Genomic DNA, 48901 nt, shown 5'->3' on the forward strand with positions numbered 1-48901 from the left:
CCCCCATGTTAACCTTGCGCCCATCGCGGAAAAGCCGGGCCAATGCCCCTCCTTTTGCCCCACACCTTTCAACGAGCTTTCCTGACACCCATGAATACAGCCGTGAACGACCTGTCCTCCCACACGCCGATGATGCAGCAATACTGGCGCCTGAAGAACCAGCACCCCGACCAACTGATGTTCTACCGCATGGGCGACTTCTACGAGATCTTCTACGAAGACGCAAAGAAAGCCGCCAAGCTGTTGGACATCACCCTGACGGCGCGTGGGCAATCGGCGGGCATGGCCATTCCGATGTGTGGGATTCCTTACCACGCGGCAGAAGGTTACCTGGCAAAACTGGTCAAGCTCGGCGAATCCGTGGTGATCTGCGAACAAGTCGGCGACCCGGCCACCAGCAAAGGCCCGGTGGAACGCCAAGTCGTGCGGATCATCACCCCGGGCACGGTCAGTGACGAAGCCTTGCTGGATGAACGCCGGGACAACCTGATCGCCGCCGTGCTGGGCGATGAACGCCTGTTCGGCCTGGCGGTGTTGGACATCACCAGCGGTAACTTCTCGGTACTGGAAATCAAGGGCTGGGAAAACCTGCTGGCGGAGCTGGAGCGGGTCAATCCGGTAGAGCTGTTGATCCCAGATGACTGGCCCAAAGACCTACCGGCGGAAAAACGCCGTGGCGTGCGTCGCCGCGCGCCGTGGGATTTTGAGCGTGATTCGGCGCTGAAAAGTCTCTGCCAGCAGTTTTCCACCCAGGACCTCAAGGGTTTCGGCTGCGAGAACCTGACCCTGGCCATCGGCGCTGCCGGTTGCCTGCTGGCCTACGCCAAGGAAACCCAGCGCACCGCCCTGCCCCACTTGCGCAGCCTGCGCCACGAACGCCTGGATGACACCGTGGTGCTGGACGGCGCGAGCCGCCGCAACCTGGAGCTGGACACCAACCTGGCCGGCGGGCGCGACAATACCCTGCAATCGGTGGTCGATCGCTGCCAGACCGCCATGGGCAGCCGCCTGCTGACCCGCTGGTTGAATCGTCCGCTGCGGGACCTGACCGTGCTGCTGGCGCGCCAGTCCTCCATTACCTGCCTGCTGGATCGTTATCGCTTCGAGCAGTTGCAACCACAGCTCAAGGAAATCGGCGACATCGAGCGAATCCTCGCCCGTATCGGCCTGCGCAACGCCCGTCCCCGTGACCTGGCGCGCCTGCGCGATGCCCTCGGTGCGTTGCCTGAACTGCAGGTAGCGATGACCGACCTCGAAGCGCCGCACCTGCAGCAACTGGCGCGCACCACCAGCACCTACCCGGAGCTGGCCGCGCTGCTGGAAAAAGCCATTATCGATAACCCACCGGCGGTGATCCGTGACGGTGGCGTGCTGAAAACCGGCTACGACGCCGAACTCGACGAGCTGCAAGCGCTGAGCGAGAACGCCGGCCAGTTCCTGATCGACCTCGAAGCCCGGGAAAAAGCCCGTACGGGCCTTGCCAACCTCAAGGTCGGCTACAACCGCATCCACGGTTATTTCATCGAACTGCCGAGCAAGCAGGCCGAACAGGCCCCGGCCGACTACGTCCGTCGCCAGACCCTCAAGGGCGCCGAGCGTTTCATCACCCCGGAACTCAAGGCGTTCGAAGACAAGGCGCTGTCGGCCAAGAGCCGCGCCCTGGCTCGGGAAAAGATGCTCTACGATGCGTTGCTCGAAGATCTGATCAGCCAACTGCCGCCATTGCAGGACACCGCTGGCGCCCTGGCGGAACTGGACGTGCTGAGCAACCTGGCCGAACGCGCGCTGAACCTGGACCTCAACTGCCCGCGCTTCGTCAGCGAGCCGTGCATGCGCATCAGCCAAGGCCGTCACCCGGTGGTCGAGCAAGTGCTGACCACGCCGTTCGTGGCCAACGACCTGAGCCTGGACGACAACACCCGCATGCTAGTGATCACCGGCCCGAACATGGGCGGTAAATCCACCTACATGCGCCAGACCGCATTGATCGTGCTACTGGCCCACATTGGTAGTTTCGTCCCGGCGGCCAGTTGTGAATTGTCCCTGGTGGACCGGATTTTCACCCGGATCGGTTCCAGCGATGACCTGGCCGGTGGACGTTCGACATTCATGGTGGAAATGAGCGAAACCGCGAACATCCTGCACAACGCCACCGAACGCAGCCTGGTGCTGATGGACGAAGTCGGACGCGGCACCAGCACCTTCGACGGCTTGTCCCTGGCCTGGGCAGCGGCCGAACGCCTCGCGCACTTGAGGGCCTACACGCTGTTCGCCACTCACTATTTCGAACTGACGGTACTGCCGGAAAGCCAGCCGCTGGTGGCCAACGTTCACCTCAATGCCACCGAGCACAACGAACGCATCGTCTTCCTGCACCACGTGCTGCCCGGCCCGGCCAGCCAGAGCTATGGCCTGGCGGTAGCGCAACTGGCCGGCGTGCCGAGCGAAGTGATCAGCCGTGCCCGCGAGCACCTGAGCCGCCTGGAAACCACCAGCCTGCCCCACGAAACACCGCGCCCGAGCAAGGGCAAACCGGCCGCGCCACAGCAAAGCGACCTGTTCGCCAGCCTGCCGCATCCGGTACTCGATGAACTGGCCAAGCTCGATCTGGACGACCTGACACCTCGTCGGGCACTGGATTTACTCTATACATTGAAGACACGGATCTAACATACAGGCTTTCAAGCTGTTAGAATCGCGCGCGGTTTGGGATGCTGCGGACTATTAGCCTGGTTCGCAGACTATCGCTCCCAAACCTGGCGACCCTACCGTGAAGGGGCTTCGCTGCCGCCGCCTGAGGAGAGAATTAGAAATGACCTTCGTCGTCACCGACAACTGCATCAAGTGCAAGTACACCGATTGCGTAGAAGTCTGTCCGGTGGACTGCTTCTACGAAGGCCCGAACTTCCTGGTCATTCACCCGGACGAGTGCATCGACTGCGCCCTGTGTGAGCCGGAATGCCCGGCAAATGCCATTTTCTCGGAAGACGAAGTGCCGGCCGGCATGGAGAACTTCATCCAGCTGAACGCCGAACTGGCGGACGTCTGGCCGAACATTACCGAGAAGAAAGATGCGCTGCCGGATGCCGAAGAGTGGGATGGCAAGACTGGCAAAATCGCAGACCTGGAACGCTGATTACCCATCGTTCGCTGAAAAGGCCCCTTGTGGGCCTTTTTGCTTTTTCTGTTTCGCCCTGAACAAAAATCCCAGCCCGAAAAAAGCCCCGGCGTTTGAGGCCAGGGCTTTCTTGCCCGGAACCGGGCTGATTACTGCAGGTTGACTACTTCACACCAGTTGGAATGTACCGGACCCAGTGCCGGAGAACTCCCCACTGATGTTCGAGGCATATTGCGATGGATGAAGCATCACGGCCAGCAGGCGCGTCCCTTCAAAGAAGTACAGGGAGAGCGAACCTTGATTAATCGTCAATTGCAGCGACAACGGGACGTTGACGAGGTTCTCGGCATCAGGCACCGAGCCCTGCAGGTAGAGATTGGAAATCTCGACATTGGTACCCGTACCTGTCGCATAGCCGACAAACCGTACCCGGGTTCCTTGCTGAGGAGCGTCTGGTCCGATAACGGCCGGGGACGCAGTAATCTGGATGGTTTCGGAATGGGGATAACAGCTGCTACCGCAACCTTCGAAGCAGAAATAGCCGCAAATGTTCTGCGAGCATCCACAGCCACACAACGATTTTGGGTGCACCTTCTGATCGAGGACCTCTTGCAGCGCCGGCTTCTCACTCACCAGCGCTTGCATACGCTTGATTTGCTCGTCAAAAGCAACCTGTGATTGTTTTTTGAGCGCATCGACTTGCTCAGGTTTTATGTCTTGAAGAGACAGTGTCATATCTAAATCCTTTTAGTTTTGCGGAAAGACCTGGAGACATCGTGTCTCACTGGGTTAGCTAACACGCCTTCCAGGAGTAGTTGCTGGATCACCCCACGAACCTTTCGACTCGCGGCCCGGTGTGCTCTTGAGAACCAAGAACGCTTGCCCGGCAATCTTTGAATCAAAAAAAGGGGCGGTTTGACCCGCCCACATTTTTTCCCTAATCCCTTTAATCCTATTCATCGTCCTGATGAATCGCGTCCTGCGATGTCCTTCCTTCCCATCATCCTTGACGGGTGTGTCTGTCCGTCGACACAGGACTGATATTAGTATCTTCCCGGGCGTGTGCAATGCGGCTGATACAGGTGGCTTGCTCTGTCACGCTACGTTCATCAACAAATTTTCGTTATAAATCAGATAAATACAAAAAGATCACGGTGTTTATAGCTGTCTGTCCCGACGATGAGGAACTGATCGCTTACGTAACACTAGGCAAAGGCTTACAAGCTGAACCTACAAATAGGGCGGAACTGGGGAAACGCCCCTTCGGAAAGCTTTGAACCAGTCGTGATGTTCTATCGTTTTACGTGTGGGGGGTTCAGGGGTGGTGTGTATATCCGTTTTTTGCGTAACGGCGGATTATGTTCCGCTCTTACAGCGGGTCACTTTCGAAAAGCCCGGAAGCCGGCCCAGTCGAAAGTAACCAAAGCGCTCATGCCCCACCACTTGGCACCTCGCTTTGGCTCGGTGTGCCCTCACTCCGGCATTGCTCCGTGGGCCCGCCGCGAAGGGCCATCCATGGCCCAGCGCGGCTACCTCGGCATCCATGCCGAGGTGCCCACTGCGCAATGCCTGCGTTCGGCCTGCGTGGTTAACGGGGCGCCGAGATCAACGTCCACCGCGAGGCGGCCTAACAGCCGACCTGGTTCTGGGCGGGACCGCATTTCTCCTGTGGGAGCGAGCTTGCTCGCGATGAGGCCAGCAAGCCCAACATCCATGTGACTGAACCACCGCCATCGCGAGCAGGCTCGCTCCCACATTGCAATCTCCAGTGAATACAAAATTCATGTCCAACACTGAACCCCTATGGGAGCGAGCTTGCTCGCGATGAGGCCAGTAACCCAACATCCATATGACTGAACCACCGCCATCGCGAGCAAGCTCGCTCCCACATTTCGATCTTCAGTAAACACAAATTTATATTCGACACAGACCTACTGTGGGAGCGGGCTTGCTCGCGAAGAGGCCGGCACATCCAACATCACCGCAAACTGACCCACCGCCATCGCGAGCAAGCTCGCTCCCACAAGGGAACGCGGTCCCGCCCAGAACCAGGTCGGCTATCAGGCCGCCTCGCTTTTGCTTTTGATCTGGGGCGCCCCGTTAAACCACGCTGGCTGAACGAAGGTATTGCGCAGTGGGCAACCCGGCATGGATGCCGGGTTAGCCGCGCTGGGCCATGGATGGCCCTTCGCGGCGGCCCACGGAGCAATGCCTTCGTTCAGGCATGCCGAGCCTAAGCGAGGCACCGAGTGGTGGGGCAAGAGCGTTTTGCTTACTTTTGCGCTTTTCAAAAGTGAGCCGCTGTAAGAGCGGAACCATAATCCGTCGTTACGCAAAAAACGGATATCCCCCCAAACCCAAGCAAAAAAAAAGCGCCTCCCTCTATAGGAAGCGCCGTTTTTTTCCAAGTGAACAGCATCACACCCAGTCAGGGCTTTTCTGCTGCACTTGCCTTGAAGCTATTGAAACAACGACTCGCTCGACAAGCCGTTCTTCTCCAGAATCTCCCGCAGACGCTTGAGACCTTCAACCTGGATCTGCCTAACCCGCTCACGGGTCAAACCAATCTCCAGGCCTACATCTTCAAGCGTGCTGCTTTCATGCCCCCGCAAGCCGAAGCGGCGAATCACCACTTCCCGTTGCTTGTCGGTCAACTCCGAAAGCCACTGGTCGATGCTCTGGGACAAGTCATCGTCCTGGAGCAACTCGCACGGATCGGTCGGACGATCATCGGTCAGGGTATCCAGCAGGGTCTTGTCCGAGTCCGGCCCCAGCGAGACGTCTACCGAAGAGACACGCTCGTTGAGCCCAAGCATGCGCTTGACCTCTCCCACCGGCTTTTCCAGCAGGTTGGCGATTTCTTCGGGTGAAGGTTCATGGTCGAGTTTTTGGGTCAACTCACGGGCGGCCCGCAGGTAGACGTTCAGTTCCTTGACCACATGAATCGGCAACCGGATGGTCCGGGTCTGGTTCATGATCGCCCGTTCAATGGTCTGGCGAATCCACCAAGTGGCGTAGGTCGAGAAACGGAAGCCGCGCTCGGGGTCGAATTTCTCGACGGCGCGAATCAGGCCCAGGTTGCCCTCTTCGATCAGGTCCAGCAGCGAAAGCCCACGATTGACATAGCGTCGGGCGATTTTCACCACCAGGCGCAGGTTGCTTTCAATCATGCGTTTTCGACCGGCCGGGTCGCCACTTTGCGACAGCCGCGCAAAATGAACTTCTTCCTCGGGGGAGAGCAGTGGCGAAAAACCGATTTCGTTGAGGTACAGCTGAGTGGCGTCCAGCGCCCGGGTGTAATCAATGTACTTATGTTGTTTAAGCGAAGCGGAGTGTTTGGATTTGGCACGAACGGAAGGTGGAGTTGCCCCTTCATCATTCGACATCGAATCCATAGCGATGCCGGTCTCCATAAGGAGGACCTCATCGTCGATGTCAAACTCCGGCACTTCTTTACTGAGAGCCATTGTTATAGTCCTTTGGTGAGTTCGACCTCAAGCTCAAGCGACGCCTTTATCCTTGGCAACGCTGGAGCCTGTTCCCTCTACGTGACGGAACAGGCTGACAATCAAATCAACGCCGTGGCAGGAATTGCAGCGGATCGACTGGTTTACCTTGTCGGCGAATCTCAAAGTGCAGTTTCACCCGGTCTGTTCCCGTTGATCCCATTTCGGCAATTGTCTGTCCGACTTTGACCTGCTGCCCCTCCCGAACCAACAGCCTGCGGTTGTGACCGTAGGCACTGACGTAGGTATCGCTGTGTTTGATGATCACGAGTTCGCCGTAGCCCCTCAAACCACTCCCGGCGTACACAACCGTGCCATCAGACGCGGCTAAAACAGGCTGTCCCAAATCCCCGGCGATATCAATTCCTTTATTCAAACTACCGTTTGAAGAGAATTTTCCAATGAGAACGCCATTAGAAGGCCATCCCCAGCCTGTCGGGGCAGGGCCTGCCGGAGGCATCGGAACGGGGGTCGGTTTGCTCGCGACGGACGGTACTGCCGCGGTCCCAACCCCTGCCGGCCGGCGAATGACGGTGGTTTTGCTCGACGAAGAAGGCGTCGAACCCGACTGCGTAACCACCGCAGTCGGCGTTGAACCGCTACGGCCATCGAAGCGAATCGTCTGACCTGGGTGAATCGTATAAGGCGCAGGAATGTTGTTGCGTGCCGCGAGGGCTTTGTAGTCCCAGCCGTAGCGGAAAGCGATGGAAAACAGCGTATCGCCGCGACGGACTACGTATTGACCGGTCGTTACTGTAGGACGTTGAGGCGCTGCACTGTTGCGATCGACCACCCGGACGTTACCCGACGGTGTACTGGAACAACCGACCAGCAAAGTGCTCAAGACAAGGCCAGTCACCAGGCGCTGAAAGCTCGTGATACCCATACGCTGCGCAATGACTGTGAGACTCACCCGCCGCTCCCTTTGTGGTGGCTGAAAAATTGGAAACTGCCTGTCCAGGCAGAACTCATACAAATATAGCTGGCTAGGACTGCGCCTCTATTAATGAAGCGCAATGTGTCGCCGCACACGTTTGCTCGACGCCGTTGGACTCTGTTCAGCAAAGCGGTGCCGCTGTAAGACACAGGCCAAGCCACGGAATTCAGCGTCTGTTTATAAATGCTCAGGCCAACGGTCCATTGAGTAACGGCACGAAGCGCACCGCCCCCAGGACATGTCGCGAAAAACCATGTTCTTCGCGCACGATCAGCATCAGTTGCTGGACTTCACCGGCGCCCACCGGAATCACCAGTCGTCCACCGGGGGCCAACTGATCCAGCAGGGCCTGGGGTACATCGGTGGCCACCGCAGTCACAATGATGCCGTTGTATGGCGCCAGGGCCGGCCAACCCTCCCAGCCATCACCCCAGCGAAACACCACGTTGCGCAGGTTCAACTCAACCAGGCGTTCCTTGGCGCGATCCTGCAGTACCTTGATCCGCTCTACGGAAAACACCCGCTCGACCAGTTGCGACAACACCGCCGTCTGGTAACCCGAGCCGGTACCGATCTCCATCACCTTGTCCAGCGGCCCCGCTTCCAGCAGCAACTCGCTCATGCGGGCCACCATGTATGGCTGGGAAATGGTCTGGTTGTGGCCAATCGGCAACGCCGTGTCTTCATAGGCGCGATGGGCCAGGGCTTCATCGACGAACAGATGGCGCGGCGTGCGGCGAATCACCTCCAACACCTGGGCGTTGGAGAGGCCTTCTTCGTAGAGACGCTGGATCAGTCGTTCACGAGTGCGCTGGGAGGTCATGCCGATTCCGCGGCGCAGCATATCGTCTTGCTCACGAGCCATCAGCGCAGCCCCTCCAGCCAGCCATCGAGATTTCGAAAGGCGTCGTTGAAGGTACGGTCCAGTTGCAACGGCGTGATCGAGACATAACCTTGCATCACCGCATGGAAATCAGTGCCCGGCCCGCCGTCTTCGGCATCACCGGCGGCGGCGATCCAGTAACCGGCCTTGCCGCGCGGGTCGACGACGTGCATCGGCTTGGCGGCGCGGGCACGGTGGCCCAGGCGTGTGAGCTGGATGCCACGGATGTGATCGAGCGGCAGATTGGGGATATTCACGTTCAACACCGTGCGTGGCGGCAGGTCCAGCTCGCCGTGGGCTTCGACCAGTTTACGGGCGAAATAGGCGGCGGTCGGCAAGTTATCCACCTGCCGCGAAACAAACGAAAAAGCAAACGATGGCTTGTCCAGGAAGCGACCTTCCAGGGCGGCGGCAACCGTGCCGGAATACAGTACGTCGTCTCCCAGGTTGGCGCCCAGGTTGATACCCGACGCCACCATGTCCGGCTCACGCTCCAGCAAGCCGTTGAGGCCCAGGTGCACGCAATCGGTCGGGGTGCCATTGAGGCTGATGAAACCGTTATCCAGATAGCAGGGGTGCAACGGACGGTCGAGCGTCAGCGAGCTGCTGGCGCCGCTTTTGTCCTGGTCCGGGGCGATGACCACGCACTCGGCAAAATCCGCCAGCGCAGCATAAAGCGCGGCAAGACCGGGTGCAGTCACCCCGTCGTCGTTAGAAATCAGAATACGCATGGGCTGTCCGTCTGCCCCACCGGCACCAGATCGACGAGTTCGCGCACCAAGACAGTGGCGAAACATCCGGCCGGCAGGACGAATTCCAGTTGCAGAATGTCAGGCTGGGGATAATGCCACGACAGCCCGCCAATGGGCAGTCGCAGGATGCGACGTTCGTGACTCATTCCCGCGTTTATCAACCAGTCCCGCAAATCGGCCTCGCCCGCGGCGATGGCTTGTTCCAACTCGAACGTCGCGCCCGTGGCAGGCGAAGGTCCCTCGCCCCACTGCGGCCCGGTCGGGTGCAAGTCGAGAATGGCCAGGCGTGGGTCGCTGCATTCAGCCTCGCCGGCCGGGAAAAAACTGCGGCTGTCGGTGAAGGCGAGCAAATCGCCAACCTGGGCTTGTTGCCAGGTACCGTCGGCGACCCGCGCCGCCAGCACCCGGTTGAACAGAAAGCTGCGGGCGGTGGACAGCAGCCGCGAGCGCACATTGCGCTGTTCCGGCAACGCCTTGCGTGCCGCCCAGGCCCGGGCATCGACGACATTGCCGCCGTCATGGCCGAAGCGCTGGGCGCCAAAATAGTTGGGGATGCCCTGGCGGACAATTTGCTGCAGACGCGCGTCGATCGCCGCCGTGTCCCCCTTGAACTGGGTCAGGCGCAAGGTAAAGCCATTGGCCGAGTGCGCGCCGCGTTGCAGCTTGCGCCTGTGGCGTGCGGTCTTGAGGATCTTCAGCGTGTCGTTCTCTGCCGCCGACAAATCCGGATCGGCCTTGCCCGGCAATTGGACGCTGAACCACTGGCGGGTCAGGGCCTGACGGTCCTTGAGCCCGGCGTAGCTGACGGTACGCAACGGCACGCCGGCAGCCTTGGCAATTCGCCGGGCGGCTTCTTCGGTGTTCAAACCACGTTTTTCCACCCAGATCCACAGGTGCTCACCATCGCCGGTCAACGGGATGTCGAGCACTTCATCGACCTGGAAATCTTCAGCAGTGGCCTTGAGTACCGCGCTGCCCAGCGGTTCGCCGTAGGCACGCGGCCCCAACAGTTCCAGTTCAGTCATGGACGCAGCAACAAGGCAACGGAGTGGACGGCAATGCCTTCTTCGCGACCGACGAAGCCAAGCTTCTCGGTGGTGGTGGCTTTCACGTTCACTTGGTCCAACTCAACTTGAAGATCCTCGGCGATCAATTGGCGCATCGTTTCGATGTGCGGCGCCATCTTGGGGGCCTGGGCAACGATGGTGTTATCGACATTGCCGACTTTCCAGCCCTTGGCGTGGATCAGCGCGACCACATGGCGCAGCAGCACGCGGCTGTCGACACCCTTGAATTGTGGGTCGGTGTCAGGGAAGTGCTTGCCGATGTCACCCAGGGCAGCCGCGCCGAGCAATGCATCGCTCAAGGCGTGCAGCAGGACATCACCGTCAGAATGCGCGAGCAGCCCGAAGCCGTGTGCGATCCGCACGCCGCCCAGAGTAATGAAGTCGCCTTCAGCGAAACGGTGAACATCGTAGCCGTGGCCAATACGCATAAAAAAACGCCCCGATTTTTGTCAGGGCGTGATTCTACCTGCATTAGGCGTTTAGAGCGCGCGCATGATGCTGCAAGTGGTCATCAATGAAGCTGGCGATGAAGAAATAGCTGTGGTCGTAGCCCGGCTGCAGGCGCAATTCCAACGGATGGTCGGCAGCCTTGGCCGCCTGTTGCAGGGCTTCGGGCTTGAGCTGGTTGGCCAGGAAATCATCGCGATCGCCCTGGTCCACCAGTAGTGGCAGCTTTTCCTGCGCCTCGGCAATCAATGCACAGGCATCCCATTCACGCCATTTCGAGCGGTCTTCTCCCAGGTAACGAGAGAAAGCCTTCTGGCCCCACGGGCAATCCATCGGATTGTTGATGGGCGAAAACGCCGACACCGAACGGTAACGCCCCGGGTTGCGCAAGGCGCAGACCAGCGCGCCATGGCCGCCCATGGAATGACCACTGATGCCGCGCCTGTCCGAAGCCGGGAAATGCGCTTCGACGAGTGCCGGCAATTCCTGCACCACGTAGTCATGCATCCGATAGTGCCGTGCCCACGGATCCTGCGTGGCGTTCAGATAAAAGCCCGCCCCCAGGCCGAAGTCCCAGGCACCGTCCGGATCGCCCGGCACATCGGCGCCGCGAGGGCTGGTGTCCGGTGCAACGATGATCAGGCCCAGCTCAGCGGCCATGCGCTGGGCACCGGCCTTTTGCATGAAATTCTCGTCGGTGCAGGTCAGCCCGGACAACCAATACAGCACAGGCAACTTGCCGCCCTGCTCGGCTTGCGGCGGCAGGTACACGGCAAACACCATGTCACAACCGAGCACGTCGGAACGGTGCCGGTAACGTTTGTGCCAGCCGCCGAAGCTCTTCTGGCAAGAAATGTTTTCCAGACTCATGACCGACCTCAGAAATGGATAACGGTGCGGATGCTCTTGCCTTCATGCATCAGGTCGAACGCCTTGTTGATATCTTCCAGGCCCATGGTGTGGGTGATGAAGGTATCCAGCGGGATCTCGCCCTTCTCGGCCATTTCCACGTAGCTTGGCAATTCGCTGCGACCGCGCACGCCACCAAAGGCCGAACCGCGCCAGACGCGCCCGGTCACCAATTGGAAGGGACGGGTGGAGATTTCCTGGCCGGCGCCGGCCACACCGATGATCACCGACTCGCCCCAACCCTTGTGGCAGCACTCCAGCGCGGCACGCATCAACTGGACATTGCCGATGCACTCGAAGGAAAAATCCACACCGCCGTCGGTCATGTCCACGATGACTTCCTGGATCGGACGGTCGAAGTCTTTCGGGTTGACGCAATCGGTGGCACCCAGTTGCTTGGCGATTTCGAACTTGGCCGGGTTGATGTCGATGGCAATGATGCGCGAGGCCTTGGCCTTCACCGCGCCAATCACCGCCGACAGGCCGATGCCGCCCAGGCCGAAGATAGCCACGGTGTCACCCGGCTTGACCTTGGCGGTGTTGAGGACCGCGCCGATACCGGTGGTTACGCCGCAACCCAGCAGGCAGACTTTTTCCAGCGGGGCGTCTTTTTGAATCTTCGCGACGGAGATTTCCGGCAGCACGGTGTACTCAGAGAACGTCGAGGTGCCCATGTAATGGAAAATCGTCTCACCCTTGTAGGAAAAGCGCGAAGTGCCATCCGGCATCAGGCCTTTGCCCTGGGTGGCGCGAATCGCCTGGCAGAGGTTGGTCTTGCCCGACTTACAGAATTTGCACTGGCCGCATTCCGGCGTGTACAGCGGGATCACATGGTCGCCCACCGCGACCGAGGTCACGCCTTCGCCGATGGCTTCGACAATAGCGCCGCCTTCGTGACCGAGGATCGACGGGAAGATCCCTTCCGGGTCGGCGCCGGACAAGGTGTAGGCATCGGTGTGGCAGACACCGGAGGCCACCACGCGCAACAGCACTTCGCCCGCCTTGGGCATGGCGACGTCGACTTCAACGATTTCCAGGGGTTTCTTGGCTTCGAAGGCAACGGCAGCGCGCGACTTGATCATCCGGACTCTCCAGCAAATAAAAACAAGACCGGGAGTGTAATCCTCCGCCGGACGATGAATAATCCAATCAAAAGCAAAACATTATTGCTGCACAGGGATAATCCTTCATGTCCGATAACCGCTGGGAAGGGATCGACGAGTTCGTCGCCGTGGCCGAATGCAGTCAATTCACCGCCGCCGCCGAACGTCTCGGGGTTTCGTCTTCCCATATCAGTCGACAAATCGTACGGCTTGAAGAGCGTTTGCAGACACGTTTGCTCTACCGCAGTACCCGCCGGGTCACCCTCACCGAGGCCGGCCAGACGTTTTTGCAGCATTGCCAACGCCTGCAGGACGGGCGCGAGGAAGCACTGCGGGCGGTCGGCGATCTCACCAGCGAACCCAAGGGCATGCTGCGCATGACCTGCGCCGTGGCCTATGGCGAACGGTTTATCGTGCCGCTGGTAACGCGATTCATGGGGCTGTACCCGCAGTTGCGGGTAGACATCGAACTGAGCAACCGCCCTCTGGACCTGGTGCACGAAAGCCTCGACCTGGCGATTCGCCTGGGTCGCTTGCAGGACTCGCGCCTGGTCGCCACGCGCCTGGCACCACGACGCATGTACCTGTGCGCTTCACCCTCTTACCTGGAACGCTACGGGCGGCCCCATAGCTTGTCGGAACTGAGCCGCCATAATTGCCTGATCGGCAGCTCCGACATCTGGCAGTTGGAGCAGAACGGGCGGGAATTTTCCCAACGGGTACAGGGAAACTGGCGCTGCAACAGTGGGCAAGCGGTGCTGGACGCGGCGCTACAAGGGGTGGGGTTGTGCCAGTTGCCGGATTATTACGTACTGGAGCATTTGCACAGTGGTGCATTGATCTCGCTGCTGGAGGCTCATCAGCCGCCGAATACGGCGGTGTGGGCGTTGTACCCGCAGCAGCGACACCTGTCGCCGAAGGTGCGCAAGTTGGTGGATTATTTGAAGGAAGGGCTGGCTGGGCGGCCGGAATATCGGGGATGACAGTGGTTTTTTTGTCGTCTGGGGTGACGCCATCGCGAGCAAGCTCGCTCCCACAGGGGTTATCGTCGAATGATGGTCAAGTGCTCACACCAACCCACTGTGGGAGCGAGCTTGCTCGCGATGGCGCCGGCCCAGACGATGACGATCTAACGAGGAAACAGAACCGGCTTAATGCCGATTCGCCCACCGCTGGCGTAACCATTCCAGGTCTTCCGGCCGGGTGATCTTGATGTTATCGGCCCGCCCTTCGATCAGCCGCGGCGCTTGCCCGGCCCACTCCATGGCGGACGCTTCGTCGGTAATCAGCGCCTCTGCAACCAGGCTGTCGGCCAGGGCCCGGTGCAAGGCGCCGAGGCGGAACATCTGTGGCGTGTAGGCTTGCCAGATCACGCTGCGATCAACGGTCTCCAGCACGCGGCCGTGTTTGTCGACGCGCTTGAGGGTGTCGCGCGCCGGGACGGCCAGCAGGCCGCCGACCGGATCGGTCGCCAACTCGCTGAGCAGGGTGTCCAGGTCATCCCGCGCCAGGTTGGGCCGGGCGGCGTCGTGCACCAGCACCCAGTCGTGATCGTCGGCGCCCTGCTCGTGCAGGTACAGCAAGGCATTGAGCACTGAATCCGAACGTTGTTCGCCACCGTCGACGCGCTGGATGCGGGTGTCGTTGGCACAGGCCAGGGTCGGCCAGTAAGGATCATCATGTGCAAGGCTGACCACCACGCCCTTGACGGTGGGATGGTCGAGGAAACAGCCGAGGCTGTGTTCAAGAATTGTGCGTCCGCCCAGTTGCAGGTATTGCTTGGGACGGTCGGCGGCCATACGAGCGCCAACGCCCGCGGCGGGAATCACGGCCCAGAAGGCCGGCAAACGGATACTCATTGGGCCAACTGGTAGAGGGTTTCGCCCTCCTTGACCATGCCCAGTTCATGGCGAGCCCGCTCTTCAACGGTCTCCATGCCTTTTTTCAGCTCGGTCACTTCAGCGTCCATCACCCGATTACGCTCCAGCAGCGCCTCGTTCTCGGCGTGTTGGTCGGCAATTTGCTGAGTCAGGTCGGCCACTTGCGCCAAGCTGCCATTGCCCACCCACAGGCGGTACTGCAGACCGGCCAGCAACAGGAGCAAGACAAGAAACAACCAATTGGGACTGCGCATCGAATATCAGGTATCCAGTGAAAAAAGACCGCCATGCCAAACTTTGAAGCGTCTGATAGCACGAAGCCTGGAAAACCCAGGCTTGTGCTTGATAAGGCATCAGATTAGAGGCAAAACCGCCGCCATGGCGACCTTTTCGACACAATCCGCTGTCTTTTTACCATTTACTGCTTAACCGCGAAACTCGGCGCGACCGTTGTACTTGGCCTTGCCGTTCAACTGCTCTTCGATACGCAGCAGTTGGTTGTACTTGGAAACGCGGTCGGAACGGCACAGCGAGCCGGTCTTGATCTGGCCTGCCGCAGTGCCCACGGCCAGGTCGGCAATGGTCGAGTCTTCGGTTTCACCGGAGCGGTGGGAGATCACGGCGGTGTAGCCGGCAGCCTTGGCCATCTGGATGGCTTCCAGGGTTTCGGTCAGGGTGCCGATCTGGTTGAACTTGATCAGGATCGAGTTGGCGATCTTCTTGTCGATGCCTTCTTTCAGGATCTTGGTGTTGGTCACGAACAGGTCGTCACCCACCAGTTGGGTTTTCTCGCCAATCTTGTCGGTGAGGATTTTCCAGCCAGCCCAGTCGGACTCGTCCAGGCCGTCTTCGATGGAGATGATCGGATAGCGTTCGGTCAGGCCCTTGAGGTAGTCGGCGAAACCTTCGGCGGTGAACACCTGGCCTTCGCCGGACAGGTTGTACTTGCCGTCTTCGTAGAATTCACTGGCGGCGCAGTCCAAGGCCAGGGTCACGTCGGTGCCCAGCTTGTAGCCAGCGTTGGCCACGGCTTCGGAGATCACTTTCAGCGCGTCTTCGTTGGACGCCAGGTTCGGTGCGAAACCGCCTTCGTCGCCAACCGCGGTGCTCAGGCCACGGGCTTTGAGCACAGCCTTGAGGTGATGGAAAATCTCGGTGCCCATGCGCAGGCCTTCGGAGAAGGTCTTGGCGCCAACCGGCTGCACCATGAATTCCTGGATGTCGACGTTGTTATCGGCATGCTCGCCGCCGTTGATGATGTTCATCATTGGCACCGGCATCGAGTAGACACCCGGGGTACCGTTGAGGTTGGCGATGTGGGCGTACAGCGGCAGGTCCTGGTCCTGGGCAGCGGCCTTGGCAGCGGCCAGGGACACGGCGAGGATCGCGTTGGCGCCCAGGGTGGCTTTGTTTTCGGTACCGTCGAGCTTGATCATCGCGTGATCGAGGGCTTTCTGGTCGGCAGGATCCTTGCCCAGCAACAGGTCGCGGATCGGACCGTTGATGTTGGCGACGGCTTTGAGCACGCCCTTGCCCAGGTAACGGCTCTTGTCGCCATCACGCAGCTCCAGCGCTTCGCGCGAGCCAGTGGAAGCACCGGACGGCGCGCAGGCGCTGCCGATGATACCGTTGTCGAGAAGCACGTCCGCTTCAACAGTGGGGTTGCCACGGGAGTCGAGAACTTCACGACCTTTGATGTCGACGATTTTTGCCATTGTTGTAAACACTCCAAAGTTGACTAGAACGTTGCAGAAAACTTGCTCACTCTCAGCTGCGACTCAGCCAAAAGAGACCGAATGGGAGCGCTTCGCACTCCAGCGGGAGCAAGCTCCCTCGCCACAAGAGCACGGCTTGTCGGCGATGGGGCCCTCAAGGACGCCATCGCTGGCAAGCCATGCTCCCACAAGAGCAGTGCGGCCAGCGGGCCAGAGCGATAATCGAGCGGTACTTTACCGGAGAAAACCGCGTTACGCGGTTTCTATCGTCGGAAAACTCTTGACCAGCTCGTCCAACGCCTTGAGCTGAGACAGGAAAGGTTCCAGCTTGTTCAAGCGCAAGGCACAAGGGCCGTCGCACTTGGCATTGTCCGGATCCGGGTGGGCTTCAAGGAACAGGCCAGCCAGGGATTGGCTGATGCCAGCCTTGGCCAGGTCGGTCACCTGGGCGCGACGACCGCCGGCGGAGTCGGAGCGACCGCCCGGCATCTGCAGGGCGTGCGTCACATCGAAGAACACCGGGTATTGGAACTGCTTCATGATGCCGAAGCCGAGCATGTCGACTACCAGGTTGTTGTAGCCGAAGCTCGAACCGCGCTCGCAGAGGATCAACTGGTCATTCCCAGCCTCTTCGCATTTGCTCAGGATGTGTTTCATTTCCTGGGGCGCGAGGAACTGGGCTTTCTTGATATTGATCACCGCGCCGGTCTTGGCCATCGCGACCACCAGGTCGGTCTGGCGCGACAGGAAGGCCGGCAACTGGATGATGTCGCAGACTTCGGCGACGACTGCAGCCTGGGCCGGCTCGTGGACGTCGGTGATGATCGGCACGCCAAAGGCTTGCTTGATGTCCTGGAAGATCCGCATGCCTTCTTCCAGGCCCGGGCCACGGTAGGACGTCACGGAGGAGCGGTTGGCCTTGTCGAAACTGGCCTTGAACACGTAAGGGATCCCCAGTTTCTGGGTGACCTTCACGTACTCTTCGCAGACCTGCATCGCCATGTCACGGCTTTCCAGCACGTTCATGCCGCCAAACAGCACCATGGGCTTGTCGTTGGCAATCTCGATGTCGCCGACACGAATGATCTTCTGGGCCATCGTCTTATGCCTTTTTCTGGTGTTGAGCCAAAGCGGCCTTCACGAAACCGCTGAACAACGGATGACCGTCCCGTGGCGTCGAGGTGAACTCGGGGTGGAATTGGCAGGCGACGAACCATGGATGATCCGGGGCCTCGACCACTTCCACCAGCGCGCCGTCACCGGAACGACCGGAGATTTTCAGGCCGGCTTCGATCAACTGCGGCAGCAGGTTGTTGTTCACTTCGTAGCGATGACGGTGACGCTCGACGATCACATCCTTGGCGTAGCAATCGTGGACCTTGGAGCCGGCTTCCAGCAGGCATTCCTGGGCACCGAGACGCATGGTGCCACCCAGGTCCGAACTTTCGGTACGCACTTCCACAGCACCGGTGGCATCTTCCCACTCGGTGATCAGGCCCACGACCGGATGGCCGCTGGCGCGATCGAACTCGGTGGAGTTGGCGTCTTTCCAGCCCAGCACGTTACGGGCGAACTCGATGACCGCCACTTGCATGCCCAGGCAGATACCCAGGTAAGGCACTTTGTTTTCGCGAGCGTATTGCACGGCAGTGATCTTGCCTTCCACGCCCCGCAGGCCGAAGCCGCCCGGCACGAGGATCGCATCGGCGCCTTCGAGAAGGCCGGTGCCCTGGTTCTCGATGTCTTCGGAATCGATGTAGCGCAGGTTGACCTTGGTACGGTTGCTGATGCCGGCGTGACTCATCGCCTCGATCAGCGACTTGTAGGCGTCCAGCAGTTCCATGTACTTGCCGACCATGGCGATGGTGACTTCGTGCTCCGGGTTGAGCTTGGCATCGACCACGGCTTCCCACTCGGACAGGTCGGCACTGGCGCATTGCAGGCCGAAACGCTCGACGACGAAATCGTCCAGGCCCTGGGAGTGCAGGATGCCCGGGATCTTGTAGATGGTGTCGGCGTCTTCCAGGCCGATGACCGCACGCTCTTCAACGTTGGTGAACTGGGCGATCTTGCGACGCGACGAGATGTCGATCGGGTGATCGGAGCGGCAGATCAGCACGTCTGGCTGCAGGCCGATGGAGCGCAGTTCCTTGACCGAGTGCTGGGTGGGCTTGGTCTTGGTTTCGCCGGCGGTGGCGATGTACGGCACCAGTGTCAGGTGCATCAGCATCGCGCGCTTGGCGCCGATTTCGAAACGCAACTGGCGGATGGCCTCGAGGAACGGCTGGGACTCGATGTCGCCCACGGTGCCGCCGATTTCGACCATCGCCACGTCGGCATCGCCAGCACCCTTGATGATGCGGCGCTTGATCTCGTCGGTGATGTGCGGGATGACCTGGATGGTCGCGCCCAGGTAGTCACCACGACGCTCCTTGCGCAGCACGTGTTCGTAGACACGGCCGGTGGTGAAGTTGTTGTTCTGGGTCATGGTCGTGCGGATGAACCGCTCGTAGTGGCCCAGGTCCAGGTCGGTCTCGGCGCCGTCGTGGGTGACGAACACTTCACCGTGCTGGAACGGGCTCATGGTGCCCGGGTCAACGTTGATGTACGGGTCCAGCTTGAGCATGGTGACCTTAAGTCCCCGCGCCTCCAGGATGGCCGCCAATGAAGCCGAGGCAATGCCTTTCCCCAATGAAGAAACAACACCGCCCGTGACGAATATGTAGCGCGTCATGAAAAACCCTAGAAGTCTGCGTTAAAGCGGTCCGAGCCGCCGGGGAAAGCGAAGGAAGGCCGAAGCCCCCGATCACCTGCATTAATCACAGTGCACCTTTCAAAAAAACCGCCGCGTTGGGACAGACCGGAAGTGAAATCACCGGTACGTTGCTCGCTACACATTTTTTGGAATCGCCCAGCAAAGACTGCTTGGTAATCGGCAACTCCTGCAATTCAGGCGAATCCACAGAAGTTGTATCAAGAAGGGAGCGTAGTCTACCGGAAAGCCCCTTTCAGCTCAAACCCAGATCTTGGCTTCCTGGCGTCCAGATCAATTGCCAACTGCCATCAGCCGGAGCATCGAGCCCGGCCAGGTTGGCCACCGCCAGCAATTGCTCGCCCTGAAAGAGCAGCGGCAATCGGCCGCGAACGAACGCCGGCACGGCCTTTTCATTGAGCAAACGCTTGAGGTCACGGTGACCACGCCCCGCTAACGCCATCACCTCGCCGCCTTGACGATAGCGCACGCTCAGCGGCCCCGCAGGTGGCGTGCCGCTGAGCACCGCTCGACCATTGCCCGGCAAGCGCAGCGCAACCGTCGGATCGGCCCAGTCGACGGTGCCTGGCAGCGAACATAGCCAGTGGTCGGATAACCACCAGACCCGCCCGGCGGCCCGGTGCAACTCGCCGCCGGCCAGGCGCCAGATTGGCCGGGCATCGTCGGCGGCATCGCGCAGCGAGTCCCAGCCAGCCCAGTGATCGCTGTCGGGCAGCAGGGTCATCGGTGCCAGCCAGTGACTCAAGGCGTTGCGCTGACGGGCCGGCGACAACGCCCGCAAAGGCGTCAGCGCCAGGGATGGCAGCCCAAGCCAGTCGAACACGCCCGGGGTGGCGGCCTGGGCCAGGTCGATTCGCGCCAAATCGTCCAGCAAACCCTGGGCTTCACCCATGTGCGCAGCGCTGCGCGCCAGGGTCGTCGAAGCTTGCGGCCATTGCTCGGCCAGCACTGGAAAGACCCGCTGGCGCAGGTAATTGCGCGCATACCGATGGTCGTCGTTGGAGGGATCTTCGATCCAGCTCAAGCCGTGCTGCCTCGCATAGGCTTCCAGCTCCACCCGCGGCACATCGAGCAAGGGCCGCAGCAAATGCCCTTGGCCCAACGAACGCTGCGGCGGCATCGCCGCCAAGCCCTTCACCCCTGCCCCGCGCAATAAACGAAACAGCAGGGTTTCGGCCTGGTCATCGCGGTGCTGGGCAGTGAGCAGCACTTCATTGCTGTGGATCGCCGCTACAAAGGCCGCGTAACGCGCTTCCCGCGCGGCGCGCTCGACACTGGCGCCAGGGCGCACTTGCACAGTCACCACCGCCAGCGGCACGCCCAGGGCCGCGCAGACCGAACGACAATGATCCGGCCACGTCTCAGCTACAGCCTGGAGGCCATGATGCACATGGATCGCGCTCAATGCGGGCAAGGGTTGGCGTTGCGAAAGGGTTACGAGCAGGTGCAGCAGGACGGTGGAGTCGAGGCCGCCAGAGAAGGCGATGCGCCAGGTGGCGGCGTTGCGCCAGGGGAGCATGTGTTTGAGGAGCCGGGTTGGCAGATCAATCGTGGGCTGATTCATCGCAACTGCCTTCACACAAATCAAATGTGGGAGCGAGCTTGCTCGCGATAGCGGTGTATCAGTCAACTTATCTGTTGAATGTTAACCCGTCATCGCGAGCAAGCTCGCTCCCACACAGGGGTACAGCGCTTGAATCAGAGGCCGTAGCTCATCAACCGCTCGTAGCGACGAGCCAGCAGCGCTTCGTTGTCGAACTTCTTGAGCATCGACAATTGCGAGCTGAGCTCGGCACGAATCAGCGCCGCAGCAGCAGCCGGGTCGCGGTGAGCGCCGCCGACTGGCTCGTTGATCACTTTATCGACGATGCCCAGGCCTTTGAGGCGCTCGGCGGTAATGCCCATGGCCTCGGCGGCATCCGGCGCCTTCTCGGCGGTTTTCCACAGGATCGAGGCGCAGCCTTCCGGCGAGATCACCGCATAGGTGGAATATTGCAGCATGTTCAACTGGTCGCAGACACCGATGGCCAGTGCACCGCCGGAACCACCTTCGCCAATTACAGTGGCGATGATCGGGGTTTTCAGGCGTGCCATGACACGCAGGTTCCAGGCAATCGCTTCGCTCTGGTTGCGCTCTTCGGCGTCGATGCCCGGGTAGGCGCCCGGCGTGTCGATGAAGGTCAGGATCGGCATCTTGAAGCGCTCGGCCATTTCCATCAGGCGGCAGGCCTTGCGGTAGCCTTCCGGACGCGGCATGCCGAAGTTGCGGCGCACCTTCTCGCGCACTTCGCGGCCTTTCTGATGGCCGATAACCATCACCGGCTGCTCGTCCAGGCGGGCGACACCGCCGACGATCGCGGCGTCGTCGGAGAAGTGACGGTCACCGTGCAGCTCATCGAACTCGGTGAAGATGTGGTCGATGTAGTCCAGGGTGTAGGGACGACGGGGATGACGCGCCAGGCGGGCGATCTGCCAGCTGGTCAGCTTGCCGAAGATGTCTTCGGTCAGCGTGCGGCTCTTGTCCTGCAGACGAGAGATTTCATCGCCGATATTCAGCGAATTGTCATTACCGACCAAGCGCAACTCTTCGATCTTGGCTTGCAGGTCGGCGATCGGCTGTTCGAAATCTAGAAAATTCGGGTTCATAGGCGTCCGTCTTGGGTCGACGTCCAAGAGAGCTTGGGCCGGCCGGTTGTCTATTCGCGCCTACCTTAAGGGAGAGGCGCGTTCAGGTCGAGATTAAAAATTCGGGTCGAGATCAGGGGCATTCCGGTTTCAAGAATGGCCCCTGGCCGTCAACGGTATTGGAGGAAGACGTTGTCTTTGCCGAACTGGTCACGCAAGGCTTGAATCAACGCATCCGCCGGATCGATTCGCCAGCCTTCGCCGAACTGCAACACAGCCTTGGCGTCAGGGCGTACGTACTCCATGGTGATCGGGCAGGCACCGCGATGGCGCTTGAACAATTCGCCCAACCAGCGTAGCTGATCGCCCTTGAGGTCCTGGGTCTGCAACTTCAGGCGCAGGCTTTCGGCCAGGTTGGTACGGGCATCCTCCATGCTCATCACTCGCTTGACCCGCAGGCGCAGGCCACCGGAAAAGTCATCGTTGCTGACCTCGCCTTCCACCACCACCATCGCATCGGTCTGCAACAGCGACTGCGCCGAGTGGAACGCATCGGCGAACAATGAGGCCTCGATGCGCCCGGAGCGGTCGTCGAGGGTGATGAAACCCATCTTGTCGCCCTTTTTGTTCTTCATCACCCGCAGGGCGATGATCATGCCAGCGACGGTTTGCGTATCGCGCGCCGGCTTGAGGTCGATGATGCGCTGACGGGCGAAGCGGCGGATCTCGCCTTCGTATTCGTCGATCGGGTGACCGGTGAGGTACAGGCCCAAGGTGTCTTTCTCACCCTTGAGGCGTTCCTTGAGGGTCAGCTCCTTGGCCTTGCGATGGTTGCCGTAGACATCGGCGTCTTCTTCGACGAACAGCCCGCCGAACAGGTCGGCGTGGCCGCTGTCATGGGTACGGGCGGTCTGTTCGGCGGCCTTGATCGCCTCCTCCATCGCCGCCAGCAACACCGCGCGGTTGCGGTCGATGTTGGCCTGGTAGGCCTTGGGCTCATCCTGGAAGTAAGGGCCCAAGCGGTCCAACGCGCCACTGCGGATCAAACCGTCAAGGGTGCGCTTGTTGATACGCTTGAGGTCAACCCGCGCGCAGAAATCGAACAGGTCCTTGAACGGCCCGTCCTGGCGCGCTTCGGTGATGGCCTCCACCGGCCCCTCGCCCACGCCCTTGATCGCGCCCAGGCCGTAAATGATGCGGCCTTCGTCGTTCACCGTGAACTTGAACTCCGAAGCGTTCACGTCCGGTGCGTCGAGGCGCAGCTTCATGGTCCGCACTTCTTCGATCAAGGTCACGACCTTGTCGGTGTTGTGCATATCCGCCGACAGTACCGCGGCCATGAACGGCGCCGGGTAGTGTGCCTTCAGCCACGCGGTCTGGTACGACACCAGGCCATAGGCGGCGGAGTGGGATTTGTTGAAGCCGTAGCCGGCGAATTTTTCCACCAGGTCGAAAATGTTACCGGCCAGGTCCGGGTCGATGCCGTTGGTCGCGCAACCCTCAATGAAACCGCCGCGTTGCTTGGCCATTTCCTCGGGCTTTTTCTTACCCATCGCTCGACGCAGCATGTCCGCGCCACCGAGGGTATAACCGGCCATGACCTGGGCAATCTGCATCACCTGTTCCTGATACAGGATGATGCCGTAGGTCGGTGCCAGCACCGGTTTCAAGCCTTCGTACTGATAATCCGAGTGCGGGTATGCCAGCTCGGCGCGGCCGTGCTTACGGTTGATGAAGTCATCCACCATGCCCGATTGCAAAGGGCCTGGGCGGAACAAGGCCACCAGTGCGATCAGGTCTTCCAGGCAGTCGGGCTTGAGCTTTTTGATCAGCTCCTTCATGCCCCGGGATTCAAGCTGGAACACCGCCGTGGTTTCGGCTTTTTGCAGCAGGCTGTAGGTCGGCTTGTCATCCAGCGGGATGAAGGCAATGTCCAGCGGCTCTTCGCCGACCTTGGCCCGGTCACGGTTGATGGTTTTCAGCGCCCAGTCGATGATCGTCAGGGTGCGCAGGCCGAGGAAGTCGAACTTCACCAGGCCCGCCGCCTCGACGTCATCCTTGTCGAACTGGGTCACCAGGCCGTCGCCCTCTTCATCGCAATAGATCGGCGAGAAGTCAGTCAGTTTGGTCGGCGCGATCACCACGCCCCCGGCGTGCTTGCCGACGTTACGCACCACGCCTTCGAGCTTGCGGGCCATCTCCCAGATTTCCGCGGCCTCTTCGTCGACCTTGATGAAGTCCCGCAGGATTTCTTCCTGCTCGTAGGCCTTCTCCAGGGTCATGCCGACTTCGAACGGAATCATCTTCGACAGACGATCCGCCAAGCCGTAGGACTTGCCCTGCACCCGCGCCACGTCACGCACCACCGCCTTGGCGGCCATGGAACCGAAGGTGATGATCTGGCTCACCGCGTTGCGACCGTACTTCTCGGCCACGTAGTCGATCACCCGGTCGCGACCGTCCATGCAGAAGTCGACGTCGAAGTCGGGCATGGAGACCCGTTCCGGGTTGAGGAAACGTTCGAACAGCAGGTCGTATTCCAGCGGGTCGAGGTCGGTGATCTTCTGCACATAGGCCACCAGCGACCCGGCACCCGATCCACGGCCAGGGCCCACCGGCACGCCGTTGTTCTTGGCCCACTGGATAAAGTCCATCACGATCAGGAAGTAACCGGGAAAGCCCATCTGGATGATGATATCCAGCTCGAAATTCAACCGATCGACATAGACCTGGCGCTTGGCTTCGTAATCTTCGGTGGTGTCCTTGGGCAGCAGGACGCTGAGGCGATCCTCCAGGCCATCAAAAGACACCTTGCGAAAATATTCGTCGATGGTCATGCCATCGGGGATCGGGAAGTTGGGCAGGAAGTGCTTGCCCAGCTTCACTTCGATGTTGCAGCGCTTGGCGATCTCGACCGTGTTTTCCAGCGCCTCGGGCAGGTCGCTGAACAACTCGGCCATTTCCTCGGCGCTCTTGAGGTATTGCTGGTTGCTGTAGTTCTTCGACCGCCGCGGATCGTCGAGGGCACGGCCCTCACCGATGCAGACGCGGGTCTCGTGGGCTTCGAAATCTTCCTGCTTGATAAAACGCACATCGTTGGTCGCCACCAGCGGCGCGCCGATCTTGTCGGCCAGGGCGACGGCGGCGTGCAGGTGCTCTTCGTCATTGGGACGGTTGGTGCGCTGCACTTCGATGTAGAAGCGATCCGGGAACACCGCCATCCAGTCGCGGGCCAGCGTCTCGGCTTCTTCAGGGTTGCCGCTGAGCAGGGCCAGGCCGATTTCACCTTCCTTGGCCGCCGACAGCATGATCAGCCCTTCGCTGGCCTCGGCTACCCACTCGCGCTCGATGATGATCGAGCCGTTGCGCTGGCCGTCGATAAAACCACGGGAGATCAGCTCGGTGAGGTTGCGATAACCCAGGGCGTTCATCACCAACAGGCTGATACGGCTCAGCGGGGCGTCCGGGTCCTTGTTCGACAGCCATAGGTCGGCGCCACAGATCGGCTTGATCCCGGCGCCCATGGCGGCCTTGTAGAACTTGACCAGCGAACACATGTTGTTCTGGTCGGTGACCGCCACGGCAGGCATGTTCATGCCCACCAGGGTCTTGACCAGGGGCTTGATCCGCACCAGACCGTCGACCAGGGAGTATTCAGTGTGCAGGCGTAGATGAACGAATGAAGCCGGCATAGTGATCCTGCGTTAAGTCATGAAAACAACAAGGCCCGGATTGTACCGGGCCTTGGGTAAAACATCAGCCATGAGCACCCTGCCAAGCGAATGTGCACATTACTTTTGTGGCGAGGGGATTTATCCCCGCTGGGCTGCGAAGCAGCCCCAAAGCCCATCAGGCATCGAGTTGTCAGCTAAAGGGCCGCTTCGCGCCCCAGCGGGGATAAATCCCCTCGCCACAAAAGCCGACATCAAGAAACCGTAATCTGATTATTCACAATCAAGCCATCACGAGCTTCATAAGCCAGCCGCACCGGGGCGAACGAACGCCGATGAATCGGCGTTGGCCCAAGGCGCGCCAGGGCTTCGAGATGAACGGGAGTCGGGTAGCCCTTGTGGCTGCCGATGCCGTAGCCTGGGTAGATCAACTCGAAAGCGCTCATTTCCCGGTCACGGCTGACCTTTGCCAGGATCGAGGCTGCCGCGATGGCCGGCACCTTGCCGTCGCCCTGGATCACCGCTTCGGCGCGCATAGACAGTTTCGGGCAGCGATTGCCATCGATCATCGCCAGTTTCGGCGTGATGTGCAGGCCCTGCACGGCACGCTGCATGGCAAGCATGGTGGCGTGCAGGATATTGAGTTCATCGATTTCTTCGACTTCGGCCCGGGCGATGCACCAGCTCAGGGCTTTCTCGCAGATCTCGTCGTAGAGCTTTTCGCGACGGGCTTCAGTGAGTTTCTTCGAATCGTTGAGGCCCAGGATCGGCCGGTTCGGGTCGAGAATCACCGCCGCCGTCACAACCGCGCCGCACAACGGGCCACGCCCCACTTCATCGACACCGGCCACCAGTTCTTCCACTTCGGCGACCAGGTTGAAATCCAGGCCCATCTGTAGCTTTGGGTTGCTCATGGTTTTGCGCCAATCAGGGTCAGTACCGCGTCCGCGGCCTGGTTGGAAGCATCACGACGCAAGGTACGATGGATTTCATCAAAGCCCCGGGTCTGTTCCTCGCCGCCGTCGATCAAGGGCGACAGCGTGGTGGCCAGCGCCTCGGCGGTCGCCTCGTCCTGCAACAGCTCCGGCACCAACAAGCGTTGGGCCAACAGGTTCGGCAAGGACACGTAGGGACTCTTGACCATGCGCTTGAGAATCCAGAACGTCAGCGGCGCCAGGCGATAGGCGACCACCATCGGGCGTTTATACAACAGTGCCTCAAGGGTAGCAGTGCCGGAGGCAATCAACACCGCATCGCAGGCCGCCAATGCTTCATGGGAACGACCGTCAAGCAGCGTTATAGGCAAATCGCGGCCGACCAGCAGCGCTTCCAACTGGGCGCGACGCTGCGCACTGGCACACGGCAGGACAAAACGTACACCGGGGCGCAGCGCCCGAAGGCGTTCGGCAGCATCAAAAAACAGGCCACCCAGGCGACTCACTTCGCCACCTCGGCTACCGGGCATCAAGGCCACCAACGGCCCCTCGGGCAAGCCCAATGCCTGGCGGGCCGCGTCGCGGTCGGCTTCCAGGGGAATGGTATCGGCCAGAGTGTGCCCGACAAACCGCACCGGCACGCCCTTCTCTTCGTAGAACCGGGCTTCGAACGGCAGCAGCGTCAGCATCAGGTCGCAACCCTCGCGAATCTTGAGCACCCGCTTCTGCCGCCAGGCCCAGACCGACGGGCTGACGTAATGCACGGTCTTGATACCGGCCTGACGTAACTTGAGTTCGATATTGAGGGTGAAATCCGGCGCATCGATGCCGATGAACACATCCGGTTTTTCGTTAATCAGGGTCTGGATCAGCTTCTTGCGCCGGGCCAGCAGCTCGCGCAGGCGCCCGAGCACTTCCACCAGGCCCATCACCGACAGGCGTTCCATCGGGAAATAGGACACCAGACCCTCGGCCTCCATCAACGGCCCGCCAACACCGATGAATTCGACAGCGGGATGTTGCACCTTGAGCGCGCGCATCAAACCGGCGCCCAGAATGTCACCGGAAGCCTCTCCCGCCACCAGTGCAATACGCAAATTAGCCATGGTCAGCGAGTGATGCCGCGGGTCGAAGACTGGATGGAGTCACGGAAGATCGCGACTTCCGGGTGTTGCGCCGAAGCCTCGGCCAATTCGGCGAGTGCTTGCTCGACCGTCAGGCCCTGGCGATACACGACCTTATAGGCGCGACGCAGCGCCGTAATCGCCTCTTCGCTGAAACCACGACGGCGCATGCCTTCGAAGTTCATGCTGCGGGCTTCGGCCGGGTTGCCGAACACCGTGACATAGGCCGGGACGTCCTTGCCGATGGCAGTGCCCATGCCAGAGAAGCTGTGGGCGCCGATATGGCAATACTGGTGCACCAGGGTGAACCCGGACAGGATCGCCCAATCGTCCACGTGCACATGGCCGGCCAGCGCGGTGTTGTTGACCAGGATGCAATGGTTGCCAATCACGCTGTCATGGCCGATGTGCGCGTAGGCCATGATCAGGTTGTGGTCGCCCAAGGTCGTTTCGGAACGATCCTGAACGGTGCCACGGTGAATCGTCACGCCTTCGCGGATCACGTTGTGATCGCCAATGACCAGACGGGTTTCTTCACCTTTGTACTTGAGATCGGGCGTGTCCTCGCCTACCGAAGAAAACTGGTAAATGCGATTGTGCCGACCAATCCGGGTCGGTCCCTTGAGAATTACGTGGGGACCGATCACCGTACCCTCGCCGATTTCCACACCTGCGCCGACAATCGACCACGGGCCGACCTCGACATCGGCGGCCAAAACGGCCGTCGGATCGATGATTGCGCGAGGGTCAATCAAACTCATAGTTTGCGTTCCGCACAGATGATTTCAGCGGAGCAGACTGGCTTGCCGTCGACCGAAGCCTGGCATTCGAATTTCCAGATCTGGCGCTTGCAACTGATGAACTTGGCTTCGAGGATCAACTGATCGCCCGGAGTGACCGGCTGGCGGAAACGCAGCTTGTCGGAACCGACGAAGTAATAGAGCGTGCCGTCGGCAGGTTTTACGTCGAGCATTTTGAAACCAAGGATCCCGGCAGCCTGAGCCATCGCTTCGATGATCAATACGCCCGGCATGATTGGATGCGCGGGGAAGTGACCATTGAAGAACGGCTCGTTGATGCTGACATTCTTGTAGGCACGAATGCGCTTGCCTTCAACGTCCAGGTCCACCACCCGATCCACCAGCAGGAACGGGTAACGGTGAGGCAGGTATTCGCGAATCTCGTTGATGTCCATCATTTCGGGGGGAAGCCTATGTAAAGATTGGAAGCGCACGAGTGACGCGCACTCCGCTAGCAAATCAAGAAGCCCTAACGGCTGTGCACACTTGATATGGAAATGGTATCAGCCATCTGATGAAGCATTACCGCCAGGGGTCACGTCCCCTACACGCTTTTCCACCTGCTTGAGGCGCCGCGCGATGTCGTCGAGCTGGCGGATACGCGCCGCGCTCTTGCGCCATTCGGCTGCCGGCTGCATGGCCGTACCGGAAGAATAGGCACCTGGCTCGGTAATCGAGTGGGTCACCATGGTCATCCCGGTCAGGAACACGTTGTCACAGATATCGATATGGCCCACCAGCCCCACGCCACCGGCGAGCATGCAGTGCTTGCCGATCTTGGTGCTGCCGGAGATGCCCACGCAGGCGGCCATGGCGGTGTGGTCACCGACCTGGACGTTGTGGGCGATCTGGATCTGGTTGTCGAGCTTGACGCCATTGCCGATGACCGTGTCGGCCAGGGCACCGCGGTCGATCGCGGTGTTGACGCCAATCTCCACGTCATCACCAATGGTGACGCCGCCGATCTGGGCAATTTTCTGCCAGATGCCCTTCTCGTTGGCAAAACCGAACCCTTCGCCGCCCAGCACCGCGCCGGACTGAATCACGACCCGCTTGCCGATGCGCACATCGTGATACAGGGTGACCCGTGGTGCCAGCCAACCGCCTTCACCGATCTCGCTGCGCGCGCCAATGACACAATGGGCACCCAACGTGACGCCAGCTCCGATTCGGGCCGCGCTTTCGATGACCACGAACGGGCCGACACTGGCCGTGGGGTCAACCACGGCATCCGCCGCGATCACTGCGCTGGGATGGATACCGGCAGCCGCTTTCGGCTTGGGGTCGAACAGATGGGAAATGCGGGCATACGCCAGGTACGGATCGGGCACGATCAGGGCATCGCCGGCAAACCCATCGCCATCCGCGGCCTTGAGCAACAGCGCGGCCGCCCGGCTGTCGGCCAGGTACTTGCGGTACTGAGGATTTGCCAGAAAGCTCAACTGAGCTGGGCCAGCCTCTTGCAAAGTGGCTAGCCCAGTAATTGCCTTCTCCGGGTCGCCACGCAGGGTGGCGCCGAGGAACTCGGCCAACTGGCCGAGCTTGATAGTCGCTGTCATGGATTACTTCAGCTGATTCATGCGCTCGATCACTTGGCGCGTGATGTCGTATTGAGGCTTGACATCGATCACTGCGCCACGCTCGAACACCAGGTCAAAACCACCTTTCTTGATGACTTCTTCCACAGCGCTGTCGAGTTTAGGCTTGAGTTGCTTGAGCATTTCGCGGTCGGCAACAGCTTTCGCTTCGTTCAGCTCCTTGGACTGGAACTGGAAGTCACGGGCCTTTTGCTTGAATTCAAGCTCCAGACGCTCGCGTTCACCCTGGGCCATCTTGTCGCCACCGGCCACCAGACGATCCTGAATGCCCTTGGCGCTGCTTTCCAGGCCCTTGAGCTTGGTCAGTTGCGGGCCGAATTTCTTCTCCGCATCCACGGCGTACTTTTTCGCCGCGTCGGATTCCAGCAGGGCCATCTGATAATTCAGCACGGCGATCTTCATGTCGGCAAAAGCCGGACCGGCGACCAGTACGGTCGCCAGGAGAACCAATTGAGTCAACTTACGCACGATGTACTCCTACAAAATCCATTGTCGTTGTCATGGGTCAGACGCTTAGAACGTCTGGCCGAGGGAGAATTGGAACACTTGGGTTTCAGCGTTATCCGGTTTCTTGATCGGCATCGCCAATGCGAAGCTCAAAGGACCCAGCGCGGTGACCCAGGTCACACCCACGCCGACGGAACTGGCCATGTTGCTCAGGCTGATGTCATTACACTTGGTGTTGGAGCTAGTACCGTTGGCGTTGGTGGTGTCACTGCACGAGGAGTCGAATACGTTACCCACGTCCCAGAATACCGAGGTACGCAGGGAGCGTTGGTCCTTGACGAACGGCATCGGGAACAGGATTTCGGCGCCACCCTGGATCAGGACGTTGCCACCGAATGGCAGTGGATCCTGGTCTGGGTCTGCAACTGTACCTGGATTGGTGCCTTTACTTGGCGTACTGCGAGGACCAAGGGTGCTGTCCTTGAAGCCACGCACCGAGTTGAAACCACCGGCGTAGTAGTTCTCGTAGAACGGCAGGCCATCGGTCGAACCGTAACCGTCACCGTAGCCCAGCTCGGTGTGCAGGCGCATGGTGTAGTTGTCGGTCAACGGCTGGAACAGCTGGCCACGATAGTCGAGCTTGAAGAACGACAGGTCGCTGCCAGGCGTAGTCGTTTCCAGAACCAGGCTCTGGGAATGGCCACGGGTCGCCAGTACGCCCTTGTTCAGGGTCGACTCGGACCAACCGGCAGACGCCTTGAAGTTCAGGTAGCTATCGCCTTCCTTGTTAACGAAATCGAAGATCTCGTCAACGGTGTACTTACCGGTGTTGATCTTGTCCTGCTGGGCGGTGAGGCCGAACGTCAGGCGCGAGGTTTCGCTGATTGGATAACCCACGTTGGCGCCAACACCGAAACTGTCCACCGCATAGCTGGAGATATCAGAATCGAGCTCGTCATAGTCGGTGGTGCGGTAGAAGGCGTTGTAGCCCAGGCTCACACCATCAGCGGTCCAGTAGGGGTCCACATAACCGAAGTTGTAGCGGGTCTGGTACTCACTACGGGTCAAGCCGATGCTGACCTTGTTACCGGTACCCAGGAAGTTGTTCTGGGTGATCGAGCCACCGAGGATCAAACCGGCACTCTGGGCAAAACCGACGCTGGCGGTGATCGAGCCGGAAGCCTGCTCTTCGACGCTGTAGTTCACATCGACCTGGTCATCGACGCCCGGTACGGCCGGGGTCTCGACGTTGACTTCCTTGAAGAAGCCCAGGCGCTCCAGGCGGGTCTTGGACTGGTCGATCAGGTAGGTCGACGCCCAACCGCCTTCCATCTGGCGCATTTCACGGCGCAGCACTTCGTCCTCGGACTTGGTGTTGCCGCGGAAGTTGATGCGGTTGACGTAGGCACGCTTGCCCGGGTCCACGGCGAAGGTGATGTCGACGGTGTGGTCTTCATCGTGCGGCTGTGGCACGCCGTTGACGTTGGCGAAGGTGTAGCCCTCGTTACCCAGGCGGCGGGTGATCAGCTCGGACGTGGTGGTCATCAGCTTGCGCGAGAACACCTGGCCCTTCTGCACCAGCAGCAGCGACTTGACCTGGTCTTCAGGCACTTTCAGGTCGCCGCTGAGCTTGACGTCACGAACGGTGTACTTCTCGCCTTCGTTGACGTTGACGGTGATGTAGACGTGCTTCTTGTCCGGTGTGATGGACACCTGGGTCGAGGCGATGTCCATGTTGATGTAGCCGCGGTCCAGGTAGTAGGAACGCAGGCGCTCCAGGTCACCGGAGAGTTTTTCACGGGCGTACTTGTCGTCGTTCTTGAAGAACGACAGCCAGTTGGTGGTCTTGAGTTCGAACAGGTCGATCAGGTCTTCGTCAGGGAAAACCGTGTTGCCCACCACGTTGATGTGCTGGATGGCTGCCACGGTGCCTTCGTTGATGTTGACCTTCAGGCCGACGCGGTTGCGCGGTTGCGGCACCACTTCGGTGTCGACGGTGGCCGAGTAGCGGCCCTGGGCAACGTACTGGCGTTGCAGCTCGTTACGCACACCTTCGAGGGTGGCGCGCTGGAAGATCTCGCCTTCGGCCAGGCCGGATTGCTTGAGGCCCTTCATCAGGTCTTCAGTGGAGATCGCCTTGTTGCCTTCGATCTCGATACTGGCGACCGACGGACGCTCGACAACGGTGATGACCAGGACATTGCCGTCACGGCCCAGTTGGATATCTTGAAAGAAGCCGGTCTTGAACAGCGCACGCGTGGATTCCACCAGGCGCCGATCATCCGCCTGCTCGCCGACGTTCAACGGCAAGGCACCAAAGACGCTACCCGCGGAGACCCGCTGGAGGCCATTGACGCGAATATCAGAGATAGTGAAGGACTCGGCGTGAACTTCGGCGATCATCAATACGGTGAGAACCGCAGTTAGCAGCAGACGTTTCATGAAGTCCTTTCTTATTCCAACTGGCAATAAACAAACTGCCGCAAAATGCGGCAGATTCGCAATTCAGCGAAGCGTTACAGACGACCCAGATCGTTGACAAGGGCAAGCAACATGACCCCGACCACCAAGCTGATACCGATCTGTATCCCCCAACCCTGCACCCGATCCGACAAGGGACGACCACGCGCCCACTCGATCAGATAAAACAGCAGATGCCCCCCATCCAGTACCGGGATGGGCAGCAAATTCAGAACCCCCAGGCTAATGCTCAGATAAGCAAGGAAATTCAGGAAATCAGCGACGCCCGACTGGGCAGAAGCGCCCGCCACTTTAGCAATGGTTATCGGTCCACTCAAGTTTTTTACCGAGAGCTCGCCGAACAACATTTTCTTGAGCGAGTCCAGCGTCAGGACACTCATGGTCCAGGTACGACGCGCACCCTCGCCAATCGCCGCCAAAGGGCCAAAACTGACCTCGCGAATCATTTCCGGCGGCCAGTCGACAGCCTTGACGCCCGCCCCCAGGTAACCGGTCGGTGCCTTGCTCTCACCACGGGCGGCCAGGGTCACCGGAACATCGATTGGAGCACCGTCGCGCTCGATGCGCAGCACAATTTTAGTATCAGGACGTACACGAACCGAATCGACCACCTGCTGCCAGTCGCTGACCGGCTGGCCGTCGAGTGCCAGCAACCGATCGCCGGTCTTCAGGCCAGCGGCCTGGGCCGGGCCTTTCGGATCGAGCTCGGCGAGTATCGGCGGCATTGCCGGACGCCATGGCCGGATCCCCAGCGACCGGATCGGATCCGGCTCGTCGGCGCCCTTGAGCCAGTTGTCCAAGGCCAGTTCGCGAGGTGAATCCACCGTGGAGCCCTGCTCGCGCACCATCAATTGCAACGAACCGCTCTCACCCAGGCGACGCACCAGCTGTAGATTGACCGCTGCCCAGCCCGAGGTCGGCTCGCCATCGATAGCGACGATTTCCTGCCCGGCACCCAGCCCGGCACGGGCGGCAACGCTACCCGACTCCACCGCACCAATGACCGGACGCACCTGCTCGCTGCCCAGCATGGCCAGGCCCCAGAAAAACACCATGGCCAGCAGGAAGTTGGCAATCGGCCCCGCCGCGACGATGGCGATACGCTGACGGACGGTCTTGCGATTGAAGGATTGATCGAGCTGGTCGGCCGGGACTTCGCCTTCGCGCTCATCGAGCATCTTGACGTAGCCGCCCAGCGGGATGGCCGCGACGACGAACTCGGTGCCTTTCTTGTCGTGCCAGCGCAGCAAAGGCATGCCAAAGCCCACGGAAAAACGCAGGACCTTGACGCCACAGCGCCGCGCGACCCAGAAATGACCGAATTCGTGAAATGTGACCAACACCCCCAACGCAACCAGGGTGCCGACAATCATATAGAGCGCGCTCATCTGTTTTCTCCGCAATCCTGTCCAGGGCAACCCTGGCTAACGTATCGCAGCTTCAACGCCCGTGGCGCTGCAGCCATTGGCCCGCCAATTCACGAGCCCTGGCATCCGCCGTAAACACAGTATCGAGGTCATTGACCGAAACCACGGCCTCGAGATTCAAGACTTCCTCGATGATACTCGCGATCTCGAGGTAACGGACACGTCCATCGAGAAACGCTGCAACCGCCACTTCATTGGCGGCGTTAAGCATCGCCGGGGCACTATTGCCCGCCTCGGCCGCCTGGCGCGCCAGGCGCAGGCAGGGGAAACGCTGCTCATCGGGCGCCTGGAAGTCCAGGCGAGCGATGGCGAAGAGGTCCAGCGGTGCAACGCCCGAATCGATGCGCTCCGGCCAGGCCAGGGCATTGGCGATCGGGGTGCGCATGTCCGGATTGCCCAATTGGGCCAGCACCGAGCCGTCGACATAGTCCACCAGGGAGTGAATCACGCTCTGGGGATGAATCACCACCTCGACCTGGGACGGCTTGGCATCGAACAGCCAGCAGGCCTCGATCAGCTCCAGCCCCTTGTTCATCATGCTGGCCGAATCCACAGAAATCTTGCGCCCCATGGACCAGTTCGGGTGCGCACAAGCCTGCTCAGGTGAAACATGCACCAATTCTTCCAGCGGTGTCTGCCGGAACGGACCACCGGAGGCTGTCAGCAAAATCCGCCGGACACCCACCGCGCCGAGGCCACGGGAAAAATCCTGCGGCATGCATTGAAAAATCGCATTGTGCTCGCTGTCGATGGGCAGCAACACCGAACCGCTTTTGCGCACAGCCTGCATGAACAGCGCGCCGGACATCACCAGCGCTTCCTTGTTGGCCAGCAGGATCTTCTTGCCGGCTTCCACCGCCGCCAGCGTCGGACGCAAGCCCGCCGCACCGACAATTGCCGCCATCACGGCGTCGACTTCGGGGTCGGACGCCACTTGGCAGAGGCCCTCCTCCCCCACCAGCACACGGGTTTGCAAGCCAGCGACGCGCAGATCGTCCTGCAGCGCCCGCGCCACGGCGGCCTCAGGCACCACGGCAAACCGCGGCGTGTGGCGTATGCACAAGGCCAGCAACTCACTCATGCGCGTGAAGCCACTGAGGGCGAACACCTGGTAACGCTCCGGATGCCGACCAATGACGTCAAGCGTACTCAGGCCGATCGAACCGGTCGCACCAAGGACCGTGATCTGCTGGGGGCGACTCACGACGCCGCCATCCACAACAGCACGGCAAAGATCGGGATCGCGGCGGTAAGGCTGTCGATGCGATCCAGCACGCCACCGTGGCCGGGCAGCAGGTTACTGCTGTCCTTGATGCCCGATTGACGCTTGAACATGCTTTCGGTCAGGTCGCCGACCACGGAGACAAATACGATCAGGGCGGCGCCAATAAGGCCCATCAACAGCTGCGCGACGGTCCAGTCCCGCACGAAACCGACCACGGTCGTGATCACCAGGCTCAAGGCCAGGCCACCATAGACCCCTTCCCAGCTCTTGCCAGGGCTGACCTTCGGCGCCAGCTTGCGCTTGCCGAAGGCCTTACCGGAAAAATAGGCGCCGACGTCGGCACCCCAGACCAGCACCATCACGGCCATGATCTGCCAGTTGCCCAGCGGGCCTTGCTTGATCCAGATCAGCCCCTGCCAGGCCGGCAGCAGGATCAACAGGCCGATGACCAGCTTGGTCGCGGCATTGGCCCAATGATGGGTCGTCTGCGGGTAGGTCAGCACCAGGAAGGTCGCTGTCGCCCACCACAGCACTGCGGCGCCCAGCACCCAAGGCGCAAGGCCAGGCACCACGTACATGATGAACAGCATGGCCGCCACGGCAGCGGCGTAGGCCACCCGCGCCGACTGCGCAGGAAAACCCGCCAGCCGCGCCCATTCCCACGCACCCAAGGTCACGACCAGCCCGATGAACAGCGCAAAACCGGCGCCTTCGAGCAGGAAGAAACCACCCAGGGCGATGGGCAACAGGATCAAGGCAGTGATGATTCGTTGTTTAAGCATTAAACCCGGGCTCCAGCTTCGATCTGCTCGCTCGTTTTACCGAAACGACGCTGACGGGAAGCGAAATCGGCCAGTGCGGTGCGCATGGCTTCGTGTTTGAAGTCCGGCCAGAACAGGTCGGAGAAGTACAACTCGGCATAGGCCAACTGCCAGAGCAGGAAATTGCTGATGCGATGCTCGCCACCGGTACGGATGCACAGGTCCGGCAACGGCAGGTCGCCGGTCGCCAGGCAGGTCTGCAGCAGTTCCGGCGTGATGTCTTCCGGGCGCAAGTGCCCGGCCTGGACTTCCCGCGCCAGCCGCTGGGCAGCCTGGGCAATGTCCCACTGACCACCATAATTGGCGGCGATCTGCAGGACAAACCGATCAGGGCCCGCCGTCGCGGTCTCGGCTTCGCGCATCGCGGCCTGCAATTCAGGATGGAAGCGCGAGCGATCACCAATGATCCGTAGGCTGATCTTGTTCTCGTTGAGGCGCTTGGCCTCGCGACGCAGGGCCTTGAGGAACAGGTCCATCAAGGCGCTGACTTCATCGGCCGGACGCTGCCAGTTCTCACTGGAGAAGGCGAACAGGGTCAGCACCTCGACCCCGGCCTCGGCGCACACCTCTATGACCGCACGAACCGCATCAACCCCCGCCTTGTGCCCGGCGACGCCAGGCATAAAGCGTTTCTTGGCCCAGCGGTTATTGCCGTCCATGATGATCGCCACATGGCGCGGTACCGCGAACGGCACGGCCTGCTTGGTCTTTTCCATGAAAGCGAGACCCTTATACGGCCATCAGGTCCGCTTCTTTTTGCTTGGTGGCCGAGTCGATATCAGCCTCTGCCTTGTCGGTCAGCTTCTGGATATCGGCGGCGGCGCGACGCTCCTCGTCTTCGCTGATTTCCTTATCCTTGACCAGCTTCTTCAGCTCGCCCAAGGCGTCGCGACGAATGTTGCGCACGGCCACCCGGGCGTCTTCGGCAGCGCTGCGCGCCTGCTTGGTGAAGCCCTTGCGCGTTTCCTCGGTGAGGGCAGGCATGGAGATCAGCAACAACTCGCCCAGGTTGGTCGGATTGAGGTTCAGCCCGGCGCTCTGGATCGCCTTGTCGACCGCTGCCAGCATGTTGCGCTCAAAGGCTACAACCTGCAGGGTGCGCGAATCCTTGACCGTGACGTTGGCGACACTGCTCAACGGCGTATCGGCGCCGTAGTAAGGCACCATCACACTGCCCAGGATGCTGGGGTGAGCCTTGCCGGTGCGAATCTGGCCGAATGCGTGACTCAGCGATTCAAGGGATTTTTGCATGCGCGCCTGGGCGTCTTTCTTGATGTCGTCGATCATTGTTGCGCTTCCTCGATCAGTGTTCCTTCGGCGCCGCCATGGACGATATTCAGCAGGGCACCGGGCTTGTTCATATTAAAGACACGTAGCGGCATCTTGTGGTCACGGCACAGGCAGATAGCCGTGAGGTCCATTACGCCCAGTTTGCGATCCAGCACTTCATCGTAGGTCAGATGATCGAACTTCTCGGCATGTGGGTCTTTGAACGGGTCAGCGGTATACACACCATCGACCTTGGTTGCCTTGAGCACGACATCGGCATCGATCTCGATCGCTCGCAGGCAGGCGGCCGAATCCGTGGTGAAGAACGGATTGCCGGTACCGGCGGCAAAAATAACCACTTCCTTGGCATTGAGGTGGCGCATGGCTTTGCGGCGGTCGTAGTGATCGGTTACGCCAACCATGGAAATGGCCGACATCACGATGGCCGAGATATTGGCACGCTCCAGCGCGTCACGCATAGCCAGGGCGTTCATCACAGTGGCCAGCATGCCCATGTGGTCGCCCGTGACCCGATCCATGCCGGCCGCGCTCAGCGCTGCGCCGCGGAACAGGTTGCCGCCGCCGATGACCAGGCCGACCTGAACGCCGATCCCGACCAGTTGCCCGACTTCCAGGGCCATGCGATCCAGCACTTTCGGATCGATCCCGAACTCTTCCGAGCCCATCAGGGCCTCGCCGCTAAGCTTGAGTAGAATGCGTTTATAGCGAGCCTGATAACCACTGCCCTGCTGAGCCATTGCGAATCTCTCCTGCGGCGTATGTGTTCAAAAAATTCTCTGCGGCTGTTTACAGCCTGCGTTCACTCTAGCTTGGCGCTGACACAGCGCCATCGGACACGGCTTTGTAAGCCAGTTCCGACAGGAAACCAATATAAATCGGCATCCCCATCCAAAAAGAGGCTGCGCGCGTTAAGCGGGCAGCCTCTTCTGGGCGACAGTTATAAAAACTGTCTTATTGCTTGCTGGCAGCCAGCTGAGCAGCAACTTCTTCAGCGAAGTTGTCTACTGGCTTCTCGATGCCTTCGCCCACTTTGAAGTAGGTGAAGGAAACGATTTCAGCGCCGCCTTTCTTGGCCAGTTCACCGACCTTGATTTCAGGGTTCTTGACGAACGCCTGCTCAACCAGGCTGGCTTCAGCCAGGAACTTGGTGATACGACCGGCAACCATTTTTTCAACGATTTCGGCTGGCTTGCCTTTGATCTTGTCTTCGTTGAGCTGCATGAACACGGCTTTTTCGCGCTCGATGGCGTCAGCGGAAACTTCCGAAGGCAGCAGGAACTCAGGGTTGCTGGCAGCAACGTGCATCGCGATGTCCTTGGCCAGTTCGACGCTACCGCCTTTGAGGGCTACAACGACGCCGATCTTGTTGCCGTGCAGGTAGGAACCGACAACATCACCTTCGATGCGAACCAGGCGACGAATGTTGACGTTTTCGCCAACTTTGGCAACCAGGGCTTCACGAGCCGATTCCTGAGCGGCGATCAGCGGAGCTGCGTCGGTCAGTTTGTCGGCGAATGCTTTTTCGACGCTGGCGGCAACGAATGCCTTGAAGTCGTCTTGCAGGGCCAGGAAGTCGGTCTGCGAGTTGACTTCGATGATAACGGCAGCTTTACCGTCATCCTTGATACCGATGGCGCCTTCAGCGGCAATGTTGCCGGCTTTCTTGGCAGCCTTGATGGCGCCCGAAGCACGCATGTCATCAATGGCTTTCTCGATGTCGCCGCCAGCCTTGGTCAAGGCTTTCTTGCAGTCCATCATGCCTTCGCCGGTACGCTCGCGCAGTTCTTTGACCAACGCTGCAGTAATCTCTGCCATTTCAAAATCCTCTTGGATAGGTTTTCAACCATTCCACCCGATCGAACGGGCGATCAATTCTTCCTGGAAAACCACTGCTTATAGGCCGCGGCAGGTTACAAACAAATCACTGCACTGGCGGCAAATGGTTTTCGAGGTGGCAAAAAGGGGGCCAAGCCCCCTTTTTGCTTACTGAGTCAACGCCAGGGGCGTCGATTACTCAGCGGCTGCTGCCGGAGCTTCTTCAGCGAAGACTTCGGTGCCGCCATTCACGTTGTTGCGACCACGGATAACAGCGTCAGCCATCGAACCCATGTACAGCTGGATGGCGCGGATGGCGTCATCGTTGCCTGGGATGATGTAGTCAACGCCTTCCGGGCTGCTGTTGGTATCGACAACGCCGATGACCGGGATACCCAGCTTGTTGGCTTCGGTGATCGCGATGCGCTCGTGGTCAACGTCGATCACGAACAGTGCGTCAGGCAGACCGCCCATGTCCTTGATACCGCCCAGGGAGCGGTCCAGCTTCTCAAGATCGCGAGTGCGCATCAGCGCTTCTTTCTTGGTCAGCTTGGCGAAAGTACCGTCTTCGGACTGGACTTCAAGGTCACGCAGACGCTTGATGGAAGCGCGAATGGTCTTGAAGTTGGTCAGCATGCCGCCCAACCAGCGGTGATCGACGTACGGCGAACCGCAACGTGCTGCTTCTTCAGCAACGATCTTGCCAGCGGAACGCTTGGTGCCGACGAACAGAATCTTGTTTTTGCCCTGGGCCAGGCGCTCTACGAAGGTCAGTGCTTCGTTGAACATCGGCAGGGTTTTTTCAAGGTTGATGATGTGGATCTTGTTACGCGCGCCGAAAATGTACTTGCCCATTTTCGGGTTCCAGTAACGGGTCTGGTGACCGAAGTGCACACCGGCCTTCAGCATATCGCGCATGTTGACTTGGGACATGATAGTTCCTTGATAAGTCGGGTTTGGCCTCCACGTATCCCAATGACCAACCAGCGGCTATATAGCCAAAGGCACCCAGGTCATCGTGTCGACACGTGTGTGGATTTAAGCTTACGGGGTCATCCCCGGAAAGCGGCGCATTTTATACCACAGCAAGGGCGAAAACGGAACACGGATTCTGAAATCCTCTGCGGTGAGTGGAATGTGGGAGCAAGGCTTGCCCGCGATGAAGGCTACGCGGTCCTTCAGAAATCGAGTCGCCTGCTTCGCGAGCAAGCTTTGCTCCCACTCGCCCCCCTTGCCACAGAGTTCGGGCTGGGGAGCTCTTTGTACTGATCGTCTGTTAGAATCGCCTCTTTCAGGGCCACGTGAATCATCATCCGCCGCCCATTTCGCTTTGAACAGCGCCGTCGGGCGCAGAGAGAGCCTGTATGACCGTTACCCTCAAGACCCCCGAGGACATCGCCAAAATGCGTGTTGCCGGCAAGCTCGCCGCCGATGTGCTGGAGATGATCGCCGACTACGTCAAGCCCGGCGTGACCACCGAAGAGCTGGACCGCATCTGCCACGACTACATCGTCAACGAGCAGAAAGCCATCCCGGCCCCGCTCAACTACAAAGGCTTCCCGAAGTCGATCTGCACCTCGATCAACCACGTGGTCTGCCACGGCATCCCCAACGAAAAACCGTTGAAGGATGGCGACACCCTGAACATCGACGTCACCGTCATCAAGGACGGCTTTCACGGCGACACCAGCCGCATGTTCCATGTCGGCAACGTGCCGGAGTGGGCCGAGCGCCTGTCGAAGGTCACCCAGGAATGCATGTACATGGCCATCGAACTGGTGAAGCCGGGCTGCCGCCTGGGGGACATCGGCGAGGTGATCCAGAAGCACGCGCAAAAGAACGGCTTCTCGGTGGTGCGTGAGTTCTGCGGCCATGGCATCGGCAAGGTGTTCCACGAAGAACCGCAGATCCTGCACTACGGCCGTGCCGGCACGGGCATGGAGCTGCAGGCGGGCATGACCTTCACCATCGAGCCGATGATCAACCAGGGCCGCGCCGACACCAAGGTGCTGGGCGATGGCTGGACTGCCATCACCAAGGATCGCAAGCTGTCGGCCCAGTGGGAACACACCTTGCTGGTCACCGAGACCGGATACGAGATCTTCACCCTGCGCAGCGATGACACCATCCCTCGCGTTTCCGCCTGATTCGAACCCAGCCTATAGATAGAAAGGAAAGTCATTCAATGCCGCAGGTGGATCCCGAACTCTTCGACCGCGGCCAGTTCCAGGCTGAACTGGCCCTGAAGGCAAGCCCCATCTCGGCGTTCAAGAAGGCGATCCGCCAGGCCCACGAAGTGCTCGACCAGCGCTTTCGCAATGGCCGGGACATTCGGCGGCTGATCGAGGACCGCGCCTGGTTCGTCGATAACATCCTGCAAAAGGCCTGGGAGCAGTTCAACTGGAGCGAAGATGCCGACATCGCCCTGGTGGCGGTGGGCGGCTATGGGCGCGGCGAGCTGCACCCCTACTCCGACATCGACCTGCTGATCCTGCTGGACAGCGCCGATCATGAAATTTTTCGTGACTCCATCGAGCGGTTCCTGACGCTGCTGTGGGACATCGGCCTGGAAGTCGGCCAGAGCGTGCGCTCGGTGCAGGAATGCGCCGACGAGGCCCGCGCCGACCTGACGGTGATCACCAACCTGATGGAAAGCCGCACCATCGCCGGCCCCGAGCACCTGCGCCAGCGCATGCTCGATGTCACCAGCACAGCGCACATGTGGCCCAGCAAGGACTTTTTCCTGGCCAAGCGCGCCGAGCAGAAGGCCCGCCACCACAAGTACAACGACACCGAATACAACCTGGAGCCCAACGTCAAGGGCTCGCCCGGCGGGCTGCGGGACATCCAGACGATCCTCTGGGTCGCACGGCGCCAGTACGGCACGCTGAACCTGCGCGCCCTGGCCGGTGAAGGTTTCCTGGTGGAAAGCGAAAACGCCTTGCTGGCCTCGTCCCAGGAATTCCTGTGGAAGGTCCGCTACGCCCTGCACATGCTGGCCGGGCGCTCCGAGGACCGCCTGCTGTTCGACCACCAGCGCTCCATTGCGAGCCTGTTGGGTTTCGAGGGGCAAGATGCCAAGCAATCCATCGAAAACTTCATGCAGCAGTACTACCGCGTGGTGATGAGCATCGCCCAGCTCAGCGAACTGATCATCCAGCACTTCGAGGAAGTCATCCTCGCCCCCGAAGACGAAGAACCGCCGCAGCCGATCAACTCACGTTTCCAACTGCACGACGGTTACATCGAGGCGCGCAACGCCAATGTCTTCCGCCGCACGCCCTTCGCCATGCTGGAAATCTTCGTGCTCATGGCCCAGCAGCCGGAAATCAAGGGTGTACGCGCCGATACCATTCGCCTGCTGCGGGAAAACCGTCACCTGATCGATGACGATTTCCGTCACGACATCCGCAACACCAGCCTGTTCATCGAGCTGTTCAAGTGCAAGATCGGCGTGCACCGCAACCTGCGGCGCATGAACCGCTACGGGATCCTCGGGCGTTATCTGCCGGAGTTCGGTTTCATCGTCGGGCAGATGCAACATGACCTGTTCCACATCTATACGGTCGATGCCCACACCCTGAACCTGATCAAGCACCTGCGTAAGCTGCAGTACACCCAGGTGTCGGAAAAATTCCCGCTGGCCAGCAAGCTCATGGCCAAGTTGCCCAAGCCTGAACTGATCTACATGGCCGGGCTGTACCACGACATCGGCAAGGGCCGCCAGGGCGACCACTCCGAGATTGGCGCGGTGGATGCCGAGGCGTTCTGCCAGCGCCATCAACTGCCCCTGTGGGACAGCCGGCTGATCGTCTGGCTGGTGCAGAACCACCTGGTGATGTCGACCACTGCCCAGCGCAAGGACTTGTCCGACCCGCAGGTGATCCACGACTTTGCCCAGATCGTCGGCGATGAAACACGCCTGGATTACCTCTACGTGCTGACCGTGGCCGACATCAACGCCACCAACCCGACCCTATGGAACTCCTGGCGCGCCAGCCTGTTGCGCCAGCTCTACACCGAGACCAAGCGCGCCCTGCGCCGCGGCCTGGAAAACCCGGTGGACCGCGAAGAGCAGATCCGTCGCACCCAAAGTGCGGCCCTGGACATCCTGGTGCGCGGTGGCACCGATCCGGACGACGTCGAGCAGCTCTGGTCGCAATTGGGCGATGACTATTTCCTGCGCCATACCGCCGGCGACGTGGCCTGGCACAGCGACGCGATCCTGCAGCAACCGGCCGATGGCGGACCGCTGGTGCTGATCAAGGAAACCACCCAGCGCGAGTTCGAGGGCGGCACGCAGATCTTCATCTACGCCCCGGACCAGCACGATTTCTTCGCCGTGACCGTGGCGGCGATGGACCAGCTCAACCTCAACATTCACGACGCCCGGGTCATTACCTCCAGCAGCCAGTTCACCCTCGACACCTACATCGTGCTCGACACCGACGGCGACTCGATTGGCGACAACCCGGCGCGGGTCAAGCAGATCCGCGACGGCCTGACCGAAGCCCTGCGCAACCCGGCGGACTACCCGACCATCATCCAGCGCCGGGTGCCGCGCCAGCTCAAGCATTTTGCCTTCGCGCCGCAGGTGACGATCCACAACGACGCCCAGCGCCAGGTCACCGTGCTGGAACTCAGCGCTCCGGACCGCCCGGGCCTGCTGGCGAGGATCGGCCATATCTTCCTGGAGTTCGACTTGTCGCTGCAAAACGCAAAGATCGCCACCCTCGGCGAACGGGTGGAAGACGTCTTCTTCATCACCGACGCGCATAACCAGCCGCTGTCCGATCCGCAGCTGTGCAGCCGCCTGCAGGAAGCGATCGTGCAGCATTTGAGCGTCAGCCAGGAACCTGATGCTCACCTGACACGTATCAGCATCTGAACAAACAATTTCCCTCTGTGGGAGCGAGCTTGCTCGCGATAGCGACGGAGCATCCAGCATTGATGCTGCCTGACTCACCGCCATCGCGAGCAAGCTCGGCTCCCACAAGGACCGCGCCCACATTGACGAGGCCCTCGATGAACAACGCCCTGAACCAGCTCCAGCCCTACCCGTTCGAAAAGCTCCGCGCCTTGCTTGGCAGCGTCACGCCCAATCCGGACAAACGCCCGATCGCCCTATCCATCGGCGAGCCCAAGCATCGCTCGCCCAGCTTCGTGGCTGAAGCCCTGGCCAGCAATCTGGGAAAGATGGCCGTGTACCCGACCACCCTCGGCATCCCGGAATTGCGTGAGGCCATCACCGGTTGGTGCGAGCGCCGCTTCAACGTGCCGAACGGCTGGCTGGACCCGGCGCGCCATGTGCTGCCGGTCAATGGCACCCGCGAAGCCCTGTTCGCCTTCACCCAGACCGTGGTCAACCGTGGCGACGACGCCTTGGTGGTCAGCCCGAACCCGTTCTATCAGATCTACGAAGGCGCGGCGTTCCTGGCCGGGGCCAAGCCGCACTACCTGCCGTGCCTGGACGCGAACGGCTTCAACCCGGATTTCGATGCCGTCTCGCCGGACATCTGGAAACGCTGCCAGATCCTGTTCCTGTGCTCCCCGGGCAACCCGACCGGCGCATTGATTCCGGTGGATGTACTGAAAAAACTCATCGCCCTGGCTGACGAATATGATTTCGTCATCGCAGCGGACGAGTGCTACAGCGAACTCTACTTCGACGAACAGACCCCGCCGCCGGGGCTGCTCAGCGCCTGCGTCGAACTCGGTCGCAAGGATTTCAAGCGCTGCGTGGTGTTCCACAGCCTGTCCAAACGCTCCAATCTGCCCGGCCTGCGCTCCGGTTTCGTCGCTGGCGACGCGGACATCCTCAAGGGTTTCCTGCTGTACCGCACCTACCACGGCTGCGCGATGCCGGTTCAGACCCAACTGGCAAGCATCGCCGCGTGGAACGACGAAGTGCACGTACGCGCCAACCGCGCGCTGTACCGGGAGAAGTTCGACGCCGTGCTGGAAATCCTCAGCCCGGTGCTGGACGTGCAACGCCCCGACGGCAGCTTCTACCTGTGGCCGAACGTAGCGGGCGACGACGCGGCGTTCTGCCGGGAACTGTTCGAACAGGAACACGTGACCGTGGTGCCGGGCTCGTACCTGTCCCGCGATGTAGATGGCGTCAACCCAGGCGCCGGACGCGTGCGCATGGCCCTGGTCGCGCCCTTGGCCGAATGCGTGGAAGCGGCGGAGCGGATCCGCGCGTTCATCCAACGTCGGGGCTGATGGCTGTATCGCGCTGAAGCGGACCGCTGTTGTGGCGAGGGAGCTTGCTCCCGCTGGGCTGCGCAGCGGCCCCAAAGCAGTCAACTCAATCTGCCTGACATACCGCGCTGCCCGGTTTTAGGGCCGCTTCGCGGCCCAGCGGGAGCAAGCTCCCTCGCCACAAAGGCTTGGTGTGGCCCCCATATCTGTGAACACCACAAACCCTTGTGGGAGCAACGCTTGCTCGCGATGAGGCCAGCACTTATTACATCAAGTCCGAAGCTCTACCCGATCCAGGCACTTGTTCGCCAACAACATCCCCAACTCAATCATCTGGACCACTCCCAATGCTACATGTCGTCGCGAGCCGTCCTGATCGAAGGCAAGGTCGTTGAGCATTGCATTGGCCGAAGCCAGGGTTTCACTGAGGTTGGCCAGCAACACTTCGGTGTCGATACCGTCAGCCACAGTGAATAACTGCATTGAGGGCTTGGGTTCTGACTTGCTGTCGTCAGGTTTGAGGTATTGGTCCAGCACACGGTCAGCTGCTTCTTGCAGCTTTTCGGGGGCGTAATCGCCGTAAGGGAAAGTGGAGGCAGGTTTTGGCGGATTTTGAGGTTCTTTGATCATCGAATTGCTTGCTCCCTAGAGCTGAAGATGTAAAGCCCAGCACTTGGATTGTGCAGAAACTGTGCTCATAGAGATGTTCGGATTCTCACGTCCGGTCGCTGAATTGGCAGCGACACCCAGAGGCTAGAGCCCTCGCTTCCGACGGACAACCTTAAAAACTTGTCGGAAACTTCGGTGCGTCTGACAGACGACAATCTGTCTGCTCAGACAAGAAAAGACATAAAACGTACCGCGGACGCCAAGCCTCTGATTTCGCTAAAGTTGTACACCGAAAAACCTCATTTAACCCTGTGACGAGGGTTCAAGCCGGCTTGAATTCGCTATTGCCGGTAGCCATAATCGACCCCGTCACCAGCGAGAGCTGGCAGGAGTCTGGGTCCCTCTCGGGGTTGATCCAGCGGCGCAGAAAGGGCGAAGCAAGCTCAACTGCGTGTCGATTGAAGCCGCCTTCGGGCGGCTTTGCTTTTTTATGAGGATAAGGAATGCCTCTTTATTACCATCCCAAGCAAGGCGATGTTCTTCTTTGCGACTTCACGCGGGGCTTTGTTGCGCCTGAAATGCTGAAGATCCGCAAGGTGGTGGTGATCTCCCCTACTGCCACACACAGTCGCAAGCTCTGTACCGTGGTGCCGATTTCCTCCACAACGCCACAGACTCAGCAGGACTGGCACCACCTGCTCCGCACCAATCCCCTCCAGTCCGATGGCTACAAAGAACTGTGGGTAAAGTGCGACATGATCTATACCGTGAGTTTTGAACGTCTGGACAAGCTGCACAGAAAGACTCGATCCAACGGTCGAGAGTACTTCGTTCCTCGCCTGGGCTCTGAAGACATGCAAGGCGTGATCGCCGGTGTGAAGGCCTATCTTCCGCTCTGACCCTGCCGTTATTTACCCAACCCCAAATTCGCCTCCGCCAAATCCAACTCCCCCAACACCTCACGCAACACATCATCCCCAATCTGGTGATGACGACTAAGTCGATACAACTCCAACCGTTGCGCCCGATAAGCCTTCAAGCGCAGCCGGCGTTCCAGCAGGTCCATCTCCAACGCCAACGCCTGCGCTTCGGCGGAGTCGTTGAACACTTCCAACTGATGGCGATACTCAGACATCAACCGCGCCTTGACCTCGGTCGCCAGCGCCGCCTGGGCCGCATCCGGCGTATTGGTCGCTTCGGCCGGTTCCTCCACTTCCAGCGCATGAATCGCCGCTTCAGCGGTTTTGCGCCAGGCCTCGCGAACTTCGTTGCGACGCTTGTCGTCGGGGCTCTTCTCGATGCCCCGCAGCAGCAATGGCAAGGCGACGCAGGCCGCTATCAACGACAACAGAATCACCCCGGCAGCAATGAAGATCAGCAGATCGCGCTCGGGAAACGGCTCGCCCGCCCCCAGCAGCAACGGCACCGACAACACGCCCGCCAATGTCACCGCCCCGCGCACGCCGCCAAAGGTCAGCAGCCAGCAGGAGCGCGCGTCCGGCACCAAGGTCAACTCGCCCTTGCCGCGCCAGCGTCGCAGCAGCCCGGACAAGCGCCAGATGCTTTGCACCCAGACAAACCGCAGCACCAGCAACACCAGGAAAATCGCCACCAAGTCCAGGCAGCGGTAGAGCAACGTCGGCCACAACGTGGCTTCGTGACGGGTCACCGCCTTGATGATGTCCGGCAATTGCAGGCCCAGCAGCAGGAAGATCAAGCCGTTGAAGGCAAATTCCAACAGCGACCAGACACTGCGATTGAGCAGTCGCGTGCCGGTCTGGCGCGGCAGCAGGTCAAGCCAGCTCTGCATCATCCCCGCCGCCACCGCCGAGAGAATGCCCGAGGCGCCCAGGCGTTCGGCCAGCACATAGGCGGCAAACGGCAGCAGCAACATGAACACCACATGGGTGGCCGGATCGTCCCAACCCCGAGCAATCATCCACGCCCGCAAGCGGCCCACCAGCCAGCTCAAGCCCACGCCCACCAACAGGCCGCCAACCGCCACCAGGACGAAGGTCAGGCTGGCATTCGCCAGGGAAAACACGCCGGTGATCGCCGCTGCCAAGGCGAACTTGAAGGTCACCAGGCCCGACGCATCGTTCATCAGCGCCTCGCCCTGGAGCATGTGCATCAACGGCGCAGGCAAGCGGTCACGGGCAATCGCCGACACCGCCACCGCGTCGGTCGGCGACAGCACTGCTGCCAAGGCGAAAGCCACCGGCAGTGGGATGCTCGGCAAGAGCCAGTGAATGAAATAACCGGCGCCCACCACCGTGAACAACACCAAACCCACCGCCAGCGTCAGGATCGGCCCGCGCAGGCGCCACAACTCGCGCTTGGGCATGCGCCAGCCATCGGAGAACAGCAGCGGGGGCAAGAAGAGAAACAGGAACAGTTCGGGATCGAGCGCTACGTGCAGGCCCAGGGACGGCCAGGCCAACAAGGCACCGGCAGCGATCTGCACCAGGGGCAACGGCAACGGGATCAATCGCCCGATCAGGCGCGACACGCCCACCAGCATCAACAGGATAAGGACGGTATAGGCGCTTTGCATGAGGGTTTTTCCAACTACAGCGATACACATCCGGCAACAGCTTGCCGTTGAAGTGCCATATTAGCCGCTTAGCATGGATCTGGCCGTTACACCTATGTCGCAGCCAGCCCCATTGTGGGAGCGAGCTTGCTCGCGATGGCGGTGCATCAGTCGACATCAATGCTGGCTGATCGGACGCCATCGCG

41 protein-coding genes are annotated in these 48901 nt (G+C 60.4%); 7 read left to right on the forward strand and 34 right to left on the reverse strand.

The window, feature by feature from the left end; genetic code table 11:
- The first annotated feature begins 102 nt into the window (after nt 1–102).
- Together mutS and fdxA are read left to right on the forward strand one after the other, a co-directional pair.
- Entirely contained in the window at nt 103–2670 is a 2568-nt protein-coding gene (gene mutS, locus LQ215_RS19340) for a DNA mismatch repair protein MutS (protein WP_230152161.1), read from the forward strand.
- 142 nt (nt 2671–2812) lie between these two features.
- Nucleotides 2813–3136 (forward strand): ferredoxin FdxA, encoded by a 324-nt coding sequence (fdxA, locus tag LQ215_RS19345; protein WP_230152125.1) that lies wholly within the window; start codon nt 2813–2815, stop codon nt 3134–3136.
- Between the two features lie 150 nt (nt 3137–3286).
- Here the strand turns inward: fdxA and LQ215_RS19350 are convergent, their stop codons facing one another.
- The 9 genes from LQ215_RS19350 to LQ215_RS19390 all read right to left on the reverse strand — a co-directional run bounded on the left by LQ215_RS19350 (nt 3287) and on the right by LQ215_RS19390 (nt 12701).
- Entirely contained in the window at nt 3287–3853 is a 567-nt protein-coding gene (locus LQ215_RS19350) for a hypothetical protein (RefSeq protein ID WP_230152127.1), read from the reverse strand.
- Between the two features lie 1724 nt (nt 3854–5577).
- Entirely contained in the window at nt 5578–6585 is a 1008-nt protein-coding gene (rpoS, locus tag LQ215_RS19355) for an RNA polymerase sigma factor RpoS (protein ID WP_003198289.1), read from the reverse strand.
- A 106-nt stretch (nt 6586–6691) separates the two neighbouring features.
- The gene (locus LQ215_RS19360; protein WP_230152128.1) at nt 6692–7537 is read right to left on the reverse strand and encodes a peptidoglycan DD-metalloendopeptidase family protein; all 846 of its coding nucleotides are present in this window, start codon (nt 7535–7537) and stop codon (nt 6692–6694) included.
- Nucleotides 7538–7748: 211 nt separating this feature from the next.
- Nucleotides 7749–8384 (reverse strand): protein-L-isoaspartate(D-aspartate) O-methyltransferase, encoded by a 636-nt coding sequence (locus LQ215_RS19365; RefSeq protein ID WP_170862085.1) that lies wholly within the window; start codon nt 8382–8384, stop codon nt 7749–7751.
- A 41-nt stretch (nt 8385–8425) separates the two neighbouring features.
- Nucleotides 8426–9175: a 5'/3'-nucleotidase SurE gene (gene surE, locus LQ215_RS19370; RefSeq protein WP_230152130.1), complete on the reverse strand. Its 750-nt coding sequence runs from the start codon at nt 9173–9175 to the stop codon at nt 8426–8428.
- Complete coding sequence (truD, locus tag LQ215_RS19375; RefSeq protein WP_230152131.1) at nt 9163–10221, reverse strand: tRNA pseudouridine(13) synthase TruD; 1059 nt, start codon at nt 10219–10221, stop codon at nt 9163–9165. Before truD ends, surE begins: the two co-directional genes overlap by 13 nt.
- Nucleotides 10218–10691 (reverse strand): 2-C-methyl-D-erythritol 2,4-cyclodiphosphate synthase, encoded by a 474-nt coding sequence (gene ispF, locus LQ215_RS19380; RefSeq protein WP_230152133.1) that lies wholly within the window; start codon nt 10689–10691, stop codon nt 10218–10220. The genes truD and ispF overlap by 4 nt, the downstream gene beginning before the upstream one ends.
- A 43-nt stretch (nt 10692–10734) precedes the next feature.
- Complete coding sequence (gene fghA, locus LQ215_RS19385; protein ID WP_230152134.1) at nt 10735–11580, reverse strand: S-formylglutathione hydrolase; 846 nt, start codon at nt 11578–11580, stop codon at nt 10735–10737.
- An 8-nt stretch (nt 11581–11588) separates the two neighbouring features.
- Nucleotides 11589–12701, reverse strand: a complete 1113-nt coding sequence (locus LQ215_RS19390) for an S-(hydroxymethyl)glutathione dehydrogenase/class III alcohol dehydrogenase (protein WP_230152136.1) — start codon at nt 12699–12701, stop codon at nt 11589–11591.
- Between the two features lie 107 nt (nt 12702–12808).
- Between LQ215_RS19390 and LQ215_RS19395 the strand changes: the two genes are divergently transcribed.
- Complete coding sequence (locus LQ215_RS19395; RefSeq protein ID WP_230152137.1) at nt 12809–13705, forward strand: LysR substrate-binding domain-containing protein; 897 nt, start codon at nt 12809–12811, stop codon at nt 13703–13705.
- A 168-nt stretch (nt 13706–13873) separates the two neighbouring features.
- Here the strand turns inward: LQ215_RS19395 and ispD are convergent, their stop codons facing one another.
- The 23 genes from ispD to rpsB form a co-directional block, all read right to left on the reverse strand.
- Nucleotides 13874–14581, reverse strand: a complete 708-nt coding sequence (gene ispD, locus LQ215_RS19400) for a 2-C-methyl-D-erythritol 4-phosphate cytidylyltransferase (RefSeq protein ID WP_230152138.1) — start codon at nt 14579–14581, stop codon at nt 13874–13876.
- Entirely contained in the window at nt 14578–14856 is a 279-nt protein-coding gene (gene ftsB / locus LQ215_RS19405) for a cell division protein FtsB (protein WP_003184873.1), read from the reverse strand. The genes ispD and ftsB overlap by 4 nt, the downstream gene beginning before the upstream one ends.
- A 171-nt stretch (nt 14857–15027) precedes the next feature.
- A complete protein-coding gene (eno, locus tag LQ215_RS19410) occupies nt 15028–16317 on the reverse strand; it encodes a phosphopyruvate hydratase (protein WP_028237207.1) in 1290 nt (429 codons plus the stop codon).
- Nucleotides 16318–16569: 252 nt separating this feature from the next.
- Nucleotides 16570–17415: a 3-deoxy-8-phosphooctulonate synthase gene (kdsA, locus tag LQ215_RS19415; RefSeq protein ID WP_230152139.1), complete on the reverse strand. Its 846-nt coding sequence runs from the start codon at nt 17413–17415 to the stop codon at nt 16570–16572.
- A gap of 4 nt (nt 17416–17419) precedes the next feature.
- On the reverse strand, nt 17420–19051 hold the full coding sequence (locus LQ215_RS19420) for a CTP synthase (protein WP_003198266.1): 1632 nt from the start codon (nt 19049–19051) through the stop codon (nt 17420–17422).
- A 274-nt stretch (nt 19052–19325) separates the two neighbouring features.
- Entirely contained in the window at nt 19326–20654 is a 1329-nt protein-coding gene (gene tilS / locus LQ215_RS19425; RefSeq protein WP_230152140.1) for a tRNA lysidine(34) synthetase TilS, read from the reverse strand.
- Nucleotides 20655–20788: 134 nt separating this feature from the next.
- A complete protein-coding gene (locus LQ215_RS19430; protein ID WP_230152141.1) occupies nt 20789–21736 on the reverse strand; it encodes an acetyl-CoA carboxylase carboxyltransferase subunit alpha in 948 nt (315 codons plus the stop codon).
- 149 nt (nt 21737–21885) lie between these two features.
- Nucleotides 21886–25407, reverse strand: coding sequence for a DNA polymerase III subunit alpha (dnaE, locus tag LQ215_RS19435; RefSeq protein ID WP_230152142.1), 3522 nt, complete (start codon nt 25405–25407; stop codon nt 21886–21888).
- Nucleotides 25408–25640: 233 nt separating this feature from the next.
- Nucleotides 25641–26300, reverse strand: a complete 660-nt coding sequence (rnhB, locus tag LQ215_RS19440) for a ribonuclease HII (RefSeq protein WP_230152143.1) — start codon at nt 26298–26300, stop codon at nt 25641–25643.
- A complete protein-coding gene (lpxB, locus tag LQ215_RS19445) occupies nt 26297–27427 on the reverse strand; it encodes a lipid-A-disaccharide synthase (protein WP_230152144.1) in 1131 nt (376 codons plus the stop codon). Before lpxB ends, rnhB begins: the two co-directional genes overlap by 4 nt.
- A 2-nt stretch (nt 27428–27429) precedes the next feature.
- On the reverse strand, nt 27430–28206 hold the full coding sequence (gene lpxA, locus LQ215_RS19450) for an acyl-ACP--UDP-N-acetylglucosamine O-acyltransferase (RefSeq protein WP_003198252.1): 777 nt from the start codon (nt 28204–28206) through the stop codon (nt 27430–27432).
- Nucleotides 28203–28643, reverse strand: coding sequence for a 3-hydroxyacyl-ACP dehydratase FabZ (fabZ, locus tag LQ215_RS19455; RefSeq protein WP_003184897.1), 441 nt, complete (start codon nt 28641–28643; stop codon nt 28203–28205). The genes lpxA and fabZ overlap by 4 nt, the downstream gene beginning before the upstream one ends.
- A gap of 105 nt (nt 28644–28748) precedes the next feature.
- Nucleotides 28749–29804: a UDP-3-O-(3-hydroxymyristoyl)glucosamine N-acyltransferase gene (lpxD, locus tag LQ215_RS19460; RefSeq protein ID WP_230152146.1), complete on the reverse strand. Its 1056-nt coding sequence runs from the start codon at nt 29802–29804 to the stop codon at nt 28749–28751.
- 3 nt (nt 29805–29807) lie between these two features.
- Complete coding sequence (locus LQ215_RS19465; RefSeq protein ID WP_003184901.1) at nt 29808–30311, reverse strand: OmpH family outer membrane protein; 504 nt, start codon at nt 30309–30311, stop codon at nt 29808–29810.
- A gap of 45 nt (nt 30312–30356) precedes the next feature.
- Entirely contained in the window at nt 30357–32732 is a 2376-nt protein-coding gene (gene bamA, locus LQ215_RS19470; RefSeq protein WP_230152147.1) for an outer membrane protein assembly factor BamA, read from the reverse strand.
- A gap of 74 nt (nt 32733–32806) precedes the next feature.
- Nucleotides 32807–34159: a sigma E protease regulator RseP gene (gene rseP / locus LQ215_RS19475; protein ID WP_230152148.1), complete on the reverse strand. Its 1353-nt coding sequence runs from the start codon at nt 34157–34159 to the stop codon at nt 32807–32809.
- A 52-nt stretch (nt 34160–34211) separates the two neighbouring features.
- Complete coding sequence (ispC, locus tag LQ215_RS19480; RefSeq protein WP_230152150.1) at nt 34212–35402, reverse strand: 1-deoxy-D-xylulose-5-phosphate reductoisomerase; 1191 nt, start codon at nt 35400–35402, stop codon at nt 34212–34214.
- Complete coding sequence (locus LQ215_RS19485) at nt 35399–36205, reverse strand: phosphatidate cytidylyltransferase (protein WP_230152151.1); 807 nt, start codon at nt 36203–36205, stop codon at nt 35399–35401. The genes ispC and LQ215_RS19485 overlap by 4 nt, the downstream gene beginning before the upstream one ends.
- Nucleotides 36205–36960 carry a polyprenyl diphosphate synthase gene (gene uppS, locus LQ215_RS19490; RefSeq protein WP_230152152.1) on the reverse strand — a complete coding sequence of 252 codons (756 nt, stop codon included), beginning with the start codon at nt 36958–36960 and terminating at the stop codon, nt 36205–36207. Before uppS ends, LQ215_RS19485 begins: the two co-directional genes overlap by 1 nt.
- Before the next feature lie 13 nt (nt 36961–36973).
- A complete protein-coding gene (gene frr / locus LQ215_RS19495) occupies nt 36974–37531 on the reverse strand; it encodes a ribosome recycling factor (protein WP_230152153.1) in 558 nt (185 codons plus the stop codon).
- Nucleotides 37528–38271, reverse strand: a complete 744-nt coding sequence (gene pyrH, locus LQ215_RS19500; RefSeq protein WP_003184915.1) for a UMP kinase — start codon at nt 38269–38271, stop codon at nt 37528–37530. Before pyrH ends, frr begins: the two co-directional genes overlap by 4 nt.
- 214 nt (nt 38272–38485) lie before the next feature.
- On the reverse strand, nt 38486–39349 hold the full coding sequence (gene tsf, locus LQ215_RS19505) for a translation elongation factor Ts (RefSeq protein WP_230152154.1): 864 nt from the start codon (nt 39347–39349) through the stop codon (nt 38486–38488).
- Between the two features lie 195 nt (nt 39350–39544).
- Nucleotides 39545–40282: a 30S ribosomal protein S2 gene (gene rpsB / locus LQ215_RS19510; protein WP_003198231.1), complete on the reverse strand. Its 738-nt coding sequence runs from the start codon at nt 40280–40282 to the stop codon at nt 39545–39547.
- Nucleotides 40283–40713: 431 nt separating this feature from the next.
- On the opposite strand from rpsB, the gene map reads away from it, so the two are divergent.
- The 3 genes from map to dapC all read left to right on the forward strand — a co-directional run bounded on the left by map (nt 40714) and on the right by dapC (nt 45574).
- Nucleotides 40714–41496, forward strand: coding sequence for a type I methionyl aminopeptidase (map, locus tag LQ215_RS19515; protein WP_057448350.1), 783 nt, complete (start codon nt 40714–40716; stop codon nt 41494–41496).
- Between the two features lie 38 nt (nt 41497–41534).
- Nucleotides 41535–44237, forward strand: a complete 2703-nt coding sequence (locus LQ215_RS19520; RefSeq protein WP_230152155.1) for a [protein-PII] uridylyltransferase — start codon at nt 41535–41537, stop codon at nt 44235–44237.
- Nucleotides 44238–44374: 137 nt separating this feature from the next.
- Nucleotides 44375–45574 (forward strand): succinyldiaminopimelate transaminase, encoded by a 1200-nt coding sequence (gene dapC, locus LQ215_RS19525; RefSeq protein WP_230152156.1) that lies wholly within the window; start codon nt 44375–44377, stop codon nt 45572–45574.
- 249 nt (nt 45575–45823) lie between these two features.
- Here dapC and LQ215_RS19530 read toward each other — a convergent pair whose 3' ends face one another.
- On the reverse strand, nt 45824–46183 hold the full coding sequence (locus LQ215_RS19530) for a DUF6124 family protein (protein WP_230152157.1): 360 nt from the start codon (nt 46181–46183) through the stop codon (nt 45824–45826).
- Nucleotides 46184–46665: 482 nt separating this feature from the next.
- Between LQ215_RS19530 and LQ215_RS19535 the strand changes: the two genes are divergently transcribed.
- Nucleotides 46666–47061, forward strand: coding sequence for a type II toxin-antitoxin system PemK/MazF family toxin (locus LQ215_RS19535; protein WP_230152158.1), 396 nt, complete (start codon nt 46666–46668; stop codon nt 47059–47061).
- Nucleotides 47062–47069: 8 nt separating this feature from the next.
- Here the strand turns inward: LQ215_RS19535 and LQ215_RS19540 are convergent, their stop codons facing one another.
- Nucleotides 47070–48716 carry a Na+/H+ antiporter gene (locus LQ215_RS19540; protein WP_230152160.1) on the reverse strand — a complete coding sequence of 549 codons (1647 nt, stop codon included), beginning with the start codon at nt 48714–48716 and terminating at the stop codon, nt 47070–47072.
- Nucleotides 48717–48901: the final 185 nt, after the last annotated feature.

The sequence above is a fragment of the Pseudomonas brassicacearum genome (assembly GCF_918698105.1).
GTDB lineage: Bacteria > Pseudomonadota > Gammaproteobacteria > Pseudomonadales > Pseudomonadaceae > Aquipseudomonas > Aquipseudomonas brassicacearum_F.

What these genes read in the sequence shown, in the direction of transcription:
- bamA (WP_230152147.1), bottom strand. Translation starts at nt 32,732, where the DNA reads ATGAAACGTCTGCTGCTAACTGCGGTTCTCACCGTATTGATGATCGCC.
- fabZ (WP_003184897.1), bottom strand. Translation starts at nt 28,643, where the DNA reads ATGATGGACATCAACGAGATTCGCGAATACCTGCCTCACCGTTACCCG.
- LQ215_RS19390 (WP_230152136.1), bottom strand. Translation starts at nt 12,701, where the DNA reads ATGATCAAGTCGCGCGCTGCCGTTGCCTTCGAAGCCAAGAAACCCCTG.
- map (WP_057448350.1), top strand. Translation starts at nt 40,714, where the DNA reads ATGACCGTTACCCTCAAGACCCCCGAGGACATCGCCAAAATGCGTGTT.
- LQ215_RS19540 (WP_230152160.1), bottom strand. Translation starts at nt 48,716, where the DNA reads ATGCAAAGCGCCTATACCGTCCTTATCCTGTTGATGCTGGTGGGCGTG.
- LQ215_RS19420 (WP_003198266.1), bottom strand. Translation starts at nt 19,051, where the DNA reads ATGACGCGCTACATATTCGTCACGGGCGGTGTTGTTTCTTCATTGGGG.
- tilS (WP_230152140.1), bottom strand. Translation starts at nt 20,654, where the DNA reads ATGAATCAGCCCACGATTGATCTGCCAACCCGGCTCCTCAAACACATG.
- dapC (WP_230152156.1), top strand. Translation starts at nt 44,375, where the DNA reads ATGAACAACGCCCTGAACCAGCTCCAGCCCTACCCGTTCGAAAAGCTC.
- rseP (WP_230152148.1), bottom strand. Translation starts at nt 34,159, where the DNA reads ATGAGCGCGCTCTATATGATTGTCGGCACCCTGGTTGCGTTGGGGGTG.
- lpxD (WP_230152146.1), bottom strand. Translation starts at nt 29,804, where the DNA reads ATGACAGCGACTATCAAGCTCGGCCAGTTGGCCGAGTTCCTCGGCGCC.
- LQ215_RS19395 (WP_230152137.1), top strand. Translation starts at nt 12,809, where the DNA reads ATGTCCGATAACCGCTGGGAAGGGATCGACGAGTTCGTCGCCGTGGCC.
- fdxA (WP_230152125.1), top strand. Translation starts at nt 2,813, where the DNA reads ATGACCTTCGTCGTCACCGACAACTGCATCAAGTGCAAGTACACCGAT.
- rpoS (WP_003198289.1), bottom strand. Translation starts at nt 6,585, where the DNA reads ATGGCTCTCAGTAAAGAAGTGCCGGAGTTTGACATCGACGATGAGGTC.
- LQ215_RS19430 (WP_230152141.1), bottom strand. Translation starts at nt 21,736, where the DNA reads ATGAACCCGAATTTTCTAGATTTCGAACAGCCGATCGCCGACCTGCAA.
- ispD (WP_230152138.1), bottom strand. Translation starts at nt 14,581, where the DNA reads ATGAGTATCCGTTTGCCGGCCTTCTGGGCCGTGATTCCCGCCGCGGGC.
- LQ215_RS19365 (WP_170862085.1), bottom strand. Translation starts at nt 8,384, where the DNA reads ATGACCTCCCAGCGCACTCGTGAACGACTGATCCAGCGTCTCTACGAA.
- uppS (WP_230152152.1), bottom strand. Translation starts at nt 36,960, where the DNA reads ATGGAAAAGACCAAGCAGGCCGTGCCGTTCGCGGTACCGCGCCATGTG.
- tsf (WP_230152154.1), bottom strand. Translation starts at nt 39,349, where the DNA reads ATGGCAGAGATTACTGCAGCGTTGGTCAAAGAACTGCGCGAGCGTACC.
- LQ215_RS19535 (WP_230152158.1), top strand. Translation starts at nt 46,666, where the DNA reads ATGCCTCTTTATTACCATCCCAAGCAAGGCGATGTTCTTCTTTGCGAC.
- kdsA (WP_230152139.1), bottom strand. Translation starts at nt 17,415, where the DNA reads ATGGCCCAGAAGATCATTCGTGTCGGCGACATCGAGATTGCCAACGAC.
- rpsB (WP_003198231.1), bottom strand. Translation starts at nt 40,282, where the DNA reads ATGTCCCAAGTCAACATGCGCGATATGCTGAAGGCCGGTGTGCACTTC.
- LQ215_RS19485 (WP_230152151.1), bottom strand. Translation starts at nt 36,205, where the DNA reads ATGCTTAAACAACGAATCATCACTGCCTTGATCCTGTTGCCCATCGCC.
- lpxB (WP_230152144.1), bottom strand. Translation starts at nt 27,427, where the DNA reads ATGGCTAATTTGCGTATTGCACTGGTGGCGGGAGAGGCTTCCGGTGAC.
- surE (WP_230152130.1), bottom strand. Translation starts at nt 9,175, where the DNA reads ATGCGTATTCTGATTTCTAACGACGACGGGGTGACTGCACCCGGTCTT.
- LQ215_RS19530 (WP_230152157.1), bottom strand. Translation starts at nt 46,183, where the DNA reads ATGATCAAAGAACCTCAAAATCCGCCAAAACCTGCCTCCACTTTCCCT.
- ftsB (WP_003184873.1), bottom strand. Translation starts at nt 14,856, where the DNA reads ATGCGCAGTCCCAATTGGTTGTTTCTTGTCTTGCTCCTGTTGCTGGCC.
- LQ215_RS19350 (WP_230152127.1), bottom strand. Translation starts at nt 3,853, where the DNA reads ATGACACTGTCTCTTCAAGACATAAAACCTGAGCAAGTCGATGCGCTC.
- eno (WP_028237207.1), bottom strand. Translation starts at nt 16,317, where the DNA reads ATGGCAAAAATCGTCGACATCAAAGGTCGTGAAGTTCTCGACTCCCGT.
- dnaE (WP_230152142.1), bottom strand. Translation starts at nt 25,407, where the DNA reads ATGCCGGCTTCATTCGTTCATCTACGCCTGCACACTGAATACTCCCTG.
- lpxA (WP_003198252.1), bottom strand. Translation starts at nt 28,206, where the DNA reads ATGAGTTTGATTGACCCTCGCGCAATCATCGATCCGACGGCCGTTTTG.
- pyrH (WP_003184915.1), bottom strand. Translation starts at nt 38,271, where the DNA reads ATGGCTCAGCAGGGCAGTGGTTATCAGGCTCGCTATAAACGCATTCTA.
- frr (WP_230152153.1), bottom strand. Translation starts at nt 37,531, where the DNA reads ATGATCGACGACATCAAGAAAGACGCCCAGGCGCGCATGCAAAAATCC.
- LQ215_RS19520 (WP_230152155.1), top strand. Translation starts at nt 41,535, where the DNA reads ATGCCGCAGGTGGATCCCGAACTCTTCGACCGCGGCCAGTTCCAGGCT.
- rnhB (WP_230152143.1), bottom strand. Translation starts at nt 26,300, where the DNA reads ATGAGCAACCCAAAGCTACAGATGGGCCTGGATTTCAACCTGGTCGCC.
- ispF (WP_230152133.1), bottom strand. Translation starts at nt 10,691, where the DNA reads ATGCGTATTGGCCACGGCTACGATGTTCACCGTTTCGCTGAAGGCGAC.
- truD (WP_230152131.1), bottom strand. Translation starts at nt 10,221, where the DNA reads ATGACTGAACTGGAACTGTTGGGGCCGCGTGCCTACGGCGAACCGCTG.
- fghA (WP_230152134.1), bottom strand. Translation starts at nt 11,580, where the DNA reads ATGAGTCTGGAAAACATTTCTTGCCAGAAGAGCTTCGGCGGCTGGCAC.